Source organism: Phytoactinopolyspora mesophila (genome assembly GCF_010122465.1).
Classification (GTDB): Bacteria; Actinomycetota; Actinomycetes; order Jiangellales; family Jiangellaceae; genus Phytoactinopolyspora; species Phytoactinopolyspora mesophila.
Genome location: NZ_WLZY01000001.1, coordinates 1,138,199 through 1,195,655, shown reverse-complemented (window position 1 = coordinate 1,195,655; position 57,457 = coordinate 1,138,199). Strand labels below are relative to the sequence as shown.

Annotated in this window: 54 protein-coding genes (2 of these 54 cut by a window edge); 40 read left to right on the top strand and 14 right to left on the bottom strand. The window is 67.5% G+C overall.

Annotation, left to right across the window (positions count from 1 at the left end; translation table 11 throughout):
• The 4 genes in view from F7O44_RS05405 to F7O44_RS05390 are tightly spaced (at most 48 nt apart) and all read left to right on the top strand, a layout consistent with a single transcriptional unit that may run on beyond the window.
• Positions 1-844: the 3' portion of an SDR family NAD(P)-dependent oxidoreductase gene (locus F7O44_RS05405; RefSeq protein WP_162449075.1), read on the top strand. The gene continues 26 nt to the left of window position 1, outside the view; only the last 844 of its 870 coding nucleotides appear in the window; its start codon lies beyond the left edge, outside the window; it ends in the stop codon at positions 842-844.
• Between the two features lie 48 nt (positions 845-892).
• The gene (locus tag F7O44_RS05400; RefSeq protein ID WP_162449074.1) at positions 893-2,296 is read left to right on the top strand and encodes a 3-oxoacid CoA-transferase; all 1,404 of its coding nucleotides are present in this window, start codon (positions 893-895) and stop codon (positions 2,294-2,296) included.
• A 2-nt stretch (positions 2,297-2,298) separates the two neighbouring features.
• A complete protein-coding gene (locus tag F7O44_RS05395; protein ID WP_343073835.1) occupies positions 2,299-3,171 on the top strand; it encodes an amidohydrolase family protein in 873 nt (290 codons plus the stop codon).
• The gene (locus tag F7O44_RS05390; RefSeq protein ID WP_162449073.1) at positions 3,171-4,196 is read left to right on the top strand and encodes an MBL fold metallo-hydrolase; all 1,026 of its coding nucleotides are present in this window, start codon (positions 3,171-3,173) and stop codon (positions 4,194-4,196) included. Before F7O44_RS05395 ends, F7O44_RS05390 begins: the two co-directional genes overlap by 1 nt.
• Here the strand turns inward: F7O44_RS05390 and F7O44_RS05385 are convergent.
• Together F7O44_RS05385 and F7O44_RS05380 are read right to left on the bottom strand one after the other, a co-directional pair.
• The gene (locus F7O44_RS05385) at positions 4,120-4,590 is read right to left on the bottom strand and encodes a VOC family protein (RefSeq protein ID WP_162449072.1); all 471 of its coding nucleotides are present in this window, start codon (positions 4,588-4,590) and stop codon (positions 4,120-4,122) included. The genes F7O44_RS05390 and F7O44_RS05385 overlap by 77 nt on opposite strands.
• An 80-nt stretch (positions 4,591-4,670) precedes the next feature.
• A complete protein-coding gene (locus F7O44_RS05380) occupies positions 4,671-5,597 on the bottom strand; it encodes a sigma-70 family RNA polymerase sigma factor (RefSeq protein WP_162449071.1) in 927 nt (308 codons plus the stop codon).
• 129 nt (positions 5,598-5,726) lie between these two features.
• Between F7O44_RS05380 and F7O44_RS05375 the strand changes: the two genes are divergently transcribed.
• The 16 genes from F7O44_RS05375 (at position 5,727) to F7O44_RS05300 (ending at position 22,428) form a co-directional block, all read left to right on the top strand.
• Entirely contained in the window at positions 5,727-6,119 is a 393-nt protein-coding gene (locus F7O44_RS05375; protein WP_162449070.1) for a VOC family protein, read from the top strand.
• A 28-nt stretch (positions 6,120-6,147) separates the two neighbouring features.
• Positions 6,148-6,585, top strand: a complete 438-nt coding sequence (locus F7O44_RS05370) for a YdeI/OmpD-associated family protein (protein ID WP_222851088.1) — start codon at positions 6,148-6,150, stop codon at positions 6,583-6,585.
• A 91-nt stretch (positions 6,586-6,676) separates the two neighbouring features.
• On the top strand, positions 6,677-7,234 hold the full coding sequence (locus F7O44_RS05365) for an NADPH-dependent FMN reductase (protein WP_162449069.1): 558 nt from the start codon (positions 6,677-6,679) through the stop codon (positions 7,232-7,234).
• 11 nt (positions 7,235-7,245) lie between these two features.
• A complete protein-coding gene (locus F7O44_RS05360; protein ID WP_222851087.1) occupies positions 7,246-7,812 on the top strand; it encodes a flavin reductase family protein in 567 nt (188 codons plus the stop codon).
• A 117-nt stretch (positions 7,813-7,929) separates the two neighbouring features.
• Positions 7,930-9,270, top strand: a complete 1,341-nt coding sequence (locus F7O44_RS05355) for an NtaA/DmoA family FMN-dependent monooxygenase (RefSeq protein WP_162449067.1) — start codon at positions 7,930-7,932, stop codon at positions 9,268-9,270.
• Between the two features lie 75 nt (positions 9,271-9,345).
• Positions 9,346-10,167, top strand: coding sequence for an IclR family transcriptional regulator (locus tag F7O44_RS05350; protein ID WP_162449066.1), 822 nt, complete (start codon positions 9,346-9,348; stop codon positions 10,165-10,167).
• Positions 10,168-10,390: 223 nt separating this feature from the next.
• A complete protein-coding gene (locus F7O44_RS05345; protein WP_222851086.1) occupies positions 10,391-11,554 on the top strand; it encodes an NDMA-dependent alcohol dehydrogenase in 1,164 nt (387 codons plus the stop codon).
• 33 nt (positions 11,555-11,587) lie between these two features.
• A complete protein-coding gene (locus F7O44_RS05340) occupies positions 11,588-13,078 on the top strand; it encodes an aldehyde dehydrogenase family protein (protein ID WP_162449065.1) in 1,491 nt (496 codons plus the stop codon).
• A gap of 100 nt (positions 13,079-13,178) precedes the next feature.
• A complete protein-coding gene (locus F7O44_RS05335; protein ID WP_162449064.1) occupies positions 13,179-14,306 on the top strand; it encodes an NDMA-dependent alcohol dehydrogenase in 1,128 nt (375 codons plus the stop codon).
• A 68-nt stretch (positions 14,307-14,374) separates the two neighbouring features.
• Positions 14,375-15,466, top strand: coding sequence for a zinc-dependent alcohol dehydrogenase (locus tag F7O44_RS05330; protein WP_187361135.1), 1,092 nt, complete (start codon positions 14,375-14,377; stop codon positions 15,464-15,466).
• 15 nt (positions 15,467-15,481) lie between these two features.
• Positions 15,482-16,486: an amidohydrolase family protein gene (locus F7O44_RS05325; protein WP_162449062.1), complete on the top strand. Its 1,005-nt coding sequence runs from the start codon at positions 15,482-15,484 to the stop codon at positions 16,484-16,486.
• A 112-nt stretch (positions 16,487-16,598) separates the two neighbouring features.
• Entirely contained in the window at positions 16,599-18,389 is a 1,791-nt protein-coding gene (locus F7O44_RS05320; protein WP_222851085.1) for an ABC transporter substrate-binding protein, read from the top strand.
• The gene (locus F7O44_RS05315; RefSeq protein ID WP_222851084.1) at positions 18,386-19,429 is read left to right on the top strand and encodes an ABC transporter permease; all 1,044 of its coding nucleotides are present in this window, start codon (positions 18,386-18,388) and stop codon (positions 19,427-19,429) included. Before F7O44_RS05320 ends, F7O44_RS05315 begins: the two co-directional genes overlap by 4 nt.
• Positions 19,416-20,300 carry an ABC transporter permease gene (locus tag F7O44_RS05310; RefSeq protein ID WP_162449061.1) on the top strand — a complete coding sequence of 295 codons (885 nt, stop codon included), beginning with the start codon at positions 19,416-19,418 and terminating at the stop codon, positions 20,298-20,300. The genes F7O44_RS05315 and F7O44_RS05310 overlap by 14 nt, the downstream gene beginning before the upstream one ends.
• Positions 20,301-20,323: 23 nt before the next feature.
• The gene (locus F7O44_RS05305) at positions 20,324-21,391 is read left to right on the top strand and encodes an ABC transporter ATP-binding protein (RefSeq protein WP_162449367.1); all 1,068 of its coding nucleotides are present in this window, start codon (positions 20,324-20,326) and stop codon (positions 21,389-21,391) included.
• A complete protein-coding gene (locus F7O44_RS05300) occupies positions 21,388-22,428 on the top strand; it encodes an oligopeptide/dipeptide ABC transporter ATP-binding protein (RefSeq protein WP_162449060.1) in 1,041 nt (346 codons plus the stop codon). The genes F7O44_RS05305 and F7O44_RS05300 overlap by 4 nt, the downstream gene beginning before the upstream one ends.
• Here F7O44_RS05300 and F7O44_RS05295 read toward each other — a convergent pair.
• From F7O44_RS05295 to mftR, 4 genes are all read right to left on the bottom strand, one after another.
• The gene (locus tag F7O44_RS05295) at positions 22,425-25,052 is read right to left on the bottom strand and encodes a DUF222 domain-containing protein (RefSeq protein WP_162449059.1); all 2,628 of its coding nucleotides are present in this window, start codon (positions 25,050-25,052) and stop codon (positions 22,425-22,427) included. The two genes, F7O44_RS05300 and F7O44_RS05295, sit on opposite strands and share 4 nt — an antisense overlap.
• Positions 25,053-25,385: 333 nt before the next feature.
• On the bottom strand, positions 25,386-26,915 hold the full coding sequence (mftG, locus tag F7O44_RS05290; protein ID WP_162449058.1) for a mycofactocin dehydrogenase MftG: 1,530 nt from the start codon (positions 26,913-26,915) through the stop codon (positions 25,386-25,388).
• Between the two features lie 86 nt (positions 26,916-27,001).
• Positions 27,002-28,408 (bottom strand): DUF4232 domain-containing protein, encoded by a 1,407-nt coding sequence (locus F7O44_RS05285; protein ID WP_162449057.1) that lies wholly within the window; start codon positions 28,406-28,408, stop codon positions 27,002-27,004.
• Between the two features lie 124 nt (positions 28,409-28,532).
• On the bottom strand, positions 28,533-29,153 hold the full coding sequence (gene mftR / locus F7O44_RS05280) for a mycofactocin system transcriptional regulator (protein WP_162449056.1): 621 nt from the start codon (positions 29,151-29,153) through the stop codon (positions 28,533-28,535).
• Between the two features lie 120 nt (positions 29,154-29,273).
• Here mftR and mftA point away from each other — a divergent pair, with 120 nt between their 5' ends.
• The 16 genes from mftA to F7O44_RS05200 all read left to right on the top strand — a co-directional run bounded on the left by mftA (position 29,274) and on the right by F7O44_RS05200 (position 45,149).
• The gene (gene mftA, locus F7O44_RS05275; RefSeq protein ID WP_162449055.1) at positions 29,274-29,390 is read left to right on the top strand and encodes a mycofactocin precursor MftA; all 117 of its coding nucleotides are present in this window, start codon (positions 29,274-29,276) and stop codon (positions 29,388-29,390) included.
• 21 nt (positions 29,391-29,411) lie between these two features.
• The gene (gene mftB, locus F7O44_RS05270) at positions 29,412-29,690 is read left to right on the top strand and encodes a mycofactocin biosynthesis chaperone MftB (protein WP_162449054.1); all 279 of its coding nucleotides are present in this window, start codon (positions 29,412-29,414) and stop codon (positions 29,688-29,690) included.
• Between the two features lie 434 nt (positions 29,691-30,124).
• Complete coding sequence (locus F7O44_RS05265; protein WP_162449053.1) at positions 30,125-31,186, top strand: ABC transporter substrate-binding protein; 1,062 nt, start codon at positions 30,125-30,127, stop codon at positions 31,184-31,186.
• A 97-nt stretch (positions 31,187-31,283) separates the two neighbouring features.
• On the top strand, positions 31,284-32,114 hold the full coding sequence (locus F7O44_RS05260; RefSeq protein WP_162449052.1) for an ABC transporter ATP-binding protein: 831 nt from the start codon (positions 31,284-31,286) through the stop codon (positions 32,112-32,114).
• 15 nt (positions 32,115-32,129) lie between these two features.
• The gene (locus tag F7O44_RS30950) at positions 32,130-32,918 is read left to right on the top strand and encodes an ABC transporter permease subunit (protein WP_162449051.1); all 789 of its coding nucleotides are present in this window, start codon (positions 32,130-32,132) and stop codon (positions 32,916-32,918) included.
• Positions 32,919-33,068: 150 nt separating this feature from the next.
• Positions 33,069-34,517 (top strand): aldehyde dehydrogenase, encoded by a 1,449-nt coding sequence (locus F7O44_RS05250; RefSeq protein WP_162449050.1) that lies wholly within the window; start codon positions 33,069-33,071, stop codon positions 34,515-34,517.
• 25 nt (positions 34,518-34,542) lie between these two features.
• Positions 34,543-35,664: an NDMA-dependent alcohol dehydrogenase gene (locus F7O44_RS05245; protein WP_162449366.1), complete on the top strand. Its 1,122-nt coding sequence runs from the start codon at positions 34,543-34,545 to the stop codon at positions 35,662-35,664.
• A 42-nt stretch (positions 35,665-35,706) separates the two neighbouring features.
• Positions 35,707-36,759: an ABC transporter substrate-binding protein gene (locus F7O44_RS05240; RefSeq protein WP_162449049.1), complete on the top strand. Its 1,053-nt coding sequence runs from the start codon at positions 35,707-35,709 to the stop codon at positions 36,757-36,759.
• On the top strand, positions 36,756-37,559 hold the full coding sequence (locus F7O44_RS05235) for an ABC transporter permease (protein WP_162449048.1): 804 nt from the start codon (positions 36,756-36,758) through the stop codon (positions 37,557-37,559). Before F7O44_RS05240 ends, F7O44_RS05235 begins: the two co-directional genes overlap by 4 nt.
• Complete coding sequence (locus F7O44_RS05230; RefSeq protein WP_162449047.1) at positions 37,556-38,335, top strand: ABC transporter permease; 780 nt, start codon at positions 37,556-37,558, stop codon at positions 38,333-38,335. Before F7O44_RS05235 ends, F7O44_RS05230 begins: the two co-directional genes overlap by 4 nt.
• On the top strand, positions 38,325-39,236 hold the full coding sequence (locus tag F7O44_RS05225) for an ABC transporter ATP-binding protein (protein WP_222851082.1): 912 nt from the start codon (positions 38,325-38,327) through the stop codon (positions 39,234-39,236). Before F7O44_RS05230 ends, F7O44_RS05225 begins: the two co-directional genes overlap by 11 nt.
• On the top strand, positions 39,229-39,693 hold the full coding sequence (locus F7O44_RS05220) for a MaoC family dehydratase (RefSeq protein ID WP_162449046.1): 465 nt from the start codon (positions 39,229-39,231) through the stop codon (positions 39,691-39,693). Before F7O44_RS05225 ends, F7O44_RS05220 begins: the two co-directional genes overlap by 8 nt.
• On the top strand, positions 39,690-40,631 hold the full coding sequence (locus F7O44_RS05215) for an SDR family NAD(P)-dependent oxidoreductase (RefSeq protein ID WP_222851081.1): 942 nt from the start codon (positions 39,690-39,692) through the stop codon (positions 40,629-40,631). Before F7O44_RS05220 ends, F7O44_RS05215 begins: the two co-directional genes overlap by 4 nt.
• Positions 40,628-42,238, top strand: a complete 1,611-nt coding sequence (locus F7O44_RS05210) for an AMP-binding protein (protein WP_162449045.1) — start codon at positions 40,628-40,630, stop codon at positions 42,236-42,238. Before F7O44_RS05215 ends, F7O44_RS05210 begins: the two co-directional genes overlap by 4 nt.
• A gap of 59 nt (positions 42,239-42,297) precedes the next feature.
• Positions 42,298-43,479 (top strand): acyl-CoA dehydrogenase family protein, encoded by a 1,182-nt coding sequence (locus tag F7O44_RS05205; RefSeq protein WP_162449044.1) that lies wholly within the window; start codon positions 42,298-42,300, stop codon positions 43,477-43,479.
• A gap of 35 nt (positions 43,480-43,514) precedes the next feature.
• Positions 43,515-45,149 carry a thiamine pyrophosphate-binding protein gene (locus F7O44_RS05200; RefSeq protein WP_162449363.1) on the top strand — a complete coding sequence of 545 codons (1,635 nt, stop codon included), beginning with the start codon at positions 43,515-43,517 and terminating at the stop codon, positions 45,147-45,149.
• 233 nt (positions 45,150-45,382) lie between these two features.
• Here F7O44_RS05200 and F7O44_RS05195 read toward each other — a convergent pair whose 3' ends face one another.
• From F7O44_RS05195 to F7O44_RS05180, 4 genes are all read right to left on the bottom strand, one after another.
• Positions 45,383-45,718, bottom strand: a complete 336-nt coding sequence (locus F7O44_RS05195) for a hypothetical protein (protein WP_162449043.1) — start codon at positions 45,716-45,718, stop codon at positions 45,383-45,385.
• A 57-nt stretch (positions 45,719-45,775) separates the two neighbouring features.
• Positions 45,776-46,903, bottom strand: a complete 1,128-nt coding sequence (locus F7O44_RS05190; RefSeq protein WP_222851079.1) for a hypothetical protein — start codon at positions 46,901-46,903, stop codon at positions 45,776-45,778.
• A 1-nt stretch (position 46,904) separates the two neighbouring features.
• Positions 46,905-47,444 (bottom strand): UGSC family (seleno)protein, encoded by a 540-nt coding sequence (locus F7O44_RS05185; RefSeq protein WP_162449042.1) that lies wholly within the window; start codon positions 47,442-47,444, stop codon positions 46,905-46,907.
• 126 nt (positions 47,445-47,570) lie between these two features.
• Positions 47,571-48,503 (bottom strand): SDR family NAD(P)-dependent oxidoreductase, encoded by a 933-nt coding sequence (locus F7O44_RS05180; RefSeq protein WP_162449041.1) that lies wholly within the window; start codon positions 48,501-48,503, stop codon positions 47,571-47,573.
• 158 nt (positions 48,504-48,661) lie between these two features.
• Here F7O44_RS05180 and mftC point away from each other — a divergent pair, with 158 nt between their 5' ends.
• The 4 genes from mftC to mftF all read left to right on the top strand — a co-directional run bounded on the left by mftC (position 48,662) and on the right by mftF (position 53,552).
• A complete protein-coding gene (mftC, locus tag F7O44_RS05175; RefSeq protein ID WP_162449040.1) occupies positions 48,662-49,939 on the top strand; it encodes a mycofactocin radical SAM maturase in 1,278 nt (425 codons plus the stop codon).
• Positions 49,939-51,138 (top strand): pre-mycofactocin synthase MftD, encoded by a 1,200-nt coding sequence (gene mftD / locus F7O44_RS05170; RefSeq protein WP_162449039.1) that lies wholly within the window; start codon positions 49,939-49,941, stop codon positions 51,136-51,138. The genes mftC and mftD overlap by 1 nt, the downstream gene beginning before the upstream one ends.
• A 46-nt stretch (positions 51,139-51,184) precedes the next feature.
• Positions 51,185-51,889: a mycofactocin biosynthesis peptidyl-dipeptidase MftE gene (gene mftE / locus F7O44_RS05165; RefSeq protein WP_187361129.1), complete on the top strand. Its 705-nt coding sequence runs from the start codon at positions 51,185-51,187 to the stop codon at positions 51,887-51,889.
• Between the two features lie 277 nt (positions 51,890-52,166).
• Positions 52,167-53,552, top strand: a complete 1,386-nt coding sequence (gene mftF / locus F7O44_RS05160; RefSeq protein ID WP_222851078.1) for a mycofactocin biosynthesis glycosyltransferase MftF — start codon at positions 52,167-52,169, stop codon at positions 53,550-53,552.
• Here mftF and F7O44_RS05155 read toward each other — a convergent pair.
• The 4 genes from F7O44_RS05155 to F7O44_RS05140 form a co-directional block, all read right to left on the bottom strand.
• Positions 53,530-53,904 (bottom strand): aconitase X swivel domain-containing protein, encoded by a 375-nt coding sequence (locus F7O44_RS05155; protein WP_222851077.1) that lies wholly within the window; start codon positions 53,902-53,904, stop codon positions 53,530-53,532. The genes mftF and F7O44_RS05155 overlap by 23 nt on opposite strands.
• Positions 53,905-53,944: 40 nt before the next feature.
• Positions 53,945-55,231 (bottom strand): aconitase X, encoded by a 1,287-nt coding sequence (locus tag F7O44_RS05150; protein WP_162449035.1) that lies wholly within the window; start codon positions 55,229-55,231, stop codon positions 53,945-53,947.
• 66 nt (positions 55,232-55,297) lie between these two features.
• A complete protein-coding gene (locus F7O44_RS05145) occupies positions 55,298-56,677 on the bottom strand; it encodes an FAD-dependent oxidoreductase (protein WP_162449034.1) in 1,380 nt (459 codons plus the stop codon).
• Positions 56,674-57,457, bottom strand: partial view of a dihydroxy-acid dehydratase domain-containing protein gene (locus tag F7O44_RS05140; RefSeq protein ID WP_222851076.1) — the end only. It continues 911 nt past the right edge of the window; 784 of the gene's 1,695 nt are visible here — the last part of the coding sequence; its start codon lies off the right edge, out of view; the stop codon is at positions 56,674-56,676. Before F7O44_RS05140 ends, F7O44_RS05145 begins: the two co-directional genes overlap by 4 nt.

Here is a 57,457-nt window from a genome sequence, read left to right as displayed (position 1 = left end):
TCCCATCGAGGATCCGATCGCCTCCGGGGATCAGAAATGGCTGGCGGGCAAGGTGGCCGTCGTGGCCGGCGGTGGCCTGAGCGGTCCGCTCGGTAACGTCGGCTTCGGCATCGCCTGGTTGTATGCCCGTGGCGGTGCCTCGGTGGCGGTGCTCGACCGCGACCGGGAGGCCGGCCAGCGCACGGTGGACGCCATCCGCGGTCAGGGTGGTGACGCCGAGACCTTTGACGTCGACATCACCGACGACGCGTCGGTCGCCCGGGCCATCGCTGAGGTGGTGCAGCGCTTCGGGAACATCGACGTCGTCGCCACCACCATCGGCGGCGGCGGCATCAGCCCCATCCTCGAAGCTCCGCTCGACGAGTGGTACTCCGCGATCGACGTCAACTGCACCTCGGCCTTGCTGCTCATGCGCAACGCGTACAAACACATGAACCGGGGCGGCAGCATCGTCACCGTTTCTTCAGGCGCCGCCGAGGGCCGCGGGCCAGGCCTGCCGTACAGCGTCGCGAAAACCGCGCTGGAGAAGCTCAGCGTCGGTGCGGCCAGTTCGCTCGCCCCGCACGGCATCCGGGTCAACTGTGTGCGGGTCGGGATGATCTGGGGCGCCTTTGCCGCGCGGGGCATGGACGAGGAGATGCGCGAGCTGCGCCGGAAGAACGTCGCCTTGCAGACCGAAGGCACCCCGTGGGACATCGCCTCGGCCGCCTACTTCCTCTCGACTGACCAGGCCCGGTGGATCTCTGGTCAGGTGCTGTCGGTGGACGGTGGTGGTTTCGCCGCGGTCCGTAACAGCGGCGCGGCCGGGTCGCCACGGCATCGAGAATCCAGGTCTGAGGGCTGACGGTCCGCGACCCCGGGCAGAAATCTCAGGAGTGAGGAGCAACAACGGATGACGGACAAGGTTTTCGACTCCCCAGCGGCGGCTGTGGCCGACATCCCCGACGGCGCCTCGGTCGCGATCTCCGGTTTCGGCATCTCGCATCGGTTTCCTTCCAGTCTGATCCTGGCCCTGCGTGATCACGGTGCGAAGGACCTGACGGTCTACTGCAACGGTCTGGGTTCGCCGGGCGCGCCGACGGCACAGTTGCTGGCGGAGAACGAGCAGATCTCCCACCTGGTGGCGAGCTTCTCATCCCGGCCGGGTAAACCCACGATCGCTGAGGAGCAGATCGTGGCGGGAACGATGGCGTTCGAGGTGGTGCCGCAGGGCATCCTGGTCGAGCGGATGCGGGCGGGGGGTGCGGGAATTCCCGGGTTCTACACCTCTGTGGGCGTCGGCACCGCCGTGGCCGAGGGCAAGGATGTGCGCTACTTCGACGGTGAGCCGCACATCCTCGAGCGGGGCATCACCACTGATTACGCGATCCTGCGTGGCTACCGCGCGGACCGCTACGGCAATGTCCAGTTCCGGGGCGGTAGCCGGAACTTCAATGACAGCTTCGCCAAAGCCGCCCGTACCGCGATCATCGAAGTCGAAGAGATCGTCGACGTCGGCGGCCTGCGACCCGAGGAGATCGACCTGCCCGGGATCTTCATCGCCCGAGTGGTCAAGACGACCACTCGGGTGGATGTCTCCGAGTTGCCGCAGCGCTCGGCCCGGCCGGCGGACTCCCGCAGAGAGTACGACGGCAAACCGGCGCTGTCCCGGCAGGAGATCGGCCGCCGGGCCGCGGCCTTGCTGGAGGACGGCGCGGTGATCAACCTGGGCGCTGGGCTGCCGAACGGCGTGGTCAACTACCTCGAGGGCAGAGGCGTCGTGCTCCACGCGGAGAACGGCATCCTCAACTACGGAAAGTTCATCGAACTCGAGGAGGCCGATCCGGACTTCCACGACGCCGGCGGGAACTTCATCGGCCTGCTGCCCGGTGTCAGCTTCTTCGACTCCGTGACATCGTTCGAGATCGCCCGCGGCAAACGCCTCGACGCGGTGATTCTCGGCGCCTATCAGGTCGGCAGCAACGGCGACCTCGCGAATTGGGCTCATCCGGGCCGGCCCGGAGGCGGCATCGGCGGCGCCATGGATCTCGCCGTCGGCGCCCGGTCGGTGATCGTGACCATGGAGCACGTGGACTCCAAGGGCCGGCCCAAGCTGGTCGAGCGCTGCGACTACCCGATCACCGCGGCAGGCTGTACCGACGTCGTCGTCACGGACCTCGCGTTGCTGCGCCGCGGCGACGACGGATTCGTCCTCGAAGAGATCGCCGACGGGTTCACCGTGGACGAAGTCGTCGCCCGCACGGGAATGCCCCTACAGGTGGCTGAGAATCCGCGCATCATTCAGGAGCAGTGGTGACAGTGGTGAAGCTGAACGACGACGTCGTCGCGATCGACGTCCACACACACGTCCTCTCCTCGGCGCGCAAATCAGCTGGGGAGGAGGCGAGACAGCATGACGAGGCCATGGCCAAGTACTTCAAGACGGACATGCCGCGCCCGACCGTGCACGACCTCGCCGGCTATTACCGCGAGCTGAAGATGATGTGTGTCGCCTTCACGGTGGACAACAGCTGGGCGACCGGTGAGCTGCCCGAGGTCAGCAACGACGAGTTGTGTGACCTCGCCGCCGAATACCCCGACGTGATCATCCCGTTCGGCGCCGTCGACCCGCACGCGGGCCGCAGGGCCGCCCGTGAAGTCCGCCGGCTCGCCGAGCACGGCGCGCGCGGCTTCAAATTTCACCCCAGCAGCCAGGCCTTCTACGCCAACGACCGGGACGTCTACCCGATCTACGAGGCCATCGAGGAGACCGGGACGATCGCGCTGTTTCACAGCGGCCACACCGGAGCCGGCGCCGGGCGGCCCGGCGGCGGAGGCATCCGGCTCAAATACGCCAACCCCATGTACGCCGACGACGTCGCCGTCGACTTCCCCGAACTACGGATCATCCTCGCGCATCCGTCGTTCCCGTGGCAGGACGAGGCGCTCTCGGTGGCGCTGCACAAGCCGCACGTGCACATCGACCTGTCCGGCTGGTCGCCGAAGTACTTTCCGCCGAACCTGGTCCAGTACGCCCGCACGCTGCTCAAGCACAAGATGCTCTTCGGGACCGACTATCCGGTCCTGACCCCCGAGCGGTGGATACGAGACTTCGAGAAGCTGGGCTTCGACGAGGACGTCACCCAGCTGATCATGCGGGACAACGCTGCGGGCCTGCTCGGACTGAGCTGATGCGCGACGAAGCGGCACGGGTGATCACCCTCGGCACCGGCGGCGGTCCGTCGTGGGTCCAAGGCACGGATCGGGCCGGCATCGCGACCGCAGTGGTCGTGGGTGATCGCACCTACCTGATCGACGCCGGCTCCGGCGTCGGAAAGCAGCTCATCGACGCGGGACTCACGCTGCCCAGCCTCCGGGCGATCTTCATCACGCACCTGCATTCCGATCATGTCGTCGACCTCGCTAGCCTGATGATCTTCGGAATGATGCGGATCCAGCGGCGAGACACTCCTATCCCGATCGTGGGGCCCGGTTCCCGAGGGTGTTTGCCCTGGCGCGACGCCGACGGGCTGCTCCCGGTGTCGCCCGGTCATCCGACGCCCGGAATCAGCGCCACCGTAGAGCACCTCCTGCATGCGTACGCCACCGACATCAACGACCGCCGCTACGACGCGAAGCGGCCGAGCCCATGGGAGCTATTCGAGGCCCAGGAGATCACCTTGCCCGCGACACTCGATTTCCATCCGAACCTCAACCCTTGTCCTGCCATGGAACCGATACAGGTCTTCGAGGACGACGCCGTGCGCGTAACGAGCATCTTGGTCAAGCACCCACCGCTGGCCCCGGCTTTCGCCTTTCGCCTCGACTGTGACGAAGGTTCGGTGGTCGTGTCCGGCGACACGGCACCGACCGACAACACGGTTCGTATCGCCGACGGCGCCGAGCTGTTGCTGCACGAGGCGCTCGACATGGATTGGGCCGAACGGATCTATGCCGCGTCTCCCACGGCTGAGCATCAGGCGGTGCTGGAGCACCATCGAGCGGCTCACACCACGCCCGCCCAGGCTGCTGCCATCGCCGAAAAAGCTGGTGTGCGCACCCTCGCGTTACATCATCTGGTGCCGCACAGCACACCTAGGCCGGCGTGGGAGCAGATGGCCGAATCCTTCTCGGGACGGGTCATGGCTCCAGACGATCTGGAAGTATGCGCCCTGACCCGACGACGGACCCTGCCTGTCGGCCGCCACGTTGGCTGAAGCGCAACATGTTCCCGGAAGGGTCGCGGAAGGCGCAGTCCCGGACGCCGAAGGGCTGATCGATCGGCTCTTGCATCACCTCGGCGCCCGTGGCCTCGATGTGCTCGAAGGTGGCATCGCAGTCGTCGGTCATGAAGACGAGCCGGCCGAGCAGGCCGTGGGCCGTGAGGTCCGCGATCGCTTGCCGGTCGGCCGCCGTGGCGCCCCGGTGCATGCCCGGTGGTTCGAGGATGATCCGCACGTCCGGCTGCGATGGCAGGCCGATGCTGGCCCACCGTACCCCCGCGAATTCGACGTCATCGTGCACCTTGAAGCCAAGAACGTCGCGGTAGAAGCGCAATGCCTCGTTCAGGTCGTGGACGGCGAGCGTGCAACAGGTGAGCCTGATATCCATTCTGGTCGGGTTTCCTTCCCGCAGGGCAGGTACGGGTGTTGGCCGGCGGCCGCGCCGGGGCGATGGGTAAGTGCGGAGCTTCAGAACGGTTCGGGTGTCTCGTCCTGTCCCGGGGACCGTTGCCGCGCCTTGTTGCCGAAGCTGAGAAAGACGATGTCGAGCTCGCGCAGCCGGTCCGGGTCGGCGTCGATGGCGATGCCGGTGATCTTCTCGTTGCTGATGGTGAAGGTGAAGACGGCCTTCGGGAGGCCCCGCTGCGCGTATACGGCCGCGGGAACGCCGTTGACCAGAGCGGGCCGGGCGGCCTGAGCTCGTCCGGCGAAGAACTCCGCCACCGCCTGGGCGCCGCGCACATCGCCGGTCACGGCGTCCGGGTCGAGCAGCGTGAGCAACGCGTCGAAGTCGGCATTCCGCGAGGCGGCCAGGAAAGCGGTGATGATCTCCCGCTTGCGGGATCGGGCGGCCTCGGACGCGGTCGCCGCGCCCTGCACCCGGCGCCGGGCCCTGCTGGCGAGCTGCCGGGCTGCCGCCGGGGAGCGGTCGATGATGCCGGCGATCTCGCCGAACGGCACGTCGAAGACGTCGTGCAGGACGAAAGCGAGCCGTTCGGCGGGGGTCAGTGTGTCCAGCACCACCATCAGGGCTGCCCCGACCGATTCGGCCAGCAGCGCCTCATCCTCGGGGCCGGCCGGGCCGTTCAGGCCGTTTAGGCTGTTCGGGTGGGAGCTCGCGTGCGGTGCGGCCGGCTCGGGCGGCAGCGTTCCTGCCGGCTCCTCACGCCGTGCCCGGCGTGCTTCCAGCATGTTCAGACAGACCCGGGCGACGACCGTGGTCAGCCAGCCGGCCGGGTTGTCCACCTGGTCGGTGTCGGCGCGGCTGACCCGTAGCCACGCCTCTTGCACCGCATCCTCGGCATCGCGCGGTGAGCGGAGCATCCGGTAGGCGACCGCGTGCAAGCGGTCATGATGCTCGGCGAAGCGTTCACTGAGCCAGTCGTGATCGATCATCTGTCACATTCCTCCGTCGCGGCCTGTCATACCAAATGACCGGCCAACCCGAGCCGGTGTGACATCGCGGGCTGGATGGATGACCGGCCCACGAGTTCGCCCAGCAAATCGACGCTACTAGGAGAAGACGTGTTATTGGACGTGAGCGCCATCATGCTCGGAGTCAAGGACGTGGAGCGCGCCAAGAAGTTCTATGCTGAAGGTCTGGGTTTCAAGATCGACAAGGACACTCGCAACTTCGTCTCGTTCAGCCTGGGCGGCGGATCCCTGCAGCTGGCCCTGTACGAATGGGACGCGGCGGCGCAGGATGCCGGCGTCCCCGCGGAGGGGTCGGGCTTCCGGGGTGCCTCGTTCCACCTGAACCCCGACTCCAGGGAACTGGTGGACGAGACCATCCGCAACGCGGTGGCCGCCGGTGGTTCTGTGGTCAAGGACGCGGCCGCCGCCCAGTGGGGCGGATACTACGGCTACTTCAGTGATCCAGACGGCTATCTGTGGAAGGTCACCACCTACGCCTCCTGATTCCGCACCGATCAGCAAGGAGAACGTCGTGAAGTTTCGCACCCTCGTCGAGCCGCCCGAGCCTATGCGGGGGCTAGAGGTTCCGCCCGAGGTGGTGGAAGCGCTCGGCGGGGGCGCGCGGCCGCCAGTGACGATCACGCTCAACGGCCATTCCTGGAAGAGCCGGATCGCGATCATGCGCGGGCGCCACCTGCTCGGCCTCAGCAACGCCAACCGGCAGGCAGCGGGTGTCGCGATCGGTGACGAGGTGGAGGTCGAACTCGAGCTCGACACCGAACCACGCGTCGTCGTCGAGCCTCCGGACTTCGCCAGCGCATTGGACGACGACCCAATCGCCCGTGCCGCATACGACAATCTTTCGTACAGCCGCAAGCGTGAGCATGTGCGCGCCATCGAGAGCGCGAAGAAGCCCGACACGCGCCGGCGGCGTATCGAGAAGGCTTTGGCCGCGCTCCAGGACGAGTGATACCGGCGGCTGCCGCATTCTCGGTGGCTGCCACTTCCGTGCCCCGGAAGGCTTCGTTGATCTCAACACGCGTGGTCGCGATCGTGGGTCTATGACCGTTGGAGTGACCGTTGTAGTCGGAAATCCGAAACCGATGTCGCGTACCCGCGAGATCGCGGAGCGTGTCGTCGACAAGGTCTTGCAGCCCGGCACGTATACGTGCACGGTGATCGACCTCGCCGACTATGCCGACGAGATATTCCGGTGGCCGTCGCAGCGGTTGGACGCATTGAACAACGCGGTGGCCGACAGCGATCTCGTCGTGGTCGCTTCCCCGACCTACAAGGCGGCCTACACGGGCTTGCTCAAGGCATTCCTCGATCGTTACTCCTCCAACGCGCTAGCCGGTGTGGTGGTGATCCCGGTGCACACCGGGGCGGATCTGTCGCACTCGATGGCGCCGACCGTCACCCTGGCGCCCCTCCTCATGGAGCTGGGCGCCGTGGTTCCCGGACGTGGCCTCTACATCCCCATTTCCGAGTGGGCACGGGGCGGCCAGGTTCTCGACGAGATGGTCGCGGAGTGTATCGACAGCATCACCCGTCTCGCTCGGCTGTCACCTGCATGCCGGCTTGCCGCCGAGTCGCCCGACGAGGTCGTTGAGGCATGAGGGGGAGACCAGTGGACGATACGACGGGTCGTTCGACGGAGTTCGATGTTCGCCGGTTCCGGAACACCCTGGCGAAGTATGCCTCGGGAGTCACCGTGATCAGCGGCTGGCACGGAGGCGAACCGGTCGGGTTCACATGTCAGTCCTTCTATAGCGTGTCGCTGGAACCTCCGCTCGTTTCCTTCAGCGTCACGACATCGTCGACGACGTATCCCCGGCTGCGGGCCAGCGGCCACTTCGCGGTCAACGTGCTTGCCGATGATCAGCGAGAGCTCTCGGACAAGTTCGCCCGGAGCGGCACGGACAAATGGTCGGGTGTGAGCTGGAGTCCCTCGCCACGCGGAATTCCCGTTATCGACGGCACCTTGACCTGGCTCGATTGCGAGATCTGGGACGAGCACAGAGCCGGCGATCATTTCATCGTTGTCGGGCACGTCGACGCGCTCGGTCCTCGAGAGTGGCCCGACCGGGATCCGTTGATCTTCTACGACAGCACCTATTGCCATCTCGAGGTCAGGAGTCGCACGCGGATGGCCCGGTCGAGTGCCGGATCGCGATCAACGTGTGGTTCCGCATGACGGAAGACTTGCTTGTCCAATGCGTCCGCGCCGCGGAAGATCCGAAAGAGACGCGCTGACGTGCCATTCGGTGTCCGGGTGTTTCTCGGGGACTATTCCCGATGAGGAGGAGCCTTCATGGTTCGCCAATCGAATCGCCAGCTTGCCCTGACGATGTTCATGGTGGGATTCGGCTACCACAACGACGCGTGGAGACACCCACGGAGCCGGTCGGGCGAGATCGGGACACTGGAACTCATCCGCGACATGTCGCAGGCAGCCGAGGCCGCCCGGCTGGACGCGATATTCTTCGCCGACAGCTTCAGCGCCGCAGGCCTGCGGCGTGGTGGTTTCCGGGGTGTCTCTGTCTACGAACCCATCTCGACCATAGGCGCGATGATCGGCCACACCGAGAAGATCGGCATGATCGGCACGCATTCGACGACGTGGGGCGAGCCGTACGCTGTGGCGCGGCAGTTCGCCGGACTCGATGTGTTGAGTGGTGGCCGGGTGGGCTGGAACGTCGTCACCTCGATCAACGGGAACGAGAATTTCGGACGGGAGCAGATGCCGCTGCCCGAGCTGCGTTACGCGCGTGCGACGGAGTTCGTCGAGGTCGTCAAGAAACTCTGGGACAGCTGGGACGCCGACGCCATCATCGACGACAAGCAGCGGGCACTCTGGATCGACAATGACCGTATCCGGGACATCAACCATGTGGGGGAGTACTTCCGCGTCCAAGGGCCGCTGGCCATCCCGCGCTCGCCCCAGGAACGGCCTGTGCTGGTTCAGGCTGGACAGTCACCCGCCGGCATCGAGCTGGGTTCGTCCATCGCTGATCTCGTCTACACCGTGCAGCCGGACAAGGCCAAGGCCATCGAGTTCTACGCGGACTACAAACAGAAGGTGAAGGCCAAGGGACGGGACCCGGAGAAGGTCAAGATCCTCCCCGGGATCATGCCGATCACCGGCCGCACGCAGGCCGAGGCCGACGAACTCGCCGATGAGTTGGCCAACTGCATCGACGAGAACAACGGACGGGCGATGATCCAGAGCCTGATCGACGCCGACGTCAGCGACCTCGACCTCAATGACAAGATTCCGCCGGACCGTTTCGTCGACGGTCCGCAACGGATGGAGCGTTGGTACCTGTTCCGTGAGCTCGCGGAGCGGATGAGCCTGTGGGAATTGATCGTCCACATTTCCCGTGCCGTGGGCCACCGGGTGATGATCAGCACCCCGGACAAGATCGCAGAGAGCATGATCGAGTGGTTCGAGGACGGCGCCTGCGACGGTTACAACTTCAACCCGCCCAGCGTGCCGGAAGGGATGGACAACATGTTGCGGCTGCTCGTCCCCGAGCTGCAGGAACGCGGCTACTTCCGGGACGAGTACGTCGGCGACACCTTCCGCGAACGCTCGGGATTGACACTGACGGAGCAGGACCTCAAGAACGAGCGCGCGACATATGTCATGTGACCGGTGCGGCTCACGCCCATCTCTTGAGCCGGAGGTTGCTGTCGTCGTCGAGGGACGTGGTCTCAAGGAGGAGCGATGGACAGCGGTTCTACCCACGAGTCACCCAAGCCAACGGCGGCGGGCCGGCTGCTCGCTCTGCTCGGCGCCTTCTCGGACGGCAATGGCGCGCTGAGATTGTCCGAGCTCAGCCGCCGCGCGGATCTCTCGCTCACCACCGCGCACCGTCTCGTCCAGGAACTGCTCGGCTGGGGCGGACTCGAGGTGGACCAGGACGGGCGGTACCGGCTCAGCGCGAAGTTCATCGAACTCGCCTCGGTATCGACACAGGGCCTGCGGCTACGTGAGACAGCACTTCCATACCTGGTGGACCTGCAGCGGCGCACCGGCCTGACGGTCCACCTCGCGGTGCGCAACGGGCTGAACGTGATGAATCTGGAGGCGCTGCGCCTGCATCCGAACTACGGCGGAGCGAACCGTATCGGCGGGAGCCTACGGCTGCACGTGGGCGCGACGGGCCTCGTGCTGCTCGCATACGCGCCGCCGGGATTCGTGGACCTGTACGTGCGCGAGCCGCTTCTGCGCTTCACCTCGCAGACCATCGGTGACGTTCCCACGCTGCTGAAGACTCTCGAGCAGACTCGGGCCGACGGCCACGTCATCGCGCGCAACACACCGGTCGGAGACAAAGGCATGATCGCGGCCCCGGTGATGAACGCCGAAGGCGGCATCGAGGCGGCCGTAGGGATGATCTGCAGCCTCGACCGGCACGACCCGGACCGTTATGTGGGGATTGTCCGGGCGATGGCCAGGCGTATCTCCCGGGCACTGGCCGCACGTGCTCCGCAACCCAGCGCTCGCACGCTTGCGTTCCGCAGCCGGCACGCAGCCGCGTCGTGACCAGTTAGAACCCGCGGAACCCGGTCCGCGGGTTCTTGCTTGCCCACGTGCGTGCCCCGCGGAATGCGAACCTTCCGCGAGATGGAAAGGGTATTGAGCTGCCCGACCGGCGTGGCGAGTATTGGCACCAAGTGCCAGCAACGGAGCTGCCTCACCCGCACGCTTGAGCCATCATCGAGGTACAGCTCCGAAGGCCTTGGCCAGCAGCGGGAGAAGGAGACACATGAGCACTACCGCGAGCATCGCCGAACCATCGACGCCCGACACGTCATCCACGAGGATGACCACCAAAGCCGTGGTGTGCCGCGAGCCGGGTAAGCCGTGGGAGGTCACCGAACTCGAGCTCGACCCGCCCAAGGCCAACGAGGTCCGGATCAAGATCTACGCCGCAGGACTGTGCCATTCCGACGACCACATCCAGAAGGGCGACGCGCCCATGCGGATGCCGGTGGTCGGAGGTCACGAGGGCGCGGGTGTCATCGACGCCGTCGGCCCGGGCGTGACGCGGGTGGAGATCGGCGACCACGTGGTCGCATCCTTCATCCCGGTCTGCGGCCGCTGCCGGTACTGCTCCTCCGGCCGGCAGAACCTCTGCGACGACGGAAAGAACGCCGGTATCGGGGTCCTGCAGGACGGCACCTTCCGTTTCCACAAGGACGGCGAGGACTACGGCGGGTTGTGTGTGCTCGGTACCTTCACCCGGTACTCGGTGGTCTCCGAGTCTTCTGTCATCAAGATTGCGAAGGACATCCCCTTCGAGGTCGCCTGTCTCGTCGGCTGTGGGGTGCCTACGGGGTGGGGCTCGGCTGTCAGAGCGGCAGGAGTCCGCGCCGGGCAGACCGTAGTGATCTTCGGCGCCGGCGGTGTCGGCTCCAACGCCGTGCAAGGTGCGGCGATGGCCGGTGCCGAACGGGTCGTCGTTGTGGACCCCGTCGGGTTCAAGCGCGAGATGGCTCCCACGTTCGGCGCGACCCACACCTTCGCGACGGCGGAGGAAGCCTTCGAATTCGTCCGCGGCGTCACGTGGGGCGAACTGGCCGACCACGCCATCATCACCGTGGGCGTACTGAACGACGAGGTGATTCACGACGCTATCAACATCGTCGGCAAGTCCGGTCAAGTCACTATCACCGCTGTCGGTCCCGGCATGATCAAGGAGAATCCGGGCCCGTTGATCGGCTTCCAGCGCCGCATCCAGGGCAACATCTACGGTGCCTGCAACCCGCTCACCGACGTACCTCGGCTGCTGAGCATGTACAAGTCGGGAAAGCTCAAACTCGACGAACTCGTCACCCGCACCTACACCCTCGACCAGGTCAACGAGGGTTACCAGGACATGCTCGACGGCAAGAACATCCGCGGCGTCGTACTCATCGATCACGAGTGAGTCCGAGCCAACACTGACCTTAAGGACACTTTCATGACCGTCACCTCCGGCACCCGCGGCACCGTAGACCCCGACATCCTCCTCGACGGCGTTCAGCTCATCGGCGGCGAGTGGGTCCCCTCCGCCACCGGCCGCACGATCGATGTCATCAATCCAGCCAATCAGCACGTCATCGCCCGGATTCCACGCAGCGATGAGAACGACGTCGAGCACGCCGTCCAAGCGGCCGAACGCGCCCTCCCCGCGTGGCGGGACATGAGCGCGACCGCTCGCGGCGAGCTGATCTTCAAATGGGCCGCCCTCATCGACGCCAAGGGCACCGAACTCGACAGCCTCGAGTCGCAAGAGGTCGGCCGGCCGAGCTGGGGCCCGCCAGGAATGGGGCGTCAGCTCCGATTCATCGCCGGACAGGCTGACAAGGTCCACGGCGTCTCGCTGCCCACTCACCACCCGGAGGCCGTCGGTTTCACGCTCCGCGAGCCCTACGGCGTCGTCGGGGCGGTCATTCCGTGGAATGCCCCAGGGCCGTTGTTCGCCGTCGAGGTCGGCGCCGCCATCGCCGCCGGCAACACCATCGTCATCAAACCTGCCGAGGACGCCCCGCTGACCCCGCTCGCGCTGGCCAAGCTCGCGCTCGAGGTGGGTATCCCGCCAGGTGTCATCAACGTCGTCACCGGGTACGGCGCCGAGGCCGGGGCGGCCATCCCGGCCCACCCCAAGGTCCGCCGGATGGCCTTCATCGGCTCCCCGGAGACCGGCCGGATCATCATGGCCGCCTGCGCGCAGAACCTCACCCCGCTCCATCTCGAGCTGGGCGGAAAGTCGCCCCAGGTCGTCTTCTCCGACGCCGACCTCGACGCCGCCGTCCGCGGAATGGCTTGGTCGATCACCCTGAACACCGGCCAGATCTGCGCCGCCGGCTCACGCGTGGTGGTCGAGCGCAGCATCCATCAGGAGGTGGTCGAGCGGCTGGCGAAACAGATGGAGGAGATCACCGTCGGGCCCTGGTACGAACAAGTCACCATGGGGCCGCTGGTGAACAAGAAGCAGCACGAGCGCGTGCTGGGTTACATCGACATCGGCAAGGAGAGCGGCGCCGAACTCGTCCTCGGCGGAGGTGTGCCCGCGGGTGACAAATTCGACGACGGCTTCTTCGTCGAACCCACCATCTTCGACAAGGTGGACCCGGACATGCGGATAGCCCGTGAAGAGATATTCGGGCCGGTCCTGTCGGTGATTCCGGTCGACGACGAGGCCGAGGCCTTCGAGGTCGCCAACGGCACCGACTACGGCCTGGTCGCCTCCATCTGGACCCGTGACGTGGGCCGGGCCGTCCGGGCCAGCCGTGCATTGCAGGCCGGCCAGGTCGGAGTGAACAGCGCCTTCGGCGCTGCCGCCATCGGCGCACCCTTCGGCGGCTACAAGAACTCCGGTTTTGGCCGCAACATGGGCGCCGATTCCGTACTCGAGTGGACACAGGTGAAGGCCGTGTCCATGAGCGAAGCCGGTTTGCCACGCCGCTAAGACAAGCCGCCAAGACAAGCCGCTAAGACGGGCCGCTGAGACGGGCCGCTGAGACAAGCCGCTAGGACGGGCCGCAACGAGAGCCAGAGAACGGAGACCTATGTCGTCGACGATCACCACCCGTGCGGCCATCGCCCGCGGTCCCCATATCGGTTGGGAGATCACCAAGCTGGAGCTCGATCCGCCCAAGGCCTTCGAGGTCCGGGTGAAGTTCCACGCCTCCGGGCTCTGCCACTCAGATCACCACATCACCGCCGGTGATGCCGGGGTGCGGTTCCCCATGGTGGGAGGCCACGAAGGGGCCGGCGTCGTCGAGTCCATCGGCGAACACGTCACCCGGGTCAAGCCCGGCGACCGCGTGGTCTGTTCGTATATCCCGGCCTGCGGCACCTGTCGCCCCTGCTCCGAGGGGCATCAGAATATGTGCGTCAAGGGGCTCAACGCGGGCAGCGGCATGTTCCTGGACGGGACATTCCGTTTCCACGCGGACGGTGAGGATTTCGGCGGGTTCTGTTCTCTCGGGACCTTCTCCGAGTACGCGGTGGTGTCCGAGTACGCCGTGGTGCCGCTGCCGGACTGGATCCCGTTCAAGATCGCTTCGATCGTCGGCTGCGGCGTGCCCACCGGCTGGGGGTCGGCGGTCTATGCCGCCGGCGTCCGCGCCGGGCAGACCGTCGTCGTCTTCGGCGCCGGTGGAGTCGGTAGCAACGCCGTCCAGGGTGCGGCGTATGCGGGTGCGCGCGATGTGATCGTCGTCGACCCGGTGGAGTTCAAACGCGAGAACGCACTCACGCTCGGCGCCACCCACGCCTTCGCGACCGCTTCCGAAGCCCACGACTTCGTGGTCTCCCACACCTGGGGCCAGCTCGCCGACCACGCCATCATGACCCCCGACGCGGTCACCGAAGAGATGGTCAATGCCGCCGTGCTGATGACCGGCAAAGGCGGCAAGGTGACCATCACCGCGGTTGGTCATGCCGGTGAAACCGCGGTGCACGTGCGCGCTGGTCTTCTCATCGGCTACCAGCGGCAGATCCGGGGCGCGCTGTTCGGTGACTGCAATCCGCTCGACGACATACCTCGTCTGCTGCGCCTGTATCAGGAGGGAGACCTCAAGCTCGACGAGCTCATCACCCGCACTTACACCCTTGACGAGGTCAACGACGCCTATCAAGACCTCATCGACGGCAAGAACATCCGCGGCGTGATCCTGCACGAACAAGCCTGAGCACGAACAAGCCTGAGCACGAACAAGCCTGAGTACGGCCAGCCGAGAGCGAGGACGACGTGGCACAGATGGTGCGAGCTGCGGTCCAGACCGGACCCCGCAAGATCGAGATGCAGGAGTTTCCCCGGCCCTCGATCGGCGACGACGACGGGCTGCTGCGCGTCGAGGCGAACGGGATCTGCGGAAGCGACGTCGAGATCTTCAACGGTCACATGGGGGAGCGCCCGCCGTTCATTCCGGGCCACGAGCCGATGGGCATCATCGAGGAGATCGGTGAGCAAGCGGCCGAGCGCTGGGGCGTACAGGAGGGTGACCGCGTCGCGCTCGAGGTGATCGTTCCCTGCCGCGCCTGCGCGGACTGCCTCACCGGCCGCTACCAGGCATGCCGCTTCCGCAAGTACGGGCACGGCGTGACCCCCATCGACGTCCTCCCCAGCATCTGGGGCGGGTTCGCCGAGCATCTCTACCTCTCGCCGACGACGGTCATGCACAAGATCGACAAGTCTCTGCCGGCCGAGATCGCGGCCATGTACAACCCGCTGGGCGCCGGCGTGCGCTGGGCCGTCGATCTAGGCGAGGTCGGCCTCGGTACGACCCTGCTCGTGCTCGGTGCCGGGCAGCGGGGGCTGGGTGCGGTCATCGCCGCCAAAGCCGCGGGCGCCGGCACGATCATCGTGACCGGGCTCGCCTCCGACGCCCACAAACTCGAGATCGCTCGTGAGCTGGGTGCCGATCACACGTTGATCGTGGATGGAGATGACGCCCAGGACGTCCCCGAGTCGGTCCGGGACATCACCAACGGGGAGATGGTCGATGTCGCCGTCGACCTCACGCCCATGGCGGCCGGCCCCATCACGGACGCGCTCAAATCGGTACGCCACGGTGGGCGTGTGGTGCTGGCCGGGCTGAAGGGGCACAAGGAGATCCCGCTGGTCACCGACCTCATCATCAATCGCGGCTTGGTGATCAAGGGTGCCTTCGGTGTCGACGCCGCGGCCAACAAGAAGGCGATCGAGCTGCTCGAGTCGGGCCGTTTCCCGCTGGAGAAGCTGCACACGCACACCTTCGGGCTCGACGACGTGGGCCTGGCCATCGACACACTCGCGGGCTCAGCCGGTGACGGCTCGGCCATCCACGTGTCCGTGCATCCGAACAACTGATCGGAGGAGCCTGAAGTGATCGTCGACGCTCACGCCCACCTGCTCCCCAAGGACTATCCGCAGGATGCTCCTGAGTGTTTCCCCCGGATGGAGTCCATCCAGGACAGCACCGACCGCCATCTCGTGTTCGGCCAGATGAAGTTCCGCGCCAAGGACGTCTTCTTCGAGGCCGAACGCCGCGTCGAAGCGATGGACGCATCCGGTGTCGACGCCGAGGTGGTCAGCCCCATGCCGCCGTTGCTCCGCTACGATCTGCCGGCGGCCGACGGGTTGTCGCTGGCGCGCCATGTGAACGAGTTCGCCGCGAAGCTGTGCTCACACGATCCGGAGCGACTGATCGGTCTGGGCATGGTGCCGATGCAGGATCCGGATACCGCCACCGCAGAGCTCGCCGCGATCATGGACGCCGGGCTCGCCGGAGTGGAGATCGCCTCCAACGTGCTGGACAGCTCCATCGGAGACGAGAAGTTTCTGCCGTTCTTCGCCGAGGCCGAGCGGCTCGGAGCCGCGATCCTCGTGCACGCGATGCCCGCACCGACGCACCGGTTGCCGGGGTCGGGCATGGGCACCTACGTCGTAGGAATCGAAGGGATGCTCGCCGCGGCCTCGCTCATCCTCGGCGGCACCGCGGCGGCCTGCCCCAACCTACGCATTTCGTTCAGCCACGCGGCTGGCGGGCTGGCGATGATACTGCCACGGGCCAACTACTTCTGGGGTGGCGCCTGGAACGAGGAACCCCGTGACCTCGAGCGCGCGGTGATGCCCGACGACGGCCCGTCGCCACTCGAGTACGCCCGCCGCTTCTATTACGACTCGATGGTCTTCGACCGCCGGACCATCCGGTATCTCATCGACCTGCTCGGCGCGGACCGGCTACTGGTCGGCTCGGACTTTCCCGCCATGCCCCGCGAGGAACCCGCGGCGAAGACTCTGCGATCGATGGGGTTGCCGCGAGACGAGTGGGAGAACATCGGCTGGCGCAACGCCTTCCGCTGGCTTGGCCGCGAGCCGCAGGGCTGAGACCACATGCCCAACACCACATGCCCAACACCACATGCCCAACACCACATGCCCAACACCACATGCCCAACACCACTATTGGCGCTACTTTCCAGCTCATTGAGGAGCAAGGATGAGAACTAATGGTAAAGGCCACCGGATAAGACAGTTGTTGCGCTTAGGCGCCCTCGTCACGGGGGTCGCGCTGATGGCTACCGCGTGTGGAGCCAACGGCTCCGGTTCGGGCGACGCGGGTGAGGCCAACGATCCGCCGTCCGGCGAAGCGCAGTCCGGTGGCGAGATCACCGTGATTCTGGACTCCGGCTTCGCCGGCGATTGGTCCACCGGGCTCGACTCTTCCACCAGCAACGGCGTAGGGGCGAACCTGCCGCAGAACAGCTCTATCTACGGCGGCCTGTTCACCCTCGAAGCCGACCCGGACGGCAGCAACGCCCAACTCGTGCCGAACCAAGCCGAAAGCTACGAATGGTCCGAGGACGGCCTGACCCTCACCATCACGCTGCGCGAGGGGATCGAATTCAGCGACGGGACCCCGTTGAACGCCGAGGCCGTGGTGTGGAGCTGGATCCGTTCCCTCAGCTCCGGGAGCACCAGCGCACCGACGATCAACCTGGACCTGGACCGAGAAACACCGGATCTGGACCAGGAGTTCATCGACAGCGTTTTCGACGCGCTTCCAGCGGACGTCGATGAAGACCTCATCATGGCTCGTCTCGGCGCTATCCAGGCAGTGGACGATCTGACCGTGGAGATGTACCTCTCTGTGCCCAACGGCTCGCTGGTCAACGGTCTACCCGCGGGGAACCTCAACCTCATCGGCTCGCCGACGGCCTACGCGGAGATGGGGGCGGAGGCCTTCAGCACCACCCCGGTGGGGGCCGGCCCATTCGTGGTCACGAGCAACACCCAGAATCAACGGCTCGAACTCGAGCGCAACGAGAACTACTTCAAGGACGGGCTGCCGTACCTGGACGCGATTACCTTCCAGTCGGTCGCGGGTGACCAGGTGGCCTACCAGACCGTGCAAGCCGGCCAGGGCGACGTCATCGAGGGCCTGAGTGACATCAACCTGATCGAGGAAGCCGACAACAACCCGAATCTCGAAATGCATCTCGGAGCTCCGACCTCGCCTTACGTCGTCCAGCTCAACACCCGGAACGGGCCGTTCGAGGACAAGCGAGCCCGCGAGGCCATCTACTACGCCACGGACTTCGAGTCCATCAACCAGGGTCTCTTCGGGGGAGCCGGTGAGATGAGCCAGTCCTTCACCGCATCCGGCGGACTGTTCCACCACCCGGAGGTTCCCGGTTACCGGGAGTACGACCCGGAGCGCGCGGCGGAGATCGTCGATGAGCTCGGCGGACTCCATGTCGATCTGATGACCACCGACCTGTCCACCGCACGCCGGGTCATGACCGCTCTGCAGACCCAGTGGCAGGAAGCCGGCATCGTGGTGGACATCCACTCCTATCCGCTCGGGGACATCATCACCAAGTTCCAGGCTGGTGAGTGGGAGGCCATCCTGCAGACCGCCGGGGCGTGGGATCCGTCGGTCGGAATCGGGGTGGCGGTTCGATTCGGTTCGACCTCACCCTTCAGCGGCACACCGCTGCCGGAAGGCGCGGAGTCTGCCCAGCAGGCTATCGACGAAGGGCTCCAAACGGAGTTGGACGTGCTGCTCGAAGCCGCGGTTCTGACCGTCGACGAGGCCGAACGGGAGGAGCACTACAGGGCGATCAGTCAATACATATCCGATGAGGCGTACGGACCCTTCGGCATGGCGTTCAGCCCGGCTCAGGTGATGCGGCAGGGAATACACGGACCCGGCCTGGATGAGCCCATCCCGGCGCTCGCGGTCAACCAGGGTGTTCTCTACGACCGGGTCTGGGTCGAGCAGCCGTGAATCGCACCACCGGGCCGCCGGTGGCGGAGAGGGACACCGGGGCAGAGAAGCGTGACGGCCCGCTGACTCAGATTGCCGGGTCGCCGATCCTGCGGCTGATCGCCCGCCGGTTGATGATCGTCGTCCCGCTGTTGTTCGTCGTCAGCGCGCTGGTATTTCTCCTGATGGAGGCGCTGCCGGGGGACCCCGCACGGATCCAGGCGGGGATGGATGCATCCGAGGAGCAGGTCGAGGCCGTCCGTACCCAGATGGGCCTCGACCGCCCTGGTTACGTGCGTTATCTCTCCTGGCTCGGTGGAGCGCTCTCCGGGGATCTGGGGCACTCGATCATCAGTGATCGGGAGGTGACGACCCTGCTCGGTGAACGTCTCCCGGTCACCTTGCAGATGGCCGGGATGGCGTTCGTGTTGTCGATCGTCATCGCCCTGCCGCTTGCGCTGGCCGCGGCCCGCCGGCCCGGTGGCCTGGTCGACCGGGTCGTCATGTTCTGCTCGATGACCCTGCTGGCCGTGCCCAACTTCGTGATGGCACTGCTGCTCGTGCTGGTATTCGCGGTGACTCTGGGGATGCTCCCAGCCATCGGGTATGTGCCGCTCTCGGGCGGGCTCTGGCCCAACATGCGCTCGATGATCCTGCCCGTGCTCTCGCTGGCGGTGCCGATGGCGTGTTTCTACGCGCGCTTCCTCCGGGGGGACCTGGTCGAGCAGTTGAATGCTGCCGCCTACATCGACACCGCGCGCTCCAAGGGAGCCGGACGCTGGCGGATCTTGTGGCTGCATGCCTTCCGGAACTCAAGCTTCGGTCTGCTGACGCTGATCGGCCTGAACATCGGCGCGCTGGTCGGTGGCACGGTCATCATCGAGCGCATCTTCGCCATGCCCGGCATGGGCACGCTGATGCTCGAAGGGGTGATGTCCTCCGACGTCGCCGTCGTGCAGACCTGCGTGTTCATCTTCGCCGCCACCGCTGTCTTCGCCAACTTGTTCGTCGACGTCATGTACGCCGTTCTCGACCCGAGGGTTCGTTATGGCAGTCACTAGTCCTCCCGGACCAGCGGCGTTGTCGCCGTCGCCGCTCGCGGCCCGTGCCACGCGCTGGTCGTCGTTCCGGCGTCGCCTCACCATCTGGATCTCCGGCAGCGTGGTCACACTGCTGCTGCTCGTGTGCTTCCTGGGCCCGTTCGTGTTGCCTCTTGCGTCGCCCGTCGGTGGCAGCGTGCTCGAGAGCGCACTGCCGCCAGGCAGTCCAGGGCATGTGCTGGGTACTGACGTCAACGGCAACGACGTGCTCTCCCGTCTCATCCACGGTGGCCGTTCGTCGCTGCTGGTCGGCATCGTCGTCAACATCATCGGGCTGACGATCGGCGGGACGGCCGGAGCGATCTCCGCCTACCTCGGCGGCAAAGCCGATGCGATCATCATGCGCGCCTTGGACGTGCTCATCGCCTTCCCGTCCCTGGTCCTGGTGATCGTGCTCGCTCAGATTCTCGGGCCGTCGCTTCCCAACACGATCCTCGCGTTGAGCGCCTTCAGTATTCCGGCGGTGGCCCGGATCTCGCGCGCCGCCACCATGAAGGTGATGAGCATGCCTTATCTCCAGGCGGCTGAGCTCAGCGGAAGCCCGTGGTGGCGCATCCTGTTCCGGCACGTGGTCCCCAACATCGTCCCGCAGCTGACCACCTTCGCGATGCTCGGCATGGCGATCGTGGTGGTGACTGAAGGTGCCCTCAGCTTCCTTGGTCTCGGAATCCCGGCACCACGACCCAGCTGGGGAAACATGATCTTCGACGCCCAGCAGTCGCTGTCCGCCACGCCCATGCTGGTGCTCTGGCCGAGCCTTGCGCTGCTGGTGACGGTGCTGTCGTTCAACCTGCTGGGGGAGAGTATCCGAGACGAGGTGACGGGTCGATGAGGAACGCAGCGCGAACGGGAACGATGAGCGGCGACGCGGGGAGTATTCCGGACGCCACTGCCGAAGCGCCGGCCATGGCGGGCGGCGGGTCCCAGCCGATCCTCAACGTCGAGGATCTCCGGGTCACGTTCTCCCGCCATGGCCGGGTAGTCCACGCGGTGAACGGATTGAACTACCACGTCTATCCCGGACGGACCCTCGCGATCATCGGCGAGTCCGGATCCGGGAAATCGGTGAGTGTCCGAGCCTTGATGGGACTACTGCCGCCCAGCGCCCACATCGAAGGATCGGCCCGGCTCGACGGCACCGAGCTGGTGGGGCTGGACGAGAAGTCCTGGCGGGCGGTGCGTGGTCAGCAGATCGCCATGGTCTTCCAGGACCCTGCCAGCTCGCTGAACCCCACGATGAGCATTGGCGCCCAGCTCATCGAGGCGATCCGCATGCACTCGCCGATCAAACGCGGCGAGGCAGCGGAGAAGGCGATCGAGCTGCTCAAGCTCGTGCGGATGCCGTCGCCGGAGAAACGGGTCAAGCAGTATCCACACCAGCTCTCCGGTGGCATGCGGCAACGGGTGGTCATCGCCATCGCGTTGTCGTCGGACCCGAAGCTCCTGATCGCGGATGAGGCGACCACCGCGTTGGACGTCACGACGCAGGCCCAGATCATGGAGCTGCTCGCCGACATCCAGGAGCGGCTCGGCATGGCCGTCATCATGATCAGCCACGACTTGGGACTGGCCGCCTGCTATGCCCACAAGGTACTCGTCATGTACGCCGGTAAAGCCGTCGAGTACGCACAGACCAGGACGCTGTTCAGCAACGTCCGGATGCCGTACACCAAGGCGCTTCTGGACGCGATCCCGCAGCTGACCACCCCCGCGCATGCCCAGCTCACCGTCGTCGGCGGGCATCCGCCCGACTTGGCCTCGCTGCCCGAGGGTTGTTCCTTCCGGCCTCGTTGCCCCAACGCCACGGAGCAGTGCGGCGCCGAGCCGCCGCTGGAGGAGCACGAGCCGGAGCACTCCTACGCGTGCTGGCATCCGGCGGCCAGTGGCGGGAGCCTCGCCGGCACGAAGGAGGAGCCACGGTGACCGATCACGCAGTCCGCGTCGCGCCGGCCGGCGCTGATGTCGCGACGACGAACGGACGGGAGCCACTGCTGTCCGTCCGCGATCTCGTCCAGGAGTACGTCACCCGCGGGCCAGGCGGCGTCAAAACGGGTGTGGTCCATGCCGTCAGCGGTGTCTCGTTCGACCTCATGCCCGGTGAGACACTCGGCATCGTCGGCGAGACCGGCTCCGGTAAGTCCACCCTCGCGCGGGCCATCATCCAGGTCGAGACCCCGAGGTCGGGGACAGTCCGATTCCAGGGACAGGACCTCGTCGGCATGTCGAAGCGCGAGATCAAGAAGGTCCGCGCCAACATGCAGATGGTCTATCAGGACCCGTTCGGTTCGCTGAACCCCCGGTGGCGAGTCAGCGACGTCATCGCCGAACCGTTGCTGGGACACACCTCGATGACCCGTGAACAACGTGCGGCACGCGTCGACGAACTGCTGGAGCTGGTGGGGCTGCGCCCCTCGACCTACCGGCACCGCAGGCCCCTGGAGCTCTCCGGTGGCCAGGCGCAGCGGGTGGCGATCGCCCGGGCCGTCGCGCTCGGACCGGCGTTGATCATCTGTGACGAGGCGACATCCTCCCTGGATGTGCTCATCCGGGCTCAGGTGCTGAACCTCTTGGAGAAGTTGCGGGAAGAACTCAACCTGGCCTATTTGTTCATCGCCCACGATCTGGCGACCGTGAAACGCGTCAGCGACCGGGTCGCCGTCATGCATCTCGGGCAACTTGCCGAGTTCGGTCCCGTGGACGAGGTGTATGCCGCACCGCGGCACCCGTACTCGCGTGCCCTGCTCGACTCCATTCCCGTGCTGGACATCGAGACCGGCATCGCCAAGCGGCCGGTAGCGCTGCCAGGAGAACCACCCTCACCGCTCAACCCTCCGAGCGGATGCCGGTTCCGGACGCGCTGCGCGCGGGCGCAGGACGTGTGCGCCGAGGTAGAGCCCGAGCGCACCAAAGTGAGCGACCGCCATGAGGTCTCCTGCCACTTCCCCCTCGCGGCGCCCTAGAAGGGTGGAGCGTCGTCGTCCTCGGATCCGCGTCCGGACGGCTGGGCGGGCTCCCGAGCCGGTGTGCCGTTTTCGGTGGTTGTCGGCGGCATAGGCAAGGTGGCGCCGCAGCCGCAGTAGCTGACGCATCCGCAGCCCAGGCGGTTGGCATTGAACAGGTTGGGATGGTGGGGGTGCGGGCGTGCTCCCGACGTGGTGAAAATGACTGGTGGCGCCCGATGGGTGTACGTGTGCCCCAGCGGAGTGACCCAGACGGTGGTGTCCGGTGCGGGTCTGATGATCACCCAGCCGCCCACGTGTTTGAGCCGGTGGTGGCGACGGCAGCAGCAACCGAGGTTGGCATCGGTGGTCAGCCCGCCGTCGGCGTAATCGATCGCGTGGTCCTGATCGGTGTAGCGGGCTGGGATCCGGCACGCCGGAAAGGTACACCGTCTGTCCCGGATCTGGATCCAGCGACGCAACCCTGCTCCGGGGGTGCGACGCCGCGCACCCGCATCGGACCTGGCATCGGCGCCGCTGGAACCGCTCGCGCCTACCCTCCCGAGCACGCCGCTCACCGGGCCGCGCCGCTCGCTTGAGCTCGTAGCCTCGATGCCCGCCGAGGTTGTCTCGGCGAAGTCGGTATCGGTTTTGATCTGGGTGAGAATGTCATCGACGACCCGGCGGTACCTCGTCTCCCTCGCGCACACCGCGGCGGCGATCCTGGGGATGTCGCTGGTGCGTAGCTGCAACTCGACGATCCCTCGGGCCGCTGCTGGTAGCGCTGGTGATGGTGATGGTGATGGTGCTGGTGATGGTGATTCTGATGCTGGTGGTGATGGTGATGCTGGCGGTCTACCGGGGGATTGAGGGCGTGCGGTGGCAATGCCGCTGGCGATTGGGTAGCCGTCGTCGTCGCAGAGTACCCATCTCCATTCGGCGCCGATCATGGTGGTGATGATCTGCCGGGCCAGGCCAGCAGGGATGAAGTCCCACCCGGCCAGCTCGGCCGGGCGCTGATCCAAGCCGAGCAGGCTGGCCAGCTCGATCCGCAGCTCACCCACCGGGTACGCCCCCGTCCCGGCCCGCCCGGCCTCGGGAAAGTCATTTCGAGACGTGCCGCCATCAGCAGGAGGTGGGGCGGTGTCGGTGGGAGACGTGCCGCCATCAGCAGGAGGTGGGGCGGTGTCGGTGGGAGACGTGCCGCCATCAGCAGGAGGTGGGGCGGTGTCGGTGGGAGACGTGCCGCCATCAGCAGGAGGTGGGGCGGTGTCAGGGGGAGACGTGCCGCCATCAGCAGGAGGTGGGGCGGTGTCAGGGGGAGACGTGCCGCCATCAACAGGATGAGGGGCGGTGTCAGGGGGAGACGTGCCGCCATCAACAGGATGAGGGGCGGTGTCGGTGGGCGCCGGACTCGGGTCAGAGGGAGGCGGGTGAGCGCCGTCTGGTCCGTCGGGGTCGGGGCCGTCGCCGTCGTCATCCGGGCCGCCGTCGGTGGGAGGTGGGGCGGTGTCGGTGGGCGCCGGGCCTGTGGCAGTGGGAGCCGGGCCAGCGTTTTCTGGTCCGTCGGGGTCGGGGCCGTCGCCATTCCCACCGCTGTCACCGCTGTCGCCATTGTCACCGTTGTCGTGATTGATGCCGGGTGTGTCGGAATCGTTGGTGGCATCGTCGGCCGCGTCGGGCGTGCTGAAAGGGTTGGAGAGGACGTAGGCGATGATGTCGGCGTCGGTCATGGCCTGGAATGAACCGTCCAGCATGCCGAGGTAGATGTCCGCGCGGATGTGGTTGGCGGGTCGGGTGTCACCGGACCGTTTGCAGGTGCGGGCCAGCGTGTCCACTCTGTGGCAGGCCGCGGCGGCACGATCAATGGGAAGGTCCAACCCCGCGACGTTCGCGGTGCCGTCGGCGTTGCGGGAGCCGACGAAGCGGCGGCCTTGTACGGCGTGGCGGTAGCGACGTTCGGCGTAATCCGGATCGATCGCGATCGCGGCGCGTTTGATCGCATCGATCAACTCGCCCACCATCATGTCGGGCGCGACCGACAACAGGTCGTGGCAGATCTGGGCGGCTTGATCACCGGTAAGACCAACCGTCCACTGGCAGAACGCGACTGCGCGGGGCTCGTCCAACTCGCCTGCCAACATCGCTTCCCCCAGCATCGGCAGCCGGGAGAACACGTCATACGCCAGCGTGAACGTGGTATCGGCCCGCCGGCGAGAAAACACCAGAGCAGCTCTGGTTTCTTCGGGGGCGAACTCGTGCGGATGCTGCACCCTGGCGACCGTGTCCGGCGTGTGGGGTTGGCGTAGCCCGGTTTCGAGCACCGCTCGCAGGAATATCGCACGGTCATGGTTGGCCTGGCGATAGGCGGCCTTCACCACTTCCACAGTGTCGAACCCGGACACCCGCTGCACCGGGATCGCGGCTAGCACCGCGGCTAGCTCACCACCCGGGGCCATCGACGCCAACCCCTCCGGCACCGATACGGGCTCGCTCTGCGACGACTCCGTCCCCGAAGCATTGTCCTGCGCCTGGTCCTGGTCCTGGTCCCGGCCTGGGCCTGAGCCGGCTTCAGGGGTCGAGTCGGTGCCCGACGCGGGGTTCGAGTCGGGGTCGAACTGGTCATCGGAGCCGTCGGTGAACACCGGTAGCACCCCCAAATAGCGTGAACGGCCGACGAGACCGCACCGCGTAAGCAAGGCACACTTGCGACCAGCGGAGGACACGCCTGAAATGTGGACACGAAACGGCCCCGGCTACACCCGTAAGACCGACCACTCACCATCACGCCGACTGTGGAGGGGATGCGATCCCTCCCGGCTACATAGCCATTACTTTAACTCAAACCCTTGTTCGATTCAACCTGGTTGACCATTACTCTAGGTCACAGGTCTCCATGTAGGTGATCTTCAAGCCACCAACAGGCGCGACACCGCGTGAGTGTGCTGCGCCCGAAGACCCCAACGGTCCTCGTGGCTTCAGTCGCCGCGGCGGATGAACCGGGCGACGAGCTCGCCGATCAGCACGGCCGTGGATGCCGGGCCCCGGCTCGGTGCGGTGGGCAGGATGGAGGTGTCGGCCACGCGTAAGCCGGCGACCCCGCGTACCCGCCCGTACTGGTCGACGACGGCGCCGTGGTCGTGCTCTGGTCCCATGCGAGCGCTACCGCACAGATGGATCGCCGTGCCCAGTCGCGTGTCCATCCACTGATCCAATTCGGCGCTGGTCGTCGTTCGTAGCTCGAGGTCGATGAACTGGTCGACGAGGCCGGTGAACGGGCCCGACCGCAGCAGCGAGAGGGCCGTGCGCAGGCCGTGTCGTAGCCGCGCCCGGTCGGTCGGCTCGTTCAAGTAGTGGTAGTCGATTCGCGGGTGCGCGTACGGATCGGCGGCCCGGAGCGATATCCGGCCGCGAGACTGGGGGATCTGGAGACCGACGAGCAGCGTACCGCCGCCGGACTCGTTGGGTGTGCCGCTGAGCAAGGCCTCGAGCGGCTGCTCGGCCAGGAGGATCTCGAGGTCGCCTTGAGGTGGGCCGCCGGGGGAGGAGAAGTCGAGCGCGGCCACGAATGACTCCGGTCTCCGGGCTGCCGGGTATGTGCGGCCGTGCCACTGTACGGCGAGTTGCGGGTGGTCGGTGAAGTCGCGGCCGACGCCGGGCAGGTCCGCCACCACCGGCACGCCGAGTGCGGTGAGCTCGTCCGCGGGGCCGATCCCGGAGGCCAGGAGCAGGTGCGGGCTGCCGATCGCGCCTGACGTGAGCACCACCTCCTGCGCGTGGACGAACTCTCTGCGCCCGGCCGTCTCCAGCTCGACGCCGGTCGCGCGGCCCCGTTCGACCCGCACCCGGAGCACGCGCGCGCCGCCGCGGATGACGAGATTGCGGCGATACCGCACAGGATCGAGATACTGCATGGCGGTGTTCCGGCGGACGCCCGCGACCACGGTGCGAGGCAGAGCACCGACACCGGGAGCGCCTGGTGCGTTCTTGTCCGGTTCGGCGCCGAAGCCGTGCTCGGCCGCCGCGGAATGAAACGCCTGGGCCACGGGACTGTGCTGGGGAGCCCGCGCCACCGGCATGGGGCCGGAACCTCCGTGGATGGCGGTGTCGCCGTGGTCGAGGTCGGTCTCGAGGGCGCGCAGCACCGGCAGGACCTGCTCGTAGGACCATTCGGGGTTGCCAAGCGCGGCCCAGCCGTCGAAGTCCTCCGGACGTGCCCGGACGAAATTGCCGCCGTTGATCGCGCTCGAACCACCCAGGATCCGGCCCCGGGCCACGGTGTACGGCCGTACCGGCGCGAGCAGGGCGGGGTAGGACCACGTCAGCGGGTGCCCGGGCAGAACGGCGCGCAGGGTGGTGCCGTCGCGTACTTCAGCGGGGACGGCGTCGCCGTGTGATGCGGGTCCGGCTTCGAGGAGCAGGACCGTCCGGTCGGGATCCTCGCTCAACCGTGCTGCCAGTGGCGCCCCCGCCGTTCCACCACCGACGACCACCACGTCATACCGCACCGGGTCACCGTCCCGGAACCGAGGACGTCGCGCAGGTCGCCACCTCGCGTCCGTCCCCCGTCGGCCAACCCGCGTCGTTCATCGCGTCACGACCACCCCTCAAGAGCCTGCACCCAAGGACCGAGCCGCAGCTCCGCGCCGTCCAGGATGTCGAGGCCCGCGGACGGGCCGTCGCCGTCGGTGACGTCGAGCAGCACGGGCTCGGCGCCCGGAACGGCGGTCACCTCGACCGACGTCGTGACGTCCGGGTCGTTCGCCGTCGACATGGCGCGCCACTGAAGTGGCGCCAGAAGCTGCTCGCCGGGCGGCACCACCAGGCGGGCGGGGACGGCGCTACTCGTATACGGTTCGAGCCGGATGTCTGTTTGCTCCGCGCCGTCGGCGTTGCGGAGCGCGATGCCGGGGATGCCCTCAACGGCGCACGGACGGTCCGACACATTGCGGGCGAGCAGCAGCGCGTAACGCGCTCCAGTCGCCGCATCGGATCCGCCGTAGCCGACGTCCAGATCCGCGCCGGTGCAGCTGGGCGCGTCTACGTCGTCGGGCCAGGCTTCGACGCCGGCCGGCAGCGGTAGCGGGTGTGGCTCGGGTTCCGGTGGCGCGAACGCCGAAACCCAGCCCTCGGTGAGGGTTTCGTACCCCGGCTCGGAGATCGTGAACGCCACCGGGCGCCCGGCGCTCGCGGCGTAGTCGTGTGCCTCGAGCCACCGCTTGAGCTCAGGCGTCTCGGGCGACTCGGCCGGCCAGGCAGCACGCACGGATAGTTGTGGAGCCGTCGAGTAGTTGCTGAAGAACGCGGACTCGACGCCACGCCGGGACGCTGCGGCGACTGTGAGTCGTACCGCGTCGACGTCTGCGACGGCGCCGTGCCCGGCGTAGTACGCATCGTCACCGAAGTGCAGGTCGGCGGTGCGTCCCAGCCCGGCCGCGAGCTCGGCGAGTGGCACCATGTCGGCAGCGGCTCCCGCCTCGATCCCGATGCCCGCGCGCGAGTCAGGTGCGTTCCCGGACCCGGAGTCGGCTGTTGCCTCGCCAACCGCGGGCGCGAGACCGTAGACCTGCACACTCCGAGGTCCGGCCTGCCAGATCGTGAAGGCATCGGCGACGTCGGCGGCACCCGAGATGGGCGAGTACGGCACCTCGAGCGGATCGATGCGAATCCCGGGCGCCTTCTCCGGCTCACCTGCGGTCACGTGCAGGTGCACCGACACATTGTCGTGTGTGACGGCCTCCGCAGCAGGGATGAGGAGCTCGTGCGCACGCTCCGCCGCGACCGCGGCGGCGTCGGGCGCCAGCGTGGATTCGAGGCGGACCATGACGTCGACCTTGGACGGCTCGGGTCTCACTTTCGCCGCGGCGGCGCCCTCGATCTCGCGGTACTCCAGATCGACCGCCGCGACCCCGGGGACCCGCGCGATGTCGCCGGCTGCTTCGTGAAGCTCATCGCGGTCCCACGGCTGCCACATGAGGACGGTGGCGATCGCTGCAGCCATGACCAGGAGAACAGCGACTCCTGTCCATATTCCGCGCGGGCCGGTCGGCTTGTGCATCGGCGATTAGCTCCTGGAGTCGTGGTTCGGCCGAGTGCCAGCTGTCCCGGACGTCAGGATTACCCTGTCACACCGCACCGGGCGCCGCCCGGGAGCAGAAGACTTCACGCATTTCGGTGAAGCCCTGATCAATGAGGTCGGTCAGCACCTGATCCTCGTGGGCGAGCCATTGGTCATAGGCGGCAAGGCTGATGCCCAGGCACGCCCAGCCGATGGTCTGCGGCCGCAGCGTGTCTGTCCGGACACCGAGGCGGGCCGCGACGAAATCGGCGATGACCTGCCGCCAAGACTGGTAGCGCAGCGCGGAGTGAGCCACCAGCGTCGGCGTCCTGAGCAGAATCTCCATGCGCTGACGATGCAGCGGCAACTCGGACTCGGGGAAGGTGTTGAACTCGATGACGGCCGCTCGCAGCGCGTCGAAGAGCGGTGTTTCGTGGGGGACCGCGTCCAGATGCTCCCGCATCCGGCTGAGCAGCGCATCGAAGTCGCCCCACGGCAGATCGTTCTTCGAGGGGAAATAGCGGAAGAACGTGCGCCGGCCGATACCCGCGGCTGCCGCGATCTCGTCGACGGTCACCTCGTCGAAGCCTCGTTCGATGAACAACTCGAGCCCCGTCCGGCTGAGTGCGGCTGCGGTGGTCGAGCGCGCGCGTCCAGTCCGGGGCGCCTGCTCGCGTGCGGCTGTCATCCGTCAACCCTTCCATACGGCACTCAGTGCCATTAGTATGGTACGCGTTACTTCGAACCGCGAGGCCCGACAATCGTCCATCACCGCCGACGCACGTGGTGCGCGACAGAAGGAGATCTTATGAGCGGCCAGGCGAAGCCCACTACACCCGAGCACGAGACCGAGCCGCAGAGCCTGATCGAGGCGGACGCGCTGATCGAAGAAGTCTCGATCGACGGCATGTGCGGCGTCTACTGATGCGCACGCGGCCGGTGTTGCGTGGCTGACTTCGACCCGGATCACGCCTGGTCTCTGCACCCGCAGGTCGCGGTGCGCCCCGAGCCCTTCGGGGCGCTTCTGTACCACTTCGGCACCCGTAAACTGTCGTTCCTCAAGGACCGCACGCTCCTGGAGATCGTGCGCTCGCTCGACGAGCAGCCCAGCGCCCGGGCCGCCGTCGAAGCCGCCGGTGTCACCCCCGCCGCCGCCGAGAAATACATCGGCGCGGTGGGCACGCTCGTGGACTCGAAGATGGTCGTCCGGCGCGGCTCCTCCTGAGTTGCGCGGGAGACGCCGATCCCGGCCTGATCCTCGCGTCTGGTGTCGGCCAGAGGCCGGCGTCCGCGACACCAACGACGTCTTGCGGGGGTTGAGCCACGAGGCGATCCCGAATCGCACAGCCGCGAGCAGTGTCGACCTGACGCAGCTGAGTGAGTGTGTGCCGCGATATCAGATTCGCCGGCCAGTGATTCTTGTTTACCGGAGATCCGATCTCGATTTGCCGCCGATCGAATCCCGTTCCGGCTCGTCCGCCTCCGAAGGTCTGCTCGGCGAGGTAATCATGTCCTGAGTCAGATTCCTGCCATTCAGGACACGCGTCCCGGCGCCTCCCGCATACCGGAAGCCTGCCTTGTTGGCAGTGTTTGTCTGGGCAAGAGTGCTGCGTACTCCGTCTTCGATGCGACGGCCTGTCCGACACGGGAGTCGATGACATGTTCACAGCACAGACCGGGCGCCGTAGGAGGCGCGCAGCGCGGATAACAGCGGCGATCTCGGCCGGTGCGCTCTCCCTGAGCGCTTGCTCGTCGAACGATGGAGATGAGCAGGGCGGCGACGGGGGAGAGCTGACACCGATCACCGTGGTGACGTTCCTGCCGCTGGAGTCGTTCACATTCGGCCCCGAGATGATGGCCTACTCCGGTGGCTATTTCGAGGAGCACGGCCTCGACGTCACCCTCGAGCCGGTCCAAGGAACCCCGGCCGCGATTCAGTCGGTGGTCGGCGGTGCGGCGTTCATCACCCGGGCCAGCACCATCGACATCATGCCGGCGATGGAACAGGGCCAGCCCATTGTCGGCGTGGGCACTATGTCGAGGCAGACCAACCTGCGGATCGTCTCCACCGATAGCGACCCCGTGCACGGGCCCGCGGACATGGCCGGCAAGGCCATCGGCATGGGCTCCGTCGGCGGTACCAGCGAGCGGATGCTGGACCTGGCACTCCAGCACGAGAACGTCGAACTCGCCGCTGTCGAACGCCAGGCCGTCCCCGTGACCGGTGCGACGTACGAGCTGGTGCGGCGCGGTGAACTCGCCGGGTACATCGTCAGCCTCGACACCGGGCTCACCCTCGACCTGCAGAACGACGACGCAGAGGTCAGTACCGCGGGGCTCGACGTCACACCTGACCTGCAGCTGTTCTTCACCACCCCGGACAACATCGAGAACGACCCCGAGACCGTCGAGGCCTTCCTCGCGGCGATGGCAGATGCCGCTCAGTTCATGGTCGACGACCGGGAGAACGATTTCGACGAGACGCTGCGCATCCTCCGCGACAGCGAAGACTGGGACTTCCCGGCCCTGTTCGACGACGAGACCGCACGAGCAGCGCTGGAGATCTACACGACGCAGACCTGGATGGACGACTCCGGCACGCCGATGATGCACAACGACCCCGACCGGTTCCAGGAGGCGTACGACATCCTCACCGACGGTGGTCTCCTCGAGGGCGGCGCCGACCCCCAGAGCTGGATCACCAACGACTACGTGCCATGAGACGTCCCACGCAGGGCACCAGGTCGCCGAGTGGTCTGTGAATCCGGCTCCGCGCGCGGACGTGGTGGTCAGTTCGAAGAGAGGTGGCAGAAACCCAATGCGTGAAGACACGACGGCAGGGTTAGCCGTGCGCGATGCCGGAGCGGAGACGCCACGGCTCAGCATCACCGACGTCGGCCGGGACTTCCACACCCGAAACGGCGTGACACATGCCGTGTCCGGCATCAACCTGACGATTCAGCGCGGCGAATTCGTCGCCCTGATCGGACGGTCGGGATGCGGCAAGACCACGCTGCTGCGGGCGATCGGCGGACTGTTGTCCCCGACCACGGGCACCATCGAGGTCGACGGGAAGGCGTTGTGGAGTGATCAGCGAGTCGACTCCTCCGCCGTGACGAAGCTCGGCTTCGTCTTCCAGGAGGCGAACCTGTTCCCGTGGTTCAACGTCATCGACAACATCGCGCTGCCGCTCAAGCTGCGTGGCGCCGGGAAGGCGGCACGTCGCGCACGCGCGGAAGAGCTCGCCGAACTGGTGGGCCTGACCGGGTTCGAACGCTCATATCCACGGGAACTCTCCGGCGGGATGCGACAGCGCGCGGCTATCGCCCGGGCGCTGAGCACCGAGCCCGAACTGCTGCTGATGGACGAGCCGTTCGGCGCGCTGGACGCGCTGACCCGCGAGCGGATGAACCTCGAACTGCAGCGCATCGTGCTCGAGACCGCGTCGACGGTGGTGTTCGTGACCCACGACATCCCGGAAGCGGTGTTCCTCGCCGATCGTGTCGTTCAGATGACGCCGCGGCCCGGGCGGATCAACAAGATTCTGCCGGTGGGCTTCGACAAACCCCGTGACGTCAATCTACAGACCACCACGGAGTTCAACGAGGTGGTCCGGGCGCTGCGGGTGGAACTGGACGAGGATGAGTGAGGAGTGACGAGTGACGTGTCCAAGAACCGATTGAAACTGCTGCCGTGGATCGTCACCCCGGCACTTGCCGTCGCGATCATCGTGGGCTGGCACGTCGCCGTGACGGTGGGCGAGGTCAACCCGTTCATCTTCCCGCCGCCGCTGGAAGTCGGCGAGGCGCTGCTGACACTGCTCGGCGAGGCCGGCACATGGGCCGCCGCTCAGGTAACCCTCATCGAGATCGTCGTCGGATTCCTCCTGGCCGTGGCCAGCGGCATTCTGGTCGGGGTGGTTCTCGGAAAGATCCCGTGGCTCGAGGTCAGCGTCCGCCCCTTGATCATCATCAGCCAGGTCGCTCCGAAGGTGGCGTTCGTGCCGCTCTTCATCATCTGGTTCGGCTTCGGAATGACCTCGAAGATCCTGCTCGCGACCATTCTGGCGTTCTTCCCGGTCATGCTGAACGTGCTGCTCGGGGTCCGTTCGGTGGAGCAGGGGCAGCGCGAGGTGATGCGGAGCCTGAACGCGACGCGACGCCAGACGTTCACCCAGCTGGAGATGCGCAGCCTGATGCCCTACCTGTTCGCGGGCATGGAGGTGGGAATCGTGCTGGCGACTACCGGCGCGATCGTCGGCGAGTATCTCGGCGGCAATCAAGGCCTGGGGTTCATGGTGGTTTCGGCGATGAACTCGCTCGACGCCGCGCGTACGTTCGCGCTGATCCTGCTGTTGTCGATCATGGGCTTGGTGCTCTTCCTCATCGTCAACGAACTCAAGCGCTTCTTCATCCCGTGGCATGAGTCCGTTTACGGGCTGCGCAACCGTTGACATGTGGGCGGCTTGAATCCGCGTGCTCTGCCCCCTTCCACACATCGGGAGACGGCCTTGTTGTGGAGTGCTTTCCCGGCGAGAGTGCTTCGCAGTGCACGAGCAACCATCGGCTCACCAACTGGTCAGCCTCGATGTGGAGGTCACGGGATGCATATTCGCCACCTGATCGACGGCCACCTTGTCGACTCGGCAGACGGGCAGATCTTCGACGACGTCACGCCTATCGACAACACGGTGGTCGCGACGGTGGCGCTGGGCGGTGCCGGCGAGGTCGACCAGGCTGTCGGTGCCGCGCGGCGCGCGTTCGGGAGCTGGTCGCGGACGCCGGTGCAACAGCGCCGGTTCATGCTGGACCGGATCGCCGACGCCATCGACGCCAGAGCGGATGAGCTCGCCGAGCTGGACACCCGGGACATGGGCGCGCCCATCTCGGACACCGCGGCGATCACGGTGCCCAAGTCCGCCGAGGTGATGCGCTTCTTCGGGGCTTGGGCGGAGAACGTGAGCGACGAGGCCTACCACCGGCCGGAGCTCGGCGTCCTGTCGTACACCGCACGCGAGCCGCTCGGGGTGGTTGCCGCCATCGCCCCCTGGAACCAGCCGCTGCTGGCGATGGCCTGGAAGCTGGCCCCCGCCCTGGCTTTCGGCTGCACGGTCGTCATGAAACCCGCCGAGCAGAGTCCGGTCACCGCGACCGTCCTGGCGGAGATCTGCCGCGACGCGGGCGTGCCGGACGGGGTCGTCAACGTCGTGCACGGATTCGGCCCCGGTTCGGTGGGCGAGGCCCTGGTGCGCCACCCCGACGTGGACGGCGTGGCCTTCACCGGCGCCTCGGCAACCGGGAAAGCCCTCATGGCCGCGGGCTCCTCCACCCTCAAACGGCTCTCGCTCGAGCTGGGTGGCAAATCCGCCAACATCGTCTGTGCCGACGCCGATCTTGACCAGGCCGTCCCCGGCTCCGCGCTGGCAGCCTTCAACAACGCGGGCCAGATCTGCGTCGCGGGCTCCCGCGCGCTGGTCCACCGCAGCATCTACGACGAGTACCTGGAAAGGCTCCTCGCCGAGGCACGGTCCTGGGCACCTGGCGATCCGCTGGACCCGAAGACCAGACTCGGCCCGCTGGTCTCCACCGAGCAGTACGAGCGAGTGGTGGGCTACATCGACATAGCCCGCCAGGAAGGCGCCACAGTACTGCTCGGCGGCGGGCGTCCCAGCGCGCCCGAACTGGATGCCGGGAACTACGTCGAGCCGACGGTGCTGGCCGACGTCGACAACTCCATGCGCTGCGTCCGCGAGGAGATCTTCGGTCCGGTGCTGGCCGTCATGCCGTTCGACGACCTCGACGAGGCCATCCGCATCGCGAACGACACCCCGTACGGTCTCGCCGGCATGCTCTGGACCCAGAGCCTGGAGACAGCTCAGCGCACCGCTCGCGAAGTCCGCGCCGGCAATTTCTGGGTCAACACCTTCGCCGTCCGCGACCGCCGCGCCCCGTTCGGGGGCTTCAAGGAGTCGGGAATCGGCCGCGAGGGCGGAGACCATTCTCGCGAGTTCTACACCGAGCCCAAGGCCGTCTATCTCAAGACTCTCAGCTGACCCGGCCCCGCCTACCAAGGAGAACCTGCGCATGAGAACACGAGCAGCGGTGGTCCGGGAACCGGGCAAACCCTGGGAGGTCACCGACCTGGAGCTCGACGACCCCCGCAGCGGCGAGGTACGGATCAAGTTCGCCGTGTCCGGTCTGTGCCACTCCGACGAGCACATCCGGACCGGTCACAGCAGCGGCCGCCTCCCCATGGTCGGTGGTCATGAAGGTGCGGGCGTCGTAGAGGCGGTCGGGCCGGGCGTCACCCGCGTCGCCACCGGCGATCGGGTCGTCTGCTCCTTCATCCCGGCCTGCACCACATGCCGGTACTGCTCGAGTGGCCGGCAGAACCTCTGCGACGAGGGCGCGCAGATGCAAACCGGCCTACTGAGCGACGGAACCGTACGATTCCACGACGACGAGGGCAACGACTACGGCGGATTCTGCATGCTCGGCACCTTCGCGGAGCGAACCGTCGTCTCGCAGAACTCCTGCGTCAAGGTCGACGACGACATCCCCTTCGAGGTCGCGGCCCTGACCGGATGCGGTGTTCCCACCGGGTGGGGTTCAGCGGTGAACGTGGCCCGCGTCGCGCCTGGCGACACCGTCGTGGTCTACGGCGCCGGCGGCGTGGGCATGAACGCCGTACAGGGCGCCGCGATGGCAGGGGCCCGCCGTGTGGTCGTCGTCGACCCGGTGGCCTTCAAGCGGGACAGTGCCGTGGCGTTCGGCGCCACCCACACCTTCGCGACGGCGCGAGAGGCACACGACGCCGTCGTCGACCTGACCTGGGGACAGCTGGCCGACCACGCGATCGTCACCGTCGGCGTCCTCGCCGACGACGTCGTCTCCCAGGCCGTCGAGATCGTCGGCAAGGGCGGGCAAGTCACCATCACCTCGGTCGGCCAGACGGGCGAGGACCATGTCCGGCTCTCGGCCAACGGCTCCCTTGTCGGTTACCAGCGCCGGGTCCAGGGCCACGTCTTCGGCGCGTCCAATCCGCTGCAGGACATCCCCCGGCTGCTCGGGCTCTACCGCGACGGTCGGCTCAAGCTGGACGAGCTCATCACCCGCCGTTACACCCTCGACGAGATCAACCAGGGGTACCAGGACCTGGACGAAGGACGAAACATCCGCGGCGTGATCATCCACGCGTGATCCCCGATCCCACTACCCGCAGCGCTGGCGATGGAGGCAGTTATGAGAAGAATCCCGATGCGTGCCGGTGCCCTGGCGGCCGTCCTGGCCCTGGGCCTGGCCACCTGCGGCTCCGGGGATGAACAGGCGGGCGACGACGCGGGCGACGCGGGCGGCGCGGACAACGCGGACAGCGCTGACGCTGGCGGCCAGGACGCTGGCGCCGGGGGCGATTCGGGTGAACTGACGCCGGTGACCGCAGGGGTCATCCCGGTGACCGACTCCGGTCCCATCGCCCTGGCTCAGGAGCAGGGCATCTTCGAGTCACACGGCCTCGAGCTGACCATCGAGACAGCCAGCGCCTCGCCCAACATCACCTCCGCCATCATGTCCGGGGATTACCAGATCGGCTACGGCGGCATCACCTCCGTCTTCCAGGCCGTGGAGCAGGGCATCGACCTGGTCGTCATCGCCGCCGCGAGCGCCACCGCCGACGACCCCGCGAACGGCATCAACGACCTGCTCGTGCTCCCGGACAGCGGTCTGGAGTCCGCGGCGGACCTGGAGGGCCGGCAGGTCGCCGTCAACGCGCTCGGCGGGTACCCACATCTGCTCGGGATGATCGCCGTCGCCGGGGAAGGGGGCGACCCGGACGCGGTCCAGTGGGTCGAGCTGCCCGTGCCGGATCAGCCGGCCGCGCTGGCGAATGGCACCATCGACTCCTTTGTCGCCGGTGAACCGTTCGGCACCCTCGGCCGGGCCGAAGGCTTCGTGGCCGTGGCCAACCCGCACGAACTGCTGCACGACGGCGCCGTCGTCGCCGGTGCATGGTTCGCCAGCCGTGCCGCGGTCGAGGAGGACCCGGAGTACTACGGCCGCATCGTCGACGCGCTCGAGGAGGCGAACCAGTTCGCCCTCGACAACGACGATCTGCTCCGGGAGGCCATCGCCGACTTCACCGGCATCGATCAGGACCTCGCGGCGGAGATCCGCCTCGGCTCCTACGGGAAGCTGCCGCTGGACGTGGAGTACATCCAGCCGCTCGCCGACGCCGCGCTCGAGTTCGGCTACGTCCAGAACCCCGTCGATCTCGAAGCGCTGATCTGGCAGCGATGAATAGCGATCCATCCAGGTCGAAGCCGCGAGCCCGCTGGCCGGCCCCGGTGCTGGGCGCCCTCGGCGTGCTCGTCTTCCTCACTGTCTGGGAGGTCGGGCCACGAGCTGGGGTGGTCGACGCCACCTACCTGCCTCCTTTCAGCGACGTCGCGGTGGAGTTCGTCAGCCTTCTCGGCGTCGCGGACTTCTGGGGGGCGACGGCTGACACGATGCGATCGTGGCTGATCGGGCTCGTCCTCTCCCTGGTCGCAGGGATCGCGCTCGGCTTCGCGATCGGCTCCAGCCGGTTCGTCCGGCGATACACGTCGTCGACCATCGAGTTCCTCCGCCCGATCCCGTCGGTGGCGCTCATCCCGATCGCCATCGTGCTGTTCAGCATCAGGCCATCAGCCACGGTGTTCGTCGTCGTCTGGGCCTGCTTCTGGGTGATCCTCATCCACGTGATCGCCGGCGTGGCCGACGTCGATCCGGTCGGCGACGCAACGGCGCGAAGCTACGGGCTGCGGTGGTTCCGACGAGCCCGCCACGTGGTCTGGCCGACCGTGCTGCCCTATCTCATGACCGGGGTGCGGCTGTCGGCCACGATCGCGCTCGTCGTCGCCATCACCATCGAGCTGGTGGTCTCGACCCCCGGCATCGGCGATCTGATCGCCACGAACCAGAGCGCGGGCAACGTCGAGACGGTCTACGCCCTGGCGCTGGTCACCGGCTTCCTCGGGGTAGTCATCAACCTGGCGATGCGCCGGCTGGAGAACGCCGTCCTCAGCTGGCATCCGTCGGTGCGTGAGGAGGCCGCATGAAGATCGTCGAGAAGGTCGCGGCGGCGCTCGCTCTTCCCGGCATCCTGGTGATCGTCTGGTGGCTGGTTACGCGGGACAACACCAACCCGTTCGTCCCGAAACCCGAGCCGCTCGTCTCCAACATCGTGGACGTGTGGTGGCATGGCGGACTCCTCATCGGGGAGGTCGTACCCTCGCTCACCCGTCTCGGTCTGGGGCTCGGCTTCGCGATCGTCATCGGAGTTGGACTCGGCGTCCTCATCGGTTCGAGCGTGACACTGCGCAATCTGACCGGGCCGCTGCTGGAGTTCATCCGCGCGGTACCACCGCCGGTGCTGCTCCCGGTCCTGATGATGCTCCTCGGCATCGACGACCGGTCCAAGATAGTTCTCATCGTGCTGGGCTGCTTGTGGCCCATCCTGCTCAACACCGTCGACGGGGTGCGAGCCGTCGACCCGGTGCTCTCCGACACCACCCGCACCTGCGGCATCACTGGCTTCGCCCGGTTCCGGTACTTCGTCCTGCCCGCGTCGATGCCGCGGGTGGCCACCGGCATCCGGCTCGCGTTGCCTATCGCGATCATCCTCATGGTCGTCTCGGAGATGTACGCCGCGAGCGACGGACTCGGCTTCACGATCATCTACTTCCAGCGCACCTTCCAGAACGTGTCGATGTGGGCGGGCGTCGTCCTGCTCGGTCTGATCGGCGTACTGCTCGCGGTGCTGTTCAGGTGGGGAGAACGCAGGTTGCTGTCGTGGTACTACGGACAACGAGAGGTGGAGACCAGTGAGCGCTGATTCCACGCGAACCGCCGGTGAGAAGCGAATCCTGCTCTCCGTCGAGCAGCTCCAGAAGATCTACCAAACGCCGGCAGGTCCGGTTGAGGCCGTCCGTGACCTGACGTTCGACGTGTCCGACGGCGAGTTCACCTGCCTCGTAGGCCCGTCCGGCTCCGGGAAGACGACACTGCTCAAGTGCATCTCCGGCCTGATGGCACCGACGTCCGGGCGGGTCACGCTCGCCGGCGAGGTGGTCACGGCCCCGCCGCGCACCATGGCACTCGTCTTCCAGGAATACGGCCGCTCGCTCTATCCATGGCTGCGGGTCGCCGAGAACGTCGAACTGCCGCTCAAGGCGGCCAGGGTCGCCAAGGCTGAGCGCCGGGACCGCGTCGACGAGGCACTGGAGGCCGTCGGGCTTGACCATGTGCCGCGTTCCTATCCGTGGCAACTCTCCGGCGGCATGCAGCAGCGCGTCGCCATCGCCCGAGCGACCGCCTTCCGGCCCGAGGTGCTGCTCATGGACGAGCCGTTCGCCGCCGTCGACGCCCAGACCAGGGCCGACCTGGAGGATCTCGTCCTCGACGTCTGGAAGCGGCTCGGCCTGACCGTCCTGTTCGTCACACACGACATCGACGAGTCCGTGTACCTCGGTCAGCGCATCATCGTTCTCTCGTCGTCGCCGACCGTCGTCCAGGAGGACCTCCGGGTGACGCTGCCGGATGAGAGAGACCAGTTGGAGACGCGGTCCAGCCCGGAGTTCGCGGACCTGCGCCACCACGTGTATGAGCAGATCCAGCGGGCCAAGCGGGGATTCCACGCGGACACCGTCGACTCCGGCGCTGAATCCGGGGCACACGCGGTCTCGCTCGCCCAAACCGACCATAGCCACCAAGAGATCAGGAGTACGCATGTCTGAGTCCGTAATCCTGTCCACAACCGTGGACAAGATCGAAACCCTCGAAGGGGCCACGTTCGGCCCGTCCTCCTGGCACGTGATCGGTCAGGACGACATCGACCTCTTCGCCGGGCTCACCGGCGACGACAACCCGATCCACGTCGACGCCGACGTCGCGGCGAAATCGCCGTACGGCACCCGGATCGCCCATGGTCTGCTGACGCTCAGCAGCGTGGTGCCGATGATGCGCGAGGTGTTCTCGGTGACGGGCGCCTCGATGGGCATCAACTACGGCCTCAACCGGGTGCGATTTCCGGCGGCTGTCCCGGCCGGCGCGCGGATCCGCATCCACGGCCAGGTCACCGAGGTGACCGAGATCTCCGGCGGCTGGCAGCTCGTGGCGTCGGTGACCTACGAGGTCGAGGGTGGCGAGAAGCCGGCGTGTGTGGCCGAGTTCGTCCTGAGGTACTACGCATGAGCGGCGAGACGCGACCAGAGAACATGAGCGGCGGGATCAGCCTGGCCGGCCGCGTCGTCATCGTCACCGGCGCCGGGCGCAGCCTCGGCAGGGCCTACGCGAAGGTCCTGGCGGCCGCCGGTGCTGGCGTCGTCGTGAACGACATCGACGCCGACGCCGCGAAAGAGGTCGTCACGGAAATCACCACGGCCGGCGGCCATGCCACGGCCGTCGCGGCCCCGGTCGGACCCGCGTCGACGGCGGACGCCCTGGTGGAGACAGCGCGTTCGGAGTTCGGGCGGCTGGACGTCCTCGTTGCCAATGCCGGTGTCCTCCGTGACCGGGTCCTGTGGAAGATGTCCGACGAGGACTTCGACCTGGTCGTCGACACCCACCTCAAAGGCACCTTCACCTGCGGTCGCGCCGCGGCTGTCGCGATGCGCGAACAGGAAGAAGGTGGGCGCATCGTCGTCATCGGCTCCCCGGCGGGCCAGTTCGGCAGCTTCGGGCAGACGAACTACGCGGCGGTCAAGGCCGGGCTGGTTGCCATGGCGCGGACCTGGTCGCTGGAACTGGCCCGGTTCGGCATCACCGCGAACGCGGTCGTGCCTACGGCGCTGTCGCCGATGACGGCGACCATTCCCGCCTACACCCAGCTCTACGAGGACTATCTTGCCGGCCAGCCGATTCCGGAGGAGTTCCGTAAGGAGCACGCCCTGGGCACGCCCGAGGATGTCGCGCCGTTGATCGTCTGGCTGGCCTCTGAACGTTCCGGCGACGTCACCGGCCAGGCCCTCGGTATCGGCGGTGACCGCCTCACGCTGTACTCGCATCCGCAGGTTTTGCGCACTATCGACCACGACGGCGGCTGGACGGCCGAGCGGATCGATGAGGCCTGGCGCGAAACACTCAGCGCGCATGCCCAGCGATCCGGACCGCGTAAGGCGGAGCCGGCATGAGACTCGGCAGGCACACCGACGTTTGGCAGGGGATCACCCAGGCCGCACCGGACCGGCCGGCCGTCGTCAGCCGCTCCCGGCGGCTGACCTATGGCGAGTTCACCGAAGAGGCCGCCGCGCTGGCCCGGCACCTCGAGCGCTGCGGGATACGGCCGGGCGACTCGGTCGTGCTCTACACATACAACCGGCCGGAATTCCTGGTAGCGCTGTATGCCTGCCTGGCGATCGGGGCCGCGCCGGTGCCGCTCAACTTCCGCTACCGGGCGACCGAGCTGGGTGATCTGCTGCTCGACTGTGGAGCCCGGATGCTCGTCTACCCGGCCTCCCTCGGCGCGGTCGTGGCCGAGGCGAGCGCCCGGCTGGATCCGCCGCCTGCCCTGGTGGAGCTCGACGACAGCGCAGCGCGCGCCGTTCCCGCAGCCGTTCAGTACGACGATGCCATCGCGGAACCAGGACGGCTACCTGCGGCCCCGCCGCCCGGTGGCGAGCTGCGCCTCTACACCGGTGGGACCACCGGGATGCCGAAGGCCGTCCTCTGGGACGCCGACCACCTGCTCGAAGGGCATCTCTTCTCGACCTACACCCTGGTGGGCATCGACACCCCGCACACGGTGGAGGGTGCCGTCGCGATCGCCGTCGACCCGGCCACGCCTCGGGTGGCTTCGTTGCCGCTGGCGCCGTTCATCCACGGCACCGCCCTGTTCACCTCGCTCAACACACTCGTCCTCGGCGGCACCGTCATCATCCACGCCTCGCCGCGCCTCGACGTCCAGGAGGTGCTGCGGCTCATCCACGACGAAGGCGCCACTCGCCTCGTCGTCGCCGGTGAGGCCGTCGCGCTCCCGCTCGTGACCGCCGCGGAAGAGTCTGGTATCGGACTCGGCCAGGTACGGTCGGTACTCAGCTCCGGGATGTGGATGACCGACGAGACCAAGCGCAGGCTGCACACGCTGGGGGAGCTGACCATCGCCGACCTGCTCGCGGCCACCGAGGGCGGGCCGTTCGCCACCGCCATCAGCAGCGGCGTCGACGACCTGCCCGCCCGGTTGCGGCTCATGCCCGACGCCGCGGTGATCGACGAGCGCGGCGTCGAGGTCCAAGACGACGTGGGCGCCCTGGGGCGGCTGGCGTACCGCGGCGCGGCCGCCAAAGGCTATCTCCGTGACGAGGCGAAGACCCGCGAGACATTCCGGGGGATCGGCGACCACCGCTACGTCGTGCCCGGCGACTGGGCGCGGGTCCTCGGCGACGGATACATCGAGCTCCTGGGGCGCGGCAGTGCGGTGGTGAACACCGGAGGGGAGAAGGTCTACCCGGCCGAGGTCGAGCAGGCGCTGATGGAACACCCGGACGTGCACGACGCCGTGGTGTTCGGCACCCCGGACCGCCGATTCGGTGAGGCGGTCACCGCTGTCATCGTGCCCGCCCCCGGCGCGTCTATCGATCCGCAGGAGATCGCGGACCACCTCGACCTCCGGCTGGCCGGCTACAAGAAGCCCCGTCACGTCCTCTTCAGGGATTCGCTCGCACGTAGCCCACACGGCAAGCTCGAGCTGGCCCGCCTGAAGCGGGAGGCCACCGCAGAGCTCGCCGAGGCGGCTCAGTGAGCGGACCAGAAGAGCGAGTAGAGCAACGAGGAGAGCGGCGAGGGGAGCGAGCAGGAAAGATGAGCAGCGAGTTCACCGCCACCGACCTGTTCGGTTTCGCCGCGGAGCTGAGCGAGGCGGAACGCGCCAAGTTGCGGGCGCTCGACGCCCTGCTCGACGAACGAGTGCGTCCTCACCTCGCCGAGTGGTGGGAACGGGCGGAGTGTCCGGTGCACCTGCGCACAGAACTCGCAAACCTGCGGCTGGAGGACGACCCCGCGCTGCTCCGTCCCGACGGGACACTCAACCCGCAGTACGTGGGTTTCCGCCACTTCATGCTGGCCAGGTGCGATCTTTCCCTCGCCACCCTCTACGGCGGGCAGGTGGGTATGTTCCGCACGGTGGTGTGCGAGGGCGGCTCCGCCGAGCAGGCGGCGAAGCTCGATCCGCTGATCGTCTCCTTCGAGCTCACCGGATGTTTCGCGCTCACCGAACCCGAGCACGGCTCGGACGTGGCACGCGGGCTCGAGACCAGCGCGACCCGGCGCGGCGAGACGTGGCGTATCAACGGCCACAAGCGCTGGATCGGGAATGCGGCGTTGTCCGACGTGATCGTGGTCGTCGCGAAGGACACGGCGGATGGCGCGGTCAAGGCCTTCCTGGTGCCGCGCGAGGCGCCCGGCGTGACGATCACCGACGTGGGCAGCAAGCTCAGCCTGCGTATGGTCCACAACGCCGACATCCGGCTGACCGATGTGGAGGTCGACGAGTCGCAACGGTTGCAGCGGATCGACTCCTTCGCCGACATCGCCGCGATTCTTGCCGGGTTGCGCCCCGTCGTCGCCTGGAACGCCGCCGGGATGCAGGCGGGCGCCTACGAAGCTGCTCTGCGTTACGCCCGGGGACGCCACCAGTTCGGCCGGCCGATCGCGAGTTACCAGCTCATCCAGGAGAAGCTCGCCCGGATACTCGGCAACGCGACCGCGTCACTGGCGATGGCCTCGCGGCTCACCGAGCTGCGCAGCCGCGGCGCCGCTGGCGATGAGCACTCGGCACTGACGAAGGCGTGGACGAGCGACCGTCTCCGTGAGACCGTCGCGCTGGCCCGCGAGATCTGCGGCGGCGAGGGCATCCGCGTCGCGAACGACGTCGCTCGGTACTTCGCCGACGCGGAGGCGGTCTACACGTTCGAAGGGACCAGGGAGATCAACAGTCTCATCGTCGGGCGTGCCGTGACCGGATTCAGCGCGTTCACCCGATGAACACGGTCCAGTGAGGTGCAGACATGACGGAGAGGATGACCGTTGCCGAGGCTGTCGGCCGGACGATCGCCGGTTTGGGGGCGTCGCACGTCTTCGGCGTCGTCGGCAGCGGCAACTTCCATGTGACAAACGCGTTGATCGATGCGGGCGTGCCGTTCACGGCGTCCCGTCATGAGATGGGCGCGGCGTGTATGGCGGACGCCTACAGCAGAGCGACCGGGGACGTATCGATCGTCAGCGTTCATCAGGGGTGCGGCCTGACGAACGCGCTGACGGGGGTCGCCGAGGCCGCGAAATGCCATACGCCGCTGCTGGTCTTGACCGGGGATACCGTCGCCGGGAACGTGACGGACAACTTCTACATCGACCAGGACGCCGCGGTGGCTGCGATGGGTGCCACGCCGGTCCGGCTCCATTCCGCTGCCACTGCGGTCTCAGACGCGGCGAGGGCGTTCCACACCGCACTGTCGGAGCGCGCCACGGTGGTGCTGTCGATGCCGGTCGATATCCAGGACGAACTTGTCGACTTCGACGCGGCGGACATCCCGTCGGTCCCGGTGCGTCTGCGCCCCGGTCCGGCACCCGAAGCGCTGGAGAAGCTGGTCGAGGCGCTCGGCACTGCCGAGCGTCCGGTGATCATCGGCGGGCGCGGAGCCTGGGGAGCGGTGGCTGAGCTGCGCCGGCTGGCCGAGGTCTCGGGTGCGTTGCTGGCCACCTCGGCCGCGGGGCGCGGGTTGTTCGTCGGTGACGACTGGGCACTGGACATCATGGGTGGCTTCGCCACGGAGGGAGCGGCGGAGCTCATCGCCGGAGCTGATCTCCTGGTCGCGTTCGGAGCAGGGCTGAACAAGTGGACCACCCGGGACGGCGGGCTCGTGCGGGACAAGACCGTCATCCAGGTCGACGACCGCCAGCACGCGCTCGGGTTCCACCACCCGGTCCACGTCGGCATTCTGGGCGATGCCGCGGTGGTGGCGGCGGCCGCCGCTGAGGTGATCGCCGAACGCCATCCCGGCCGGACCGGTTACCGCACCGCTGATGTGCGTGAGCAGGTGCAGGCCGTGCGCTACTGGAAGGACCAGCCGTTCACCTCCCGGGCCGAGCCGGGTCTGGTCGATCCTCAGGAGCTGGTCAACGCGATCGACGCCTTGCTGCCGATGGAGCGAGTGGTGGTGACCGACGGCGGCAACGTCAACTGCTACGCCGGAGCCCACCTGCGAGTACCGGATCAGCGCGGCTACTGCATACCTCTGTCGTTTCAGTCGATTGGCCTCGGGTTGTCCGCGGCGATCGGCGCCGGACTCGCCCAGCCGGGGCGGATGCCGGTCCTTGGCACCGGCGACGGCGCGTTCCTGATGACGCTGGTCGAGCTCGACACCGCCGTGCGGCTCGGCCTGGGCATGGTCGTCGTCGTGTTCAACGACGACGCCTACGGCGCGGAGGTCAATCTGTTCCAGCACCAGACCGGCGAACTCGGCACCGTCCGCTTTCCCGACACCGATATCGCCGCGATCGCGCGAGGCTACGGCTGCGAGGCGATCACCGTTCGGCACATGGACGACCTCGGAGCGCTCACCGCGTGGCTCGACGGCCCACGCGACCGGCCGTTGGTCATCGATGCGAAGATCCCGGCGCACACGTCCTGGATGATGGCCCGCCACCAACACTGATCGGTGATCATCAGTACGGTGTGGTCGCTGTGAGGTGATCGTCAGTACGTTGTGGTCGGGGGATGACGACCACAACGTACTGACGATCACCGGGGGTTGGGGGCGAAACCTGTGGCGCGGTCCCCGCTTGCCGCCTGCCGCTCACCTCGCGCACGGGCAGGTTGAGCCGGTGCCCCTCCCGTGTCCGCGATCGACGCACCGACCGCCTGCCACCGTTGACAGCGCAGTTCCGTTCACCCGTATTCGGCGATCAGCATGGCACGTTGAATACACGCTGAATCGGTAGAGAGGCCGGTTCCCAACGTGTATTCAACGTGCCATGGTGGGCTCACGTCGCCCGACCGGTCCTCGGCGAGCTTCACCACCTCGACCACCACGGCTGGATCGTCCACCGTGAGCGGCGCCCCCAGATCGCTGCCGCTCACCTCGTGCACGGGCGGGTTGCCGGTACTCCTCCCGCGTCCGAGATCAACGCACCGACCGCCTGCCCTGGACCGCGCTCCGCGAATGTTGGTGATCGTGAGCGCATTGTTGTTGTTGCGCGGCGCGGGTAAGCGGTTGCTGGGCACCGATGAGAGCAAAAATCCGCTCACGATCACCGAGAAGGGGTGGGCGGTCGGTGACCGTCAGGGCGTGGTGATCTTGCTGTACGACGACGGACGGTCCCGAGGGGCCAGGCCGAAGATCTCGACGACGGCGGACACCCCAGCGTTGTTCGCACCAGCGACCATGATCTGTACGGACCCGGGGCCGGACATGATCCGCACCCGTTCCGGGCAGGGGCTGGTGCTCGCGGAATCGGGCATGGCGTCCGGATGGTCCCCAGGCAACCGCCACCGGGTGTGGCGCGACAGAGCGTCCTTGCCGACCGCGGCCAGATCCACCCGCGTCCGCACGGCATTGTGGTAGATCGCTGAGCGCAGGTCGTCCTTGGTCCATCCAGCCCCGGCGAAGACCTGGGCGTGCTCGGGGGAGAGGACGAGCAGGGCGTTGCTGTACTCGTGGATGAGGGCGCCGGTCCGGCGGATGGTGTCGGCGAAGTCGAAAGCGAGCTGCTCCGGGATCTGGGTATGCCGGGCCTCGATGTGCATGACCGACCGGACCACGAACGCGGTCACGACGTCGTCTCCGGCGGCGAAGCCGTACTCAGTGTGCAGCGGCGCCCACGGGCTCTCTTCCTCGTTCTCACCGATGCACGCGGTGTACTTGGCGGGCGTCGCCTGGGTCGCTTGGTCGAGCTGGTGCGGGCGCAGGCCGAAGACGTTGATGAGGGCGAGCCGGATGGCCCGGCCGATCGTGGCGTTCGCGCGGAACCCGGAGCCGAAGATGCTGCCCTTGCTGTTGAGCTCGATCCGCTGCCGGATCGGGCCGTTGACCACAGTGAACGGGGCGGTCCCGGTGGTGGACTGCCAAATGCCGCGGGGTGGGTGCGGCTCCTGGGAGATCGCCTCCCAGGCGGCGACGACGACGGGGAAGTAGTCGGGCCGGCAGCCGGCGAGAGCGGCGTTGACGGCGGCGAGCTTCACGGTCAGTTCCCGGTTGAGATGCGCAACGGAGAACAGCACCTCGCCGGGCCGGCGGTCGGTCGCAGCGAGAAATTCGGCCAGGTAGGTCTCGGTCACGGGCATCACCGGCAGGCCATCGGTCCACCCTTGCTGCTGGTAGTACTCCATGACCCGGCGGAACTCGTCGAGATCGACCGCCGGCTCTCCGAGCTGGCTGGGTTCGGTCACACCAGTGGTCAGATCGGTCATCTCAGGCTCCCACTCCGAAGATACGGACGATGTCGGGCAGCGCCCGGGCGGCCCGCTGGCGGATTTCTCGGGCGTCCAGGCTCGCCACAGGGTGTTCGATCGTCAGAAACTCGAAACCTGGGAAGCCCTGCACCTGTGCCATCGCCGCACCCGACATCGCGAAGGAGTCCGAGCAGATACTCACCGCCGGGATCCCCGCGCGCTCGAACAGGATTCCGTCGGCCACTGTGGCGGCGCTGCACGAGCCGCAGTCACCCACCGCGGTGACGACGACATCGCATTCCCGCGCGATCTTGCGGAGCAACTCGTCTTTCACCGGAGTACCGAAGTAGTCCTTCGTGTAGAGGCGGGTGTCGACCGCGCCGTAGCGATTCGCGAGGTCGTCGGCGATACCGCGCAGCAATGCCGTGGCATTGACTTTGGTGTTGTCCAGCAAACCGACGGTGAGCCCGCGAAGACTCGTGGGTCGCGGAGCTAGAGTGCTGTTGGTCGATCGCTCATTCATCCCCGTCGGATCGAGCAATGCTTCTCGTACGGCCATGACGTGAGGCCCTCCGGACTTCGGGTGGGTGACTGTGATGCCGAGTCCAGGGAAACACGCCGGGCGCACTACGCCGAGGGGGTTTCCCGGCAGCCGGAAGCCGCGGGTTCTTATTCGCGCCCGCCCTTAACCCCGGCCCTCGACCGAGTAGATGGGTGACGACAGCAGGAAGGGGATGGCGTTGGCGCGCTCGGCATCGATCGGCTCGTCGGGGAATGCCGCCTCGATCGTCGCGTGCCGTGCGGTCACTCCGTCCTTGAACTCCGGGTGAGTCAGGATGAACAGGTCGCCGCGGCGCACTCCCGCCAGTACGCGCTCTCCGGCTTCCTCCGCGGACATGTACGGCTGTTTCCTGGCGAGCTCGAGCCGCTCCGGAGCAGGGGCGTCGTACCCTGAATCGCCGTACTTCTCGGGCCGGTTCGCGGTACCCACGGCGATGTTGCTGTGCACCGGCCCAGGGCAGTACACGGAGACCTCGATCCCTTCCTGCCGCAACTCGACGTGCAGCGCTTCGGAGAGGGCGATGACAGCGGCCTTGGTCATCGAGTACAGGCCAGCGACGATCGGCAGCAGACCACCCATCGAGGAGGTGTTGACGATGTGCCCTCCGTTGCCATGGGCGCGGATCTTGGGCAGGAACGCTTGGATGCCGTGGCCGACGCCGCGGATGTTCACGTCGATGACCCAGTCCCAGTCGGTCGAGGTGGCGGCACCGACCGGCCCGGTGAGCCCGATCCCGGCATTGTTGACCAGCACGTCGACCCGCCCGTATACACGCTCGATGTCATCCGCGGCTTCGCGCATCGCCGTCAGGTCGGTGACGTCCACGCATCTTGCGTCGACGTGGAGCCCGTCCTGCGCGAACTCCGCCACGGTCTCGGTCAGGTGATCCTCACGTCGTCCGGTGACGACCACCCGCATTCCGGCCCGGGTGAACGCGAGCGCGATGCCCCGGCCGATGCCGCTCGAGCCTCCGGTGATGACAGCGACCTTGCCCTGAACGTCTCGCATGCCGTCGATGGCAGCAGTTCGGCGCCCGGCGCGCACCGTGTCTTCCACCCAGCAGAAGAAAAGCCGCCCCGGTGCCATCGGAATGGCTTAGCTGTTCCCTACGGCACTCAGTGCCATTAGGGTGGGGTCATCGCGTCGGACTGCCGGTAGGGGCGGTCATCGAAAGCGGCCACCGCTGCTGGCGGCCGCGATTGGAGGAGCATGGTATGACGGCTCAGCTGATTGCCGGACAACAGCCGGTCGCCGGCCCTGGGCCGAAGCGCCTGGTCGATCACTTCGAGCTCGGGCTGGACGCGCCGATCTGCCTGACCTGGGAGCTCACGTATGCGTGCAATCTCTCGTGTGTGCACTGCCTGTCTGCTTCCGGGCGCCGCGACCCCCGTGAGCTGACCACGGGAGAGTGCAAGGCGATCATCGACGAACTCGAGCGCATGCAGGTCTTCTACGTCAACATCGGCGGCGGTGAGCCCACGGTGCGAAGCGACTTCTGGGAGCTCCTCGACTACGCGACCTCACACCACGTCGGCGTCAAGTTCTCGACCAACGGCGTGAAGATCACCCCCGACGTCGCCGAACGCCTCGCCGCCAACGACTACGTCGACGTCCAGATCTCTCTCGACGGTGCCACCGCCGAGGTCAATGACGCGGTTCGTGGCGGCCAGTCCTACGACATGGCCCTGCGCGCGATGCGCAACCTCTCCGCCGCCGGGATGAAGAACTTCAAGGTCTCGGTCGTGTGCACCCGGCAGAACATCCCACAGCTCGACGAGTTCAAAGCCCTCGCGGATCGCTACGGCGCTCAGCTGCGGCTGACCCGGCTGCGTCCGTCGGGCCGTGCCGTCGACGTGTGGGACGAACTCCACCCGACGCAGGAGCAGCAGCGTGAGCTGTACAACTGGCTCGTGGCACACGGAGAGAACGTCCTCACCGGTGACTCCTTCTTCCACCTCGCCGCCTACGGTCAGGCTCTACCCGGTCTCAATCTGTGCGGCGCCGGTCGCGTCGTGTGCCTGATCGACCCGATCGGCGACGTCTACGCCTGTCCGTTCGCCATCCACGACGAGTTCCTCGCCGGCAACGTCCGCGAGCCCGGCGGCTTCCAGCGGGTGTGGCGTGAGTCCGATCTCTTCAGCCGCCTGCGTGAGCCGCAGAACGGTGGGGCGTGCTCCTCGTGTGACTTCTTCGACAGCTGCAAGGGCGGCTGTATGGCGGCCAAGTTCTTCACCGGGTTGCCTCTCGACGGACCCGATCCGGAGTGTGTGCGCGGATTCGGCGAAGAGGCGTTGCAACAGCGCGACGACACCGCCCTCCCAAGACCGTCGGGTGACCACTCGCACCGAACCTCCCCGTCATCCAGCCGCAAGCGCCACGGCCCGGTGCCGATCACCCTGACCCGGCGCCGGGAGGACATCACCGTCCCACCGGTCTCGGCGTGCCAGGAGAGCCCGTTAGCTGGCTTTGGACTCCCGCGAGAAGGCCGCTGATGGCCGGCGGCTGGTTCGAGACCGTCGCCCACGCGCAGCGCCGTGCGCAGCGCCGCCTGCCTCCGTCCGTCTACGGCGCGCTCGTCGCCGGAAGCGAGAAGGGCGTGACACTGGCCGAGAACCAGGACGCCTTCGCCCGCATCGGATTCGCGCCGCACGTGGTGGGGCACAAGGCAGAGCGCCAGCTGGCTACTACCGTGATGGGGATTCCCGTCGAGCTGCCCGTGCTCATGTCGCCCACCGGTGTTCAAGCCGTGCATCCCGACGGCGAGGTGGCGGTCGCCCGGGCAGCGGCGAACCGCGGCACCATCATGGGTCTGAGCTCCTTCGCTTCGAAGCCGGTGGAAGAGGTCATCGAGGCGAACCCGCACACGCTGTTCCAGATGTACTGGTCGGGGTCGCGCGATGTGATGATGCAGCGCATGGAGCGCGCCCGCGCGGCCGGCGTGCGGGGGCTCATCGCCACCCTCGACTGGTCTTTCTCCAACGGACGCGACTGGGGCAGCCCGTGGATCCCGGAGAAACTCACCGCGAAGGTGGCCGCCCGCTTCGCCCCCCAGGCTCTGCGCCGGCCCGGATGGCTCTTCGACTACCTCAAGACCCGTAGGTTGCCCGACCTCACCGCGCCGAACCTGCAACCTCCCGGTGGGGAGGCTCCGACGTTCTTCGGGGCCTACTACGAGTGGATGACGACGCCGCCACCCACCTGGGAGGATGTCGCCTGGCTGCGCGAGCAGTGGGGCGGCCCCTTCCTGCTCAAAGGCGTCGCTCGCATCGACGACGCCAAGCGGGCAGCGGATATCGGGGTCACGGCCCTGTCCGTGTCCAACCACGGCGGGAACAACCTCGACACCACGCCGGCGACCATCAGGCTGCTGCCGGGCATCGCCGAGGCTGTCGGTGACCAGGTGGAGGTCCTGCTCGACGGCGGCGTCCGGCGGGGGAGCGACGTCGCGAAGGCGCTCGCCCTCGGCGCCCGGGCGGTCATGATCGGTCGGGCTTACCTGTGGGGCCTGGCCGCCAACGGCCAGGCCGGTGTCGAAAACGTCATCGACCTGCTTCGTGGTGGACTCGACTCCGCCGTGCTCGGCCTGGGCAAGGGCTCGATCGCCGAACTCGGCGCGGAGGATCTCGTCGTGCCGGACGGCTTCTTCCTGAGACTCGGCGCGGCCGCCCACGCCGAGGCCATGATCGGCTGAACAACACGTGTCGACGAATGCACAGCCAGTAGAGCCGCCACGGCGGTTGGCCGACCGGCCATGGCCGGGCGTCGGGCGACCCGTGGTCGTGCTGCCGCTCGGCTCGACCGAGCAGCACGGGCCCCATCTGCCGCTCGACACAGACACGGTCATCGCCACGGCCGTCGCTCGGGGAGTCGCGGACCGCATCGCCGCAACGGGCGCCGACGTCGTCGTCGCGCCATCGATGTCATATGGAGCCAGCGGCGAGCACGAGCAGTTCGCCGGCACCGTGTCTCTGGGACGTGAAGCACTCGAGCACCTGCTGGTCGAGTACGGCCGTTCGGCCTGCCGATGGGCGGGGCGGCTGGTGATCGTGAACGGGCACGGCGGGAACGTCGAGGCGCTGCGCAACGCCGTCCAACGGCTGGTGAGCGAAGGCCGCGATGTCAGCTGGGCTCTGTGCTGGCCCGACGACGCGACGGCGGCCCCCACGCTTGACGCACACGCCGGCCGGGTGGAGACATCGTTGATGCTCCATCTGGAGCCAGCGCGGGTCCTCATCGACCGGGCGGAGCCCGGCAACGTCACCCCTCTGAACGAACTTCTCCCCACGCTGCGTCGTAGCGGTGTCGCAGCCGTCGCGCCCAACGGCGTGCTGGGCGATCCGCGTGGTGCCTCGGCGGCAGAGGGCGCCCGCCTGCTACAAGCCATGATCGACACCGTGTGGCGACACCTCGCTCGACAAGGAACGCCCCATGCCCCAACGTAGGAGGCGAGCTAAGCGTGCTCGGGAGGTGGAGTCTCTCCATGGTGTGGTGGGCATCAGCGAGGGAGGTCGATGGCGAAGCCTCAATCCGACCGAGTCTGCTGGGCAAGGAGGGACTCCACCTCCCGAGCGCGTTACCAGCGCCGGTCTTCCCACGGGCGCGGTGGGCATCAGCGAGGGAGGCCGATGGCGAAGCCCCTCTCCGACCGAGTCTGCTGGGCAAGGAGGGACTCCACCAGCTAAGCAACCTCAGCCCACGGGCCTTCCCCCCGGCGCGGTGGTGCGACTCAACCGGCATACCCGCGTCACAGATGGCGGCCGTGTTCTGTACGGTGGGGCGCCGGCACGCGTCAGCCGACTGCGCCCGGCCGCTGCCAGCCTGATCCGCGAGCGTAGTTTCACGATCACCGACGCGGCCTCGCGTGCTCTCGCCGAGTATCTGATCGAGGCCGGGCTCGCCGATCCGGAGCCGGAGTCGCTCCCACCGGTGAGCCTCACCGACGTCACCGTCGTGATCCCGGCGTGGCGGCGGCCACGCCAGCTCGAACGCCTACTGAGCAGCGTCCGCGACCACATCGGTGCGGTCCGGGTGCTCGTCGTGGACGACTGTTCCGGCGCCGAATCGCAGAGGGTCGCCGACGTCGCGGGCCGGCACTCTGCCGAGCTCATCGGGATGAAGGAGAACCGCGGCCCGGCCGACGCCCGCAACGCCGGGCTGGCCCGGGTGACGACGCCGTTCGTGCTCTTCGTCGACACCGACGCCGTGCTCCGTCCGGGGGCCGTCGAGCTGCTGCTGCGGCATTTCGCCGACTCCCGGCTCGCCGCGGTCGCCCCTCGGGTGTCGGGGCTGACTGAACCTGGTGCGAATTGGATCTTGCGCTACGAGAACGCCCGGTCTTCGCTCGACCACGGAACCTACCCGTCTCTGGTGCGCCCGCACTCGCCGATGGCCTGGGTGTCCACGACCTGCTTGCTGGCTCGCACGTCGGCGCTCGGGGGTGGCTTCGGCGCCGGTATGCGGGTGGCCGAGGACGTCGATCTCGTCTGGCGCCTGGTCGCCGAAGGATGGCGGGTCCGCTACGAGCCGCGGGCGGTCATCGAGCACGAGCACCGGGGGGCGCCCAGGGCCTGGCTCGGGCGCAAATTCACTTATGGGACCGGTGCCGCGGCGCTCGCGCGACGGCATCCGGGCCTGGCCGCACCTGCGGTGCTCTCACCGTGGACGGCCGCCGTGCTGGTGACCCTCGCCGCCCAGCGCAGGTGGTCTGTCCCGGTGGCCGGAGCGGTCACGGCCGTGGCGGCGTCGCACATCTCCCGGCGGATCGGCTCGACCGATGACCCCCATGCACTCGCCGTCCGGCTCACCGGTCACGGGCTGGTCGCGGCGACTGCGCAGGGGTTCGCGCTCGCCGTGCGCCACTGGTGGCCCGCGTTCGCGCTGGCAGCGTGGGGTTCGTCGCGGGCGCGGCGGATGATCGCCGTCGCCGCGGTGGCCGATGCCGCCTGGGAGTACGCCCGGTTGCGGCCTGGTCTGGACCCGCTGCGCTTCGCCGCCGCACGCCGCCTGGACGACCTCGCTTACGGCGCCGGCGTGTGGTGGGGAGCTTGGCGCGCGCGGTCCGCTGCCGCGCTGCTGCCCGTCGTCACTCGTCGTCGAGCACGGTGACGAGGCCGGTATCGGCGTCAACGCGCACCCGGTTGCCGGTGCGGAACAGGCTGGTCGGGTCCCGGTCGCACTCGACGACGGTGGGCACCCGGGTGACGATGGCGCCGAGCACGGCTTTGGTCGTGACGGTGTTGAAGACCATCGCCAGGGGAGCGGTGCCCATCAGGCGGGTGCTCTGGAAGAAGCCGGCCCAGCCGGAGGACCCTTTCGCGCCGGGGAAGACGAGCACAACGCCGGTGAAGCACTGCCCGAACAATTCGTGCCGGGGTTCGATGATCACACCGCGGGCGGGGTCGATTCCTCCGAACCCGGAGATCTCTTCGGTGGAGACCAATGCGGGTCCTTCGGCCACGCCGGGCACGATGCCTCGTCCACGTAGTGTCAGCACGGCCTCAGCGACCTCCCAACTGCCCGCGCCATACGCCGGTGATCGCGGCGTCGACGCATTCGTCCAGCGTGCCGAACCAACCCTCGATGCCGAGGATGGCGGGGAGGTAATGCACCTGCTTGGCGCTGTCGGAGGCAAAGACGCGCGTCCCGTCCGGCGCCGCCTTCGACATGGCAGGGCAGGAGTCGGTGAGCAGTCTCCCACCAGCCTCGGTTATCACGCGGTCATACCCGCTGCGCGCCGCCGCGGCGCGCAAGGCGGGCGGCGTCATGATCCACAACTCGACGTCAGGGTGGATCTTCCGTTGCTCCAGGCGGCGCGCGACGGCCTCGATCTGCTCCAGCGACGCGTGTGGGCAGCCGAGCAGAACGAAGTCGACGTCGGTCGAGGATCCCTGGTCGTTGAGCCGCTCGTAGACCTGTTGCCTCTCGCGTGGCCCGTAGCCGGCCGCGTCCTTCGGCGCACGACCAGAGCATGCGTCCTCGACGCTTCTCGCCTCGGGTGTGATGCCCGGGATGTGGTACAGCTCCACTCCTCCGCTGGTCGCGGCGGCCGCACCGAAGTGCTTGAGATCGGCCAGGTCTGGCTGTGCCCAGCTACCGGTGACGACGGGGCGTCCCTCGCCGACAGCCCCACCGACGAAGTACCCGAACAGGCCCCATTCGGCGAATGTGGCGAGCTCGACGTCCGTGTGGACGAGATGGGTGCCGAAGCGGTTCTCCGGGAGGTGGTTGCCCCAGTACGGGATGCGACCGGTCAGGCTCGCGGCACCGGTCGACGCCGCGCCCTCGCAGTTGGTCCGGGCGCCGAGCACCGAGTTGCAGTACACCACCGCGGAGGACTCCATCCAGGCGCAATGTTCCCCGCGGACGGGCAGGTTTCCCACCTGATACGGCGTGCAGGTGGCGAGGATGTTCACACCCTTGTCGCTGTAGTACGCCTCGGCGTCGCGCTGCAGCTCGATGTTCGCATCGGGATAACCGGTCAGGCCACGCGCGTCCGGGCCGAAGCCATGCTGCAGCTGGCAGGTCGGAACCTTCATCCGGGGGATGTCGATGTCGTCGTCGCAGTCGAGATTGATGACGGCGAAGGCCTTCGCCCAGCCGCCCTCCTCGACGAGTCTCGCCTTGGCCGGGGACGGCTGCGTCATGGTGCCCGCGACGTTGCGTGTCTCGCAGAGCCGTTCGGCTCCCAGCGCCTCGCCATACCGCACGAGCAGATCCATGGCGGCGGCGACAGCGGCGCCTTCCTCGCCGTCGCGCATCCGCTTCTCTTCGTCGGTGAGGAGCATCGCCACGTCCTTCCACGGTCGCCTCAGCTGGTGCCCTGCATTCGTGACCGGCTCGTCGGTCAGCTCTCAGGCGATCCCGACCGGGATGTCGTCGGGGGCCAGCTCGGTGCCGAGGTAAACGCCGTCGGCCCGGAGCCGGTTCTGGAGCATGGCGACGTCGATGTTCCCGGTCGCGACCTTGGCCGAGAGTGCGAGGTCGGCGGCGGTGCCCGCGGCCTGTCCCATGACGAAACACGGACCGGTCACCCGGGCGGACGACTGGCCCCACTGCGTCATCGAGGCGCACCGGCCCACGACGTACAGGTTGTCCACGCCCTGCGGAACGATCATCCGGAACGGGAGCTGGTTGAACCCGCGCGAGTCTTCGGCTACCGGGAACCGGAATTCGACGGTGCCCGCCACATGCGCCTCCACCGGCCAGCCGTTGACCCCGATCGTGTCGGGGAAGTCAACGCAATGCAGGATGTCTTCTTCCCCCAACTGATACGTGCCGATGATGCGCCGGGTCTCGCGGATCCCCACCTGCGGGGCGATGTCGACGACGTAGGAGTCTTCGAAGCCGGGCGTCACCGACTTGATGAAATCGAACGTCTCACGCACTTGTCGCCGGCCCTGGATCTCGCCGTGGGTGAGCTCGCGCACGTCGGTGCCGTTCACCGGTGATCCGTCGTCGTTGCTGAGCTGGGTGAGGTTCGAGCGCCACTCGAGGTGGTTGCGCTGCGGCCGCACGATGGGCTTCTTCCGCGGAAAACGATGTGTGCCGGCGGCTTCGGCCTCATCCATGAGCCGCGCGACGGTTTTCCACGCCTCGCCGGCCCGCTCCGCGTCCACCCCGTTGATGCGGAACATCAGCGACGGGTAGAGCAGCTTCTCCGAGGTCTCGGTCGGGGCGCCGGACCAATAGGCGAGGTCGCCGTCCCCCGAGCCGTCGATGAAGATCTGGCCGCGGATGGCGTGGCGCCCGGACTTCGACTCGACGATCACCGCGTCGATCTCGGTCCCGCCCGTGCCGTCGCGCAGCGCCAGCCCGACGGCCAGAGCATGGAAGAGAAGCTGCCCGCCACCGGAGAGCACCAGCTCATCAGCGGCGATCTTGTACGCGGAGATGTCGAACGCCTGCGCGGCGATGCGGTCCTGGACAGACATGTGAGCGTCGTTGAGTCCGTCCAGGGCGCGCAGGCGGTCCAGCAGCTCGTCGGCGTAGCCATGCACCACCCGCCGATGCTCGCCGTGGACCCTGGCATGCAGACCGCAGAACGTCGACAGGCCACCCATCGTCCCGGCACCGCCCAGAAAGCCGTAGCGTTCGACCAGCAGCGTGGACCGGCCGGCCCGGGAGGCCGCTGTCGCCGCCATGAGCCCGGCGGGTCCGCCGCCCACGACCACGACCTCATATTCACCGATGACCGGCACGTCTCGCGGGGGCTCGGGGACGGTCAGGCTCATCGACGTGCTCCTGGGGTCGGGCCAAGGCGGGGGCTAAGGACGGCGCCGCAGGCCAGCGGCTGGACGGTGGCGCGGTACTGGTCGAGCAGCCCGGTGGTTTCGACCTGCTCCCGCGGGGTGAACGGTGGCCGGGCGGCGAGCACCTCCGGGTCGACCAGCAGGTCGATCCGGCCGTCGGCGAGGTCGATCTCGATGAGGTCGCCGTCTTTCACCAGGCCGAGCGCGCCGCCGGCCGCGGCCTCCGGCGAGACCTCACCGACTCCGATTCCGTGGTTGACCAGCCCGCTCATCTGACCATCGGTGACGACGGCGACCTCCGACGCGAGACCGCGGCCGTCGAGGGCGAAGATGAACGCCGAGATCATGCCCATGGCGGGGCCACCGGTGACGCCGATACCGCGAATGATCGCGACGTCGCCAGCCTGGATCTTGTTCGCGGCGACCGCCGCCACTCCTTCCTCGCGGGAGTGGAAGACCTTGGCGGGTCCGCGGAAGCGGCGCGGGCCTGGATCGGGGATCGGCCGCTTGACGACGGCCCCGTGCTCGGCCAGCGTGCCCCGCAGGACCACGATCGACGGGTCGGTCGAGAACGGGTCGTTCAGACCGCGGATGACGGCGCCATCGCCGGGACGTGCCGCCGCGGCGTTCTCGGCGAGGGTGCGGCCGTCGACGGTGAGCTGGTCGCCGTCGAGCAGCGGGAGCAGTTCGCGCAGCACCGTGGCCGCGCCACCAGCGTCTTCGAGGTCCTCGATGAGGTCGGCGCCGTTCGGCCGGATCGAA

What these genes read in the sequence shown, in the direction of transcription:
- F7O44_RS05385 (WP_162449072.1), bottom strand. Translation starts at nt 4,590, where the DNA reads ATGGATATCAGGCTCACCTGTTGCACGCTCGCCGTCCACGACCTGAAC.
- F7O44_RS05200 (WP_162449363.1), top strand. Translation starts at nt 43,515, where the DNA reads ATGACCGTTGCCGAGGCTGTCGGCCGGACGATCGCCGGTTTGGGGGCG.
- mftC (WP_162449040.1), top strand. Translation starts at nt 48,662, where the DNA reads ATGACGGCTCAGCTGATTGCCGGACAACAGCCGGTCGCCGGCCCTGGG.
- F7O44_RS05230 (WP_162449047.1), top strand. Translation starts at nt 37,556, where the DNA reads ATGAAGATCGTCGAGAAGGTCGCGGCGGCGCTCGCTCTTCCCGGCATC.
- F7O44_RS05330 (WP_187361135.1), top strand. Translation starts at nt 14,375, where the DNA reads ATGGTGCGAGCTGCGGTCCAGACCGGACCCCGCAAGATCGAGATGCAG.
- F7O44_RS05190 (WP_222851079.1), bottom strand. Translation starts at nt 46,903, where the DNA reads ATGACCGATCTGACCACTGGTGTGACCGAACCCAGCCAGCTCGGAGAG.
- F7O44_RS05285 (WP_162449057.1), bottom strand. Translation starts at nt 28,408, where the DNA reads ATGGCTGCAGCGATCGCCACCGTCCTCATGTGGCAGCCGTGGGACCGC.
- F7O44_RS05335 (WP_162449064.1), top strand. Translation starts at nt 13,179, where the DNA reads ATGTCGTCGACGATCACCACCCGTGCGGCCATCGCCCGCGGTCCCCAT.
- F7O44_RS05150 (WP_162449035.1), bottom strand. Translation starts at nt 55,231, where the DNA reads ATGCTCCTCACCGACGAAGAGAAGCGGATGCGCGACGGCGAGGAAGGC.
- F7O44_RS05260 (WP_162449052.1), top strand. Translation starts at nt 31,284, where the DNA reads ATGCGTGAAGACACGACGGCAGGGTTAGCCGTGCGCGATGCCGGAGCG.
- F7O44_RS05210 (WP_162449045.1), top strand. Translation starts at nt 40,628, where the DNA reads ATGAGACTCGGCAGGCACACCGACGTTTGGCAGGGGATCACCCAGGCC.
- F7O44_RS05390 (WP_162449073.1), top strand. Translation starts at nt 3,171, where the DNA reads ATGCGCGACGAAGCGGCACGGGTGATCACCCTCGGCACCGGCGGCGGT.
- F7O44_RS05355 (WP_162449067.1), top strand. Translation starts at nt 7,930, where the DNA reads ATGGTTCGCCAATCGAATCGCCAGCTTGCCCTGACGATGTTCATGGTG.
- F7O44_RS05305 (WP_162449367.1), top strand. Translation starts at nt 20,324, where the DNA reads ATGAGCGGCGACGCGGGGAGTATTCCGGACGCCACTGCCGAAGCGCCG.
- F7O44_RS05340 (WP_162449065.1), top strand. Translation starts at nt 11,588, where the DNA reads ATGACCGTCACCTCCGGCACCCGCGGCACCGTAGACCCCGACATCCTC.
- F7O44_RS05215 (WP_222851081.1), top strand. Translation starts at nt 39,690, where the DNA reads ATGAGCGGCGAGACGCGACCAGAGAACATGAGCGGCGGGATCAGCCTG.
- F7O44_RS05185 (WP_162449042.1), bottom strand. Translation starts at nt 47,444, where the DNA reads ATGGCCGTACGAGAAGCATTGCTCGATCCGACGGGGATGAATGAGCGA.
- F7O44_RS05320 (WP_222851085.1), top strand. Translation starts at nt 16,599, where the DNA reads ATGAGAACTAATGGTAAAGGCCACCGGATAAGACAGTTGTTGCGCTTA.
- F7O44_RS05220 (WP_162449046.1), top strand. Translation starts at nt 39,229, where the DNA reads ATGTCTGAGTCCGTAATCCTGTCCACAACCGTGGACAAGATCGAAACC.
- F7O44_RS05310 (WP_162449061.1), top strand. Translation starts at nt 19,416, where the DNA reads ATGGCAGTCACTAGTCCTCCCGGACCAGCGGCGTTGTCGCCGTCGCCG.
- F7O44_RS05240 (WP_162449049.1), top strand. Translation starts at nt 35,707, where the DNA reads ATGAGAAGAATCCCGATGCGTGCCGGTGCCCTGGCGGCCGTCCTGGCC.
- F7O44_RS05205 (WP_162449044.1), top strand. Translation starts at nt 42,298, where the DNA reads ATGAGCAGCGAGTTCACCGCCACCGACCTGTTCGGTTTCGCCGCGGAG.
- mftD (WP_162449039.1), top strand. Translation starts at nt 49,939, where the DNA reads ATGGCCGGCGGCTGGTTCGAGACCGTCGCCCACGCGCAGCGCCGTGCG.
- F7O44_RS05250 (WP_162449050.1), top strand. Translation starts at nt 33,069, where the DNA reads ATGCATATTCGCCACCTGATCGACGGCCACCTTGTCGACTCGGCAGAC.
- F7O44_RS05400 (WP_162449074.1), top strand. Translation starts at nt 893, where the DNA reads ATGACGGACAAGGTTTTCGACTCCCCAGCGGCGGCTGTGGCCGACATC.
- F7O44_RS05265 (WP_162449053.1), top strand. Translation starts at nt 30,125, where the DNA reads ATGTTCACAGCACAGACCGGGCGCCGTAGGAGGCGCGCAGCGCGGATA.
- F7O44_RS05365 (WP_162449069.1), top strand. Translation starts at nt 6,677, where the DNA reads ATGACCGTTGGAGTGACCGTTGTAGTCGGAAATCCGAAACCGATGTCG.
- F7O44_RS05380 (WP_162449071.1), bottom strand. Translation starts at nt 5,597, where the DNA reads ATGATCGATCACGACTGGCTCAGTGAACGCTTCGCCGAGCATCATGAC.
- F7O44_RS05235 (WP_162449048.1), top strand. Translation starts at nt 36,756, where the DNA reads ATGAATAGCGATCCATCCAGGTCGAAGCCGCGAGCCCGCTGGCCGGCC.
- mftA (WP_162449055.1), top strand. Translation starts at nt 29,274, where the DNA reads ATGAGCGGCCAGGCGAAGCCCACTACACCCGAGCACGAGACCGAGCCG.
- F7O44_RS05350 (WP_162449066.1), top strand. Translation starts at nt 9,346, where the DNA reads ATGGACAGCGGTTCTACCCACGAGTCACCCAAGCCAACGGCGGCGGGC.
- mftR (WP_162449056.1), bottom strand. Translation starts at nt 29,153, where the DNA reads ATGACAGCCGCACGCGAGCAGGCGCCCCGGACTGGACGCGCGCGCTCG.
- F7O44_RS05345 (WP_222851086.1), top strand. Translation starts at nt 10,391, where the DNA reads ATGAGCACTACCGCGAGCATCGCCGAACCATCGACGCCCGACACGTCA.
- F7O44_RS05145 (WP_162449034.1), bottom strand. Translation starts at nt 56,677, where the DNA reads ATGAGCCTGACCGTCCCCGAGCCCCCGCGAGACGTGCCGGTCATCGGT.